Origin of the sequence: Mucilaginibacter daejeonensis (genome assembly GCF_020783335.1) — a bacterium.
Taxonomy (GTDB): Bacteria; Bacteroidota; Bacteroidia; order Sphingobacteriales; family Sphingobacteriaceae; genus Mucilaginibacter; species Mucilaginibacter daejeonensis.
Window position 1 is genome coordinate 574,678 of sequence record NZ_CP086068.1, and the last position, 57,671, is coordinate 632,348.

Here is a 57,671-nt window from a genome sequence, read left to right on the forward strand (position 1 = left end):
TGTACTGCACCTACCCCAACCGATCACCACCTTTACCAACGGCAGCGGCGATACCACTTACGACTATATCGTGCTGCTCGTGTGCGCAATATCAGCACTGGTGGGCGCCACGGTATGGTCGGCGATCAGGCGCGGGCCTTGTAATTATACTAAGCTGTACTATTGGCTCGTCGTGGTGGTGCGGTTCTATGTGGCGTTCACCATGATCAGTTATGGCGGGGTAAAGGTGATCAAATTGCAGTTCCCGTACCCAAACCTGTACCGTTTGCTGCAACCCTACGGCAACTCATCCCCTATGGGCCTGGCGTGGACGTTCATGGGCTTTAGCGAGGGCTATAACTACTTTACCGGACTGGCCGAACTAAGCTGCGGCATCCTGCTGCTCTTCCGCCGCACCACGGCGCTGGGTGCGCTGATCGGCTTCGTGGTGTCGGCCAATATCATGGCCATTAATTATTGCTTTGATGTTCCGGTTAAGATCGTATCCACCTTGCTTACCATCATGTGCCTGTTCATCCTCAGTAAAGATGCCGGCCGTTTCCTCAATTTGCTGATCCTGAACCGCCCGGCACAGCCGGCCAACCTGACGCCTATGCGGTTCCGTAAAAAGTGGAAGAACATCACCATGGCCACTCTCAAATACCTGGTGATCGCTTATGTGATCGCCAGCGATGTGAGCAATCTTTTCTATGGCTATAACAACTATGGCGACCATGCCTCCAAGCCGCCACTTTACGGTATTTACGAGGTGAAAAGTTTTGTGCGCGGCAAAGACACCGTGGCCCCACTGATCACTGACACCACCCGCTGGCGCAGGCTGGTGATCAATTATAAAGGCACCGCACGTGCCTATTTGATGAATGATAGCGTACGTAACCTTAACTTCGAGGTCGATACCGCCAAAAAGCTCGCTACCGTTTACAGCGCGACCGACACCCTGCATAAATACAAGCTGCATTATGCACGCATCCCGAAAGATACACTGCTGCTGAAAGGTTTTTATAAAGGTGATACTGTAAACGTCAAACTCCACCGCTTTGACGAGAAGAAATTCAGGCTCACCAGCCGGGGTTTCCACTGGGTCAATGAGTATCCGTACAACCGGTAGGCCGTTATGTTAGGTAGCAAAGGGGTTTAAGCTTATCTTTAACGCAGCTAAACTATAATTCGAAACAAATGAGAACGATTTGCTTATGGCTGCTGGCCTTCAGCGTTACCTGTACGGCCGCTTTTGCGCAGGGTACCAACTATGCTTCCACGCATTACACCAAAAAGGAAGTATACATCACCATGCGCGATGGCATCAAACTATTCACCGCCATTTATACGCCTAAAGATGCCTCGCCACAAAAAAAGTATCCCATGGTGATGCAGCGTACCTGCTACAGCGTTGCGCCTTACGGTGCCGATCAATTCCCGGCCCGCCTTGGCCCGTCAGAAACGATGATGAAGCAAGGCTACATCGTGGTTTACCAGGATGTGCGTGGCCGCTACAAAAGCCAGGGCACCTGGACCAACATGACGCCCGTGATCGATAACAAAAAGAGCAAAAAGGACGTTGACGAAGGTTCAGATACTTATGACACCATTGACTGGCTGGTGAAGAACGTGCAGTTCAACAATGGCCGCGTGGGCCAGTGGGGCGGTTCTTATCCGGGCTTTTACACTGCGGCGGGTGCTTTGTCGGGCCACCCGGCTTTAAAGGCCTCATCGCCGCAGGCTCCGATCTCTGATTTTTGGTTCGATGATTTTCATCATAACGGTGCCTTGTTGGAATCTTACTTTTTCACCTACCCGGTATTCGGCGTGCAAAAGACCGATACCACCAGTAAGGCCTGGTACACCATGCTTGATACCAAAGGTCAAAAGGATGGCTACCAGTTCCTGCTGGATATGGGGCCTTTGACCAACGCCGACAAATATTACAAAGACAACTTTTACTGGCAGGAGACCGTTAACCACCCTAACTATGATGAGTTTTGGCAAAAACGCGACCTGCTGCGCCATTTAAAAGATATTAAACCTGCCATTATGGTGGTAGGCGGATGGTATGATGCCGAAGATCTGCGCGGTCCGCTGGCCATATTCAAGACCATTAACAAGACCACCCCGCAAGCCTACAATACCATTGTGATGGGGCCATTTGATCATGGCGGCTGGGGCCGCGAGCGTGGGCATACCCTGCACAGCAACGTGTACTTTGGCGATAGCATTGCCACCTTTTACCAACGGAACATCGAGGCCAAATTCTTCGAGCACTTCCTGAAAGGGAACGGCAGCAAAGAGAGTGGTTTGCCAAAAGCCTACATGTACAACACCGGTAAAAAGGAGTGGGCCACCTTTGCGCAATGGCCGGTAGCCAACGCCGTTAAAGAGAAGCTTTATTTAGGTGCCGATGGAAAGCTGCCTATGAGCCAGCCTGAAGGTAATGGTTCAGTATCATTCATCAGCGATCCGTTAAAGCCGGTTCCTTACACCGAGGATAATACCACCACCATGGGCTTTACTCCGCGCAACTACATGAGCGAGGATCAGCGCTTTGCCGGCCGCAGGCCTGATGTATTGGTGTTCCAGAGCGATGTGCTGAAGGATGATGTGACCCTGGGTGGCGAGATCATGGCGCACCTTAAAGTGGCCACCACCGGTACCGATGCCGACTGGATCGTGAAGCTGATCGATGTTTACCCTTCCGATGAGCCTAACCACGCTTACATGCCTAACAAGAACATCATTTTGGCCAACTACCAGCAAATGGTACGGTCTGAGATCATGCCCGGCCGTTTCCGTAACAGCTTTGAAAAGCCAGAGGCATTTGTTCCCGGTCAAAAAGCTAACGTGAACTTGAAGCTGCAGGATGTGCTGCATACTTTTAAAAAAGGTCACCGCATCATGATCCAGGTGCAGAGTACAGCGTTCCCGCTATTTGCCCGCAACCCGCAAAAATTTGTGTCCAACCCGTACAAAGCCACCGAGGCAGACTACATCAAAGCTACCCACACCGTTTATAACGACAGCTACGTAGAGGTAGATGTGTTAAAATAGACCAATACAGATTCTAAAAAGAAAGGGGCGTTCATAATATGGATGCCCCTTTCTTTTGTTGGTTAGTAGCCTGCAAAACCTACTTCAATACGCCAATGACGGTAAAACGGCCGAACACTTCCTCGGTGTGCGGTGCACCCGATAGTTCTTCGGTGAGGTCCTGGCCGGCCCAGTGCTCATAGTGCTTGCCGTTGTGCCATAGGCGGCTGGCGGTCACATCATAGATCAGCCCCTGGTAGGCCACCCAGATCTGCGGCTTGTCCTGCCCGTTGCGCAGGGCCAGTTGGGAGCGGGTATAGGCAGGCAGTTCGGTCATGATCGGTTGGCGCGGCGTTTAAAGTATTCAAAAAAGCCCACGTTCATCATCAGTAAGGCCATAGAGTAAAAGTGATCTTCGAGCGGTATGGTACCTACCCTAATGGCCATATTCTCGTGGTTATTGTACAGCACGATAGGGATACTGGTGAGCAGCCCATTCACGAGGTAGAACGGAAGTAACGATACCGCATAGGCCATATAAAAACGCCCTAACCAGTACGATGGCCGTATAAATTGTACGATCAGGATTAGTACCAGCAGCAACCCAAAGGTAACGGTGGTGTATATCCTGTCGTAATACATCATGAGCAGCACGATGCACAGCATCACCAATAAGGTCGATAGCCAGCGCACCAGGCTTACCGGCGGGCTCCACTTAACGTAGTAGTTAAGGCAGGCATAAATAAAGATGCACGAAAAAGGGACCGTTAAAAAGAACAGGATCTCTTCCAACGGTAACTGCATGAATTTGATGCCGGTGATGTACTCGCTGTTGAACCACCAAACCCCTTTAATGGTAAATAGCACGTCCCAAAACAGGAAGATGAGCCCTGTGATAGCCATTCCCGGCCAAATGTAGCGCCAGCTTTTATGAAAGGCTACCCGCTTATCAAATGACAGCAGTATAGGGAACAGGATGGTCAGGAAGTTGATCAGGAGGTAAGCGTAGGTCATTTACTGGGCAGCTAATTGGCTGCGCAGCTTTTGTACCTGCGCGGGTGTACAACGGTCGCTATCGATCAAAAACTTAATGATGGTATGCACCAGCTCGGGATCGGCCGAGGTGTAGTGCTTTTTATTGAGTTGGGTGATCATGGCATCACGATCGGCGGTCAAATTCTTGTTATAACCCAAAAAGCCCGGCACGTTATGCTCGATCGAGAAGCGCATAAAGCGGATCTCGATATTATCGGGTTCGCGGCTAACGGCGGTCTTAAAGGTCTTTTCTGCATCGTTCAAGTACTTCACCTTATAGTACGGGTTCCAGGCATGCTTGGCCTTCAGGGCCTGTACGGCTCCAATGTAAGCCACGGTAAGCGGGCTTTTATCAGCTTCGGCGGTAAGTACGGTGTATAACGAGTCGGTAAGTGTTTTTTTCTCAAGCGCCTGTAAAAGCTGCCTGCGGATCACTTTGGGTTCGGGGATATCGGCAAAGGCAAGGTTGGTGAGTAACAGCAGCGGCAATAACGAACACCAGATCGGGTATAGCACCCTCATCAGATCACGTTAAGTTTTTGCTGTACAAGCGCTTTAAAATACAGGGCCAGCTTTTGCGTGTCAGACACCCTGATCCGTTTTTGCAGGATCACGTTGGCCGGTGTGCGGCATATCTTCTCGAATAACTGGCGGTAATAGGTATAAGCGATGTAAACGCCTAAACGGGTACCTTTCGGTAAACGTTTAATGCCCTCGTAGGCGTCATCAAAGTCCTGGCGTATATTGGCCTCGATCTGCTGTTTATCGGCCTCGCTGAAGTGCTTTAGGTCCACCAGCGGGAAATAGGTGCGGCCGCGTTCTTCCAAATCGGCCTTCACATCGCGCAAAAAGTTCACCTTTTGGAAGGCCGAGCCCAGGCTGCGGGCCATTGGGCGCAGTTGATCGTAAAGGTCGGCGTCGTTCTCGCAAAAAACGCGCAGGCACATCAGGCCCACCACCTCGGCCGATCCGTAAATGTACTTCTCGTAGCTCTGGTCGGTACAGGTGGTCAGGTCAAGGTCCATCTCCATCGAGCATAAAAAAGCGTTGATCAGTTCTTCTTCGATGTTGTAATCCTTTACCACTTTTTGAAAGGCATGCAGGATGGGGTTCAAACTGATACCCTGGTGCAGGGCTATAAAGGTATCAGCCCTGAAATTGGCCATCAGTTGCCGTTTGTCATGGTCATGAAAAGTGTCAACGATCTCATCGGCGCAGCGTACGTAACCATATATGGCGTAAATAGGCGCTCTGAAGCGCTTATCGAAGGCCATGATACCTTTACTGAACGAGGTGCTGTATCTGGTGGTGAATACTTTGCTGCATTCGAAGCTGGTATCGTCAAATAAATTCATGGGAAGGGCAGATGTTATATCTCAAATGTACATATAAAACAAAGTAATTGTTTGTTCGGCGGCCGAAACATTTTGTTTAATTTTCGCTTGTAAACACGGCATGTACCAAAATAAAGTTATTGTGATAGGGGCCGGCTTTGCCGGTCTGGCAGCGGCCACGCTGCTGGCCAAAGAGGGCCACGAGGTCATCATCCTTGAAAAGAACGATCAACCGGGAGGCCGGGCGCGGGTATGGGAAAAGGACGGTTTCGTTTTTGATATGGGCCCGAGCTGGTACTGGATGCCTGATGTGTTCGAGCAGTATTTTGGGCTGTTCGGTAAAAAGCCTTCAGACTATTACGAGCTTACCCGCCTTGATCCAGGTTACCGCATTTGGTACGGCGCTAACGATCTGATGGACGTGCCAGCCGGTATGCCCGAGTTGGAGGCCATGTTCGAGCAGCATGAGCCTGGCAGCGCCGCCCGCCTGCGCGAGTTCCTGGCACAGGCCAAGTACAAGTACGAGGTGGGCATGGGCGAATACGTGTTCAAGCCATCGCACTCATTGGCCGAGTACATGGATCTTGGCTTGCTGAAAAAGAGCCTGGGCATACAACTGCTCACCAGCATGAGCAAGCACGTGCGCCAGTTCTTCAAAGACCCCAAACTGATCAAGATGCTGGAGTTCCCGGTATTGTTCCTGGGCGCTACCCCGCAAGATACCCCGGCCATGTACAGCATGATGAACTACGCCGACCTGGCTCTGGGCACCTGGTACCCGCAGGGCGGCATGAACCAGATCGTGCAGGGCATGGTGAAACTGGCCAAAGAATACGGGGTCGACATCAGGCTCAACACCGAGGTGGCTCATATTAAAGTAGATGATGGTCGTGCTACCGACATCTACACCAATAAAGGCACCCTCACGGCCGACCTGGTGATCGCCGGGGCCGATTACGAGTACGTGGACCAACACCTGATCGATAAGCCGCACCGTAATTACAGCGCCAAATACTGGGATACGCGTACCATGTCGCCGTCAAGCTTGCTCTATTACATTGGCGTTAACAAGCGGGTGGATGGCGTACAGCACCATAACCTCTTTTTTGATGAGGATTTTGACCTGCACGCGCGCGAGATCTATGCCGACCCTAAATGGCCTACCAAGCCGTTGTTCTATGTATCGTGCCCATCCAAAACGGATGCCCATGTGGCGCCTGAAGGTTGTGAGAATCTGTTCTTTTTGATGCCGCTGGCCCCGGGCTTACATGATGACGAGACCCTGCGCGAAAAATACTTCGACCTGATGCTTACCCGTTTTGAAAACATCACCGGGCAAAGCATTCGGGATAACATCGTGGTAAAGCGCAGCTACGCCATGAACGATTTTACTTCTGACTACCATTCTTTTAAAGGTAACGCTTACGGATTAGCCAACACGCTTACCCAAACGGCCTTTTTAAAACCGGCCATGCGCGCCAAAAAGATCAGTAACATGCTCTATACCGGTCAGCTCACGGTACCTGGTCCGGGTGTTCCGCCGGCACTCATATCAGGCCAGGTGGTAGCTGCCGAGGCGGCCAAGCTATTGAAGGCTAAATAAGGTATGCGCTAAAAAGATGATCACGTTGACCAATAGAGCGGCGTAAAGCACCGTGCGGCTGCGTTTGTAGCTGATGACAGCTTTTACCAGGTCCTTCTCGATCTTGCCTGGTGCTTGGCTATTGGCCGTGATCAGTTGCCGGGTATCGATGTTGCCCGTCCACAACTGCAACAGACCGGCGGTCGAGAATTGCCGAAACCGCATGATGCCCAGCGAGCACTGCGCGAACCAGGCAAAGGCCGCTACACCTGCCAACGCGCCCGCCAACTGTAGGTAAAATAACATAACCCAAAGTAACTAAAAAATGTAAGCGCGGCATAGCGCTGATGCGACCCAGAACAGCTGTTTCAAGTGTTTCACCGATGTAACAGTAAGGGCCTCGTTTTACGCTTCCCGGTAATGGAAAAAGCTGTAAAAACCCAACTTTTTCAAGAAAAGCCAATAAATAGTGCTTGTTCGATGCCAGGGCGATCAGCGTATCGTAAATCGTAACACTTCGAGAGCCATCCGGAATATACAAAACCGATCGCCCTAAAACACTATGGATGGTCGGGTGTTGCTTTAATATAAAACTTACCTATTATGGATAAATTAGAGATAAAAGGCGGCTGGAACGAGCTGAAAGGCAAGATCAAACAAGCCTACGCCGACCTTACAGACGATGATCTGAAACACGAAGAAGGCAAAGATGACGAGTTACTCGGCAGGTTACAGCAAAAGACCGGCAAAGGCCGCGACGAGCTGGTAAGCTGGATCAAAAGCTTATAACGACAAAAGGCCCCGCATACCGGGGCCTTTTGTCATTATAATATATGATAGTAGGCCGCTCACGGCCTTTTGTTGCTTGTGGTGAACCAACGGTATAGTGCCAGTACGGCCAGCACCGAGGCCGCATAAGCGATCACCTTTAAGCAAAGCATGATCGTGTCCATCGCATTAATTGCCATTGCTTCCGCTTTTATCGTCGTTGTTGATCGTGCGCTTATTTTTCTTGATATCGCTGCTCAGCTTACCGAACTTGTAGCTCAAGCTCAGGCTGAACGTACGGTAAAATTGGTTCCCGGTGTTTGACTGATAAAGGTCAGGTGTGCTGGTGAACTGCGTGAATTTATACCTTGCCTGGTATGGGTTGCTTAATACCGTGCTCACTGTTAGCTTTTTATTCAGGAACATTTTTGAAGCGCTCAAGCTGCTGTACACATAATCATTAGAGCCGCCCTGTAAAAAGATGTACCTGCGGTTAAAGCCGCCGCCTAAGCCAAAGGTCCAGGTATCGGTAGGTTTGTAAGTTAGGTTGGCATTGGTGTTAGTTCGCCATCCTTTGTTGCTAAAGAACTGACCCATGTACGGTCCTTTCACCCACACATAGAACAGACCCGTGTTGAAACTCAGGGTGAGCTTGTTGGCCAGCGTGTAGTTTCCACTAATGTTCCAGCGTAATATCTTCACGTTGCCGGCATTGTCATAAGTGGTCACCGAGGTATCGTTGCGCAAGGCCAGCACATTCACGATATTATTATCGATCTGGATATAGCTGAGCTTGTTGGTCAGCGTGCCTTTGCCCGTTTTGGTATGTGTAAGCTCGAACAAACGACCGGTCACAGCCTGCAGGTCGGGGTTACCGGTGCTCAGCAACTGTGGGTTACTGCGATCCACGAAAGGATTCAACTGAAAAATGTAAGGGCGTTCGAGGCGGCTGGTATAGCCAAAGGTAAGGCTTTGGTTATTGGGCAGCGTGTGCATTACCGATAATGACGGGATCACATTGGTGTAGCTGGTCTTCAACAAGGTGTTGTTATCGGTTATAAAATTGGCATCTACCCGGGTATGCTCTAACCTGACACCGGCTTTGAACGTCCACTTGGTGAGCTTTAACTGGTACGAATTATAGGCTGCATACACATCCTGGTGGTAGTCAAAATCGTTACGGCGCGACGGGTCTGTCACATAAGTGCCGCCAAGTAACTGCTGACCCGATGCCCGGCTGAACGCATTACGTAATATCGCTTTGGCACCACCCTCAATGGTGAGCCCTTTGATCGGGTAAACCTCATCCAATTGGAAGGTATGTTCCTTGTAACCGGCATCGTTCTGCTGGGTATAATCAGGAACGTTATAATTCACGCGTTCCTGTGCGCTGAGATCGTTAGCGCGACCATCAAGCGAGTACGAGTAACGGTATGACGCCGTGAACAATTGCTGCTTGTTGCGTTTAGCACCTAACTGGTAATTCAAACCGGCGTCAAGTCCTTTCCAGTTGAAGCCGCCGTTGTTCAGCAATAAATATGACTGGGCAAAAGTGCCTGCATTATAGGTGGTGAAACGGTTTTGATCCTGGTCAAAGCTGCCTAGATTATAATTCAATGAACCGGTGAACAAGTTCAGCGTATCCACTTCGTAACTGGCCTCCAGGCTGCTATAAAGGTAATTGCCGCCGTAAGTATTGGTTCCCTGCTGTAAAAATGTAGATGACACATTGCCTGACCCGGCCGGGTCAAATGTTTGGCGAAGGTTGTCAAATTCCATGGTATTGGTACGTTGCCTGCCCATACCGTAAGTGCCTGATATGCCAAACTTGTTAGCCTTTGCGGTACCCGTCAAGTTGATGCTTGGCCCCCAGGGCAAGCTGTAGCGGCTGGTCACGGTTCCGTTATAGCCGTCTTCGGTCTTCTTGGTGGTGATGATGTTGATGATACCAGCTAAGCCTTCGCCATCATATTTGGAGGGAGGGGTAGTGATCACCTCGATCTTTTGTATGCTACTGGCCGGCATAGAGCGTAACACATCTTTGGGGTTGGAGGCCAGCAAGGCCGACGGTTTACCATTGATAAAGATGCGATAGCTCGAACTGCTTTGCAATTGGATATTATCATCGCCATCCACACTTAACAGCGGCACACGGCGCATCATATCCATGGCGGTGAGTGCTTTGCTATCAGGGTCGGCCTGCACATCGTAGCTCAGCCGATCGATCTCTTGTTTGATCAACGGGCGCGATGCGGTAACGCCCACCTCTTTCAATTGCCCATTTGATGGCGCCAGTTGAATAGTGCCCAGATCGGTCATCGTTGCCGAGGCAAAGTTCACCGGGATGGTCTTGGTGGCATAACCGACCGCCACTACTGAAAGTTGATAATGTTTTACCGGTAATTTATTGATCTCGAAGCTGCCGTCAGCTTTGGTGAGGGTGCTTTTGATGCCTTGGGTGCCTGCTGAATCCTTTAATGATAGCGTGATCAGACCCAAAGGCTTTTGAGTGGCCGAATCGGTGATGAGGCCTTTGATAGTGGCCGTTGGTGCCTGGGCCAGGGCAATAAAGGCCATGCACCCGCAGATCGCAGTGAGTATCAGTTTTTTCATATAAAATTTAGCTTGAGGGTGCGTAGTGCGGTTGATGGCAGCTATGCGTGGTCGTGTACAGGTCGGCCAACTTTGTACACACCTATATGACAGGCAAAATATTAGGGCGTTGCACTGAACTGCATTTTTGATGAAACGGCGCTCTTAATATATGATTGAAAGATGAGTTATTAACGAGTGCAACACGCTGATATAATTGTGATTATGCTATGTTCGAGGTTGTGATAAAATTTTTGTTTTCATCGGTATCAGCACATCAAAAGAAGTGTGAAAAGCACCTGTCAGGGTCGGGTGGCCCTTTTTGACTTACTGCGATCAAAAGCCCTTCAATGCTAATATGGCTTTGCAATAGCATGGATAGCTACTATTTTTACACCATGGAGCACATCTTTCCCGAGCAGCGATTACGAGAGTTCACCCACAACATATTTAAGTCGATCGGTTGCAGTGACGAACACGCCCACCTGTCGGCCGATGTATTGTTACGGTCAGACCTGAGGGGCATCGACTCGCACGGTGTGGCTCGTTTGAGCGGTTACGTGCGTCTGTGGGAAAAGCAGCGCATCAATGCCACACCGCAGATCAGGGTGGTACATGAAACGCCCACAACGGCAACGGTAGATGGCGATGCCGGACTGGGTCTGGTTGTAGCACCATTTGCTATGAAAGTGGCCATCAAAAAAGCTCGGGAATATGGTTCAGGATGGGTATCGGTACGTAACTCCAATCACTTTGGTATAGCTGGTTACCACGCACTAATGGCGGTTGAACAGGACATGATCGGATTTGCCATGACCAATGCCAGTCCGCTGGTAGCGCCCACTTTTGCCAACGAACGGCTTTTGGGCACCAACCCTATGTGCTATGCGTTTCCGGCAGGTAAATACCCGCCACTGATCGTGGATATGGCCACCTCGGCCGCGGCCAATGGCAAATTGGAGATAGCCCAGCGCTTAGCAAAGGCCGTACCTGAAGGCTGGATCCAAGACGGCTCGGGTAATTATACCACTGATCCCCATGCTTTAAAAAGCGGCGGCTCCTTATTGCCTTTGGGCAGTGACCGTGAGCACGGCAGCCACAAGGGTTTCGGATTGAGCGCCACAGTAGACATTTTGTCGGGGGTGCTTTCGGGAGCCAACTATGGCCCGTGGGTGCCTCCATTCGTGGCATTCATGGATCCGCTGAACGATCAGCCAGGGCAGGGTATCGGTCACTTTGTGGGCGCTATGCGGGTTGATGGTTTCCGCCCGGTGGAAGACTTCAAGGCTAACATGGACAACTGGATCAGCCGTTTTAAAAATGCTCGCACCGTAGATCCAGATCAAAAAGTGATCATCCCCGGCGAACCGGAGCTGGAAGCAGAGGCAGACCGTAAGCTGAACGGCATACCGCTGGTGAATGCCGTGGTGGATGACCTGAACCTATTGGCCGATCGTTTTGGAATAGAACGGTTGTAGTAGGCTGTCTTTAAAACATCGCAGTAGGCAAACCATCCATACTTACGCGGTTCTTTTCTTCGCGGTATGCTTTCAGGCCTTCTTCACCTTTATTCTCAGCCCATTTTACTGATTGGTCGCGTTCGCCAGTGTAATCGTAATACGGCACACCGAATCCACAGGAGGTTTGTACCTGATCAACATCGGCCACTATGATCTGGCGGGTCGATAGTGGCACGTTATCAAAAAGAGTAATAAGTTCATGCCATTCAGCATCGCCTGGCAATACCGTGCGCCCCTGCCCGTATAAACGCAGTATAAGCGGCGGCCCGTCAAAAGCACAGAACATTATCGTTATGCGGCCGTTTTCCAGCACATGGGCCGAAGTTTCGTTACCGCTGCCTGTGATGTCAAGGTAAGCCACCTTATTATTTTCCAGTATCCTGAAACTGTTCAAGCCTTTGGGCGACACATTCACATGCCCATTAGCACTCAACGGTGCGCTGGCGACAAAATAGATCTTTTGCCGCTCAATAAATTCGCGATGTTGCGGCTGCATATGGTCGAAGAATTTGCCCATGATGAGTTGGTATTTATGGATTCACACAAATATAAATAAGACCACTAAACTTTATGCTTTTGCTGCACTACATTGCATGCGCTCAGGGTTTTTAAGTAATCTCATATATGTACGACAAACTGCAATACCATCAAGAAAACAAAAAATATTTGACCATATACCGTAAAGTGGGCTCAAAGAGTATCGAAACAAGCCACGGCTATATCGTTGCTTTTGCAAAAGATTTTGTCATACTGCAAGAAACGAACGATTTTGAGATAGATGGATACATCATAATCCCTGTTGCCCAAATACATAAGCTTCGTTTTAATAACGTAGATAAGTATTTTGATAAAATAATGGCCATGGAGAAATTAAGCGGTCGTGTAGTACTAAAATATCATGTATCCTTGGATAGCTGGCCATCTATTTTCAGATCATTACAAGACCAAGAACTGACAGTCATCGTTGAATGTGAAGACCCCGATGATAAAAGTTTTGACATAGGCCCTATTATTAAGATTGAACAAGAGACGATACATGTCCAAAATTTTGATGCGCTTGGTTTTTTTGATTTAGAGCCGTCAATCATCGCTTACGGCAAGATCACCAAAGTTCAGTTTAACGGGCGCTATGAGAACATATTCAGCAAATACACCCGACATAGGAAAGTCAGACGCTAATAATTTATTAACATCTTATCTATTTAAGTGGCAATTCGTTTATTTGTAATGCCCTTTTCATCCTCAACATGAATTTCAAAAAACTTCTAACGATAGCAGCGGCCTTTACTTCCCTCACGGCCTCGGCGCAGCTGATGCAAAAAAAAGAGACCTATACCCGTGCTGATACTTTGCGTGGTTTGCTTACCCCTTTGCGTACCTGTTACGATATCAATTACTATCATTTGGATGTGAAGTTCGATATCGATAAAAAGTACATCAGCGGCAGTAATCTGTTCAAGTTCACGGCCACCCAAAATTTCACCAAGCTGCAATTCGATCTGTATGCTAACCTCAAGGTGGATAAGGTAGAGTACAAAGGCAAAGAAGTGCCTTTTACCCGTGAGTTCAACGCCGTATTCGTGACCTTTCCTAAAGCCATAGCCAAAGGCGCCAAGGAAGAGTTCACGGTGTATTATTCAGGCAACCCTACCGTGGCCAAACGGGCGCCGTGGGATGGTGGCGTTGTTTTCACCACCGACTCTTTAGGGAAACCATGGGTAGCCACCGCCTGTCAGGGTGCAGGTGCGAGTATATGGTGGCCTACCAAAGATCACCAGAGCGATGAGGTGGACAGTATGCTGGTGAGCATTAGTGTGCCTGCCGGCTTGAAAGACGTATCGAATGGTCGCCTACGCAAGACCACCACTTTGCCTGATGGCTACACCCGGTTCGACTGGTTCGTGGCCAACCCGATCAACAACTATGATATAGCGGCCAACATTGGCGATTATACGCACTTTGACGATAGTTATATGGGCGAAAAAGGCAAACTCACCCTCGACTATTGGGTGTTGCCTTACCACCTGGAGTTGGCCAAGACGCATTTTGAGCGTGATGTGAAACGTATGCTCAAGTCGATGGAGTACTGGTTCGGCGCATACCCCTGGTATGAGGACGGTTACAAACTGGTGGAAACGCCGCATTTAGGCATGGAACACCAAAGCGCCGTAGCCTATGGCAACAAGTATCGTAACGGTTACCTCGGTCGTGACCTCTCAGGCACCGGCCGTGGCCTCAATTGGGATTTTATCATCATACACGAGAGCGGTCATGAATGGTTCGGTAATAATATCACCTCTAAAGATCTGGCCGACATGTGGATCCATGAAAGCTTTACCAATTACTCCGAATCACTATTCATCGAGCATAACTACGGCAAGGAGGCTGGCCTGGAGTACCTGAAAGGCACACGCAAGAACATACAGAACGACGAACCCATCATTGGTCCATACAATGTGAACAAGGAAGGTTCGGGCGATATGTACTACAAAGGTGGCAACATGCTTGGTACTATCCGTGCCACCATCGGTAATGATGAAAAATGGCGTCAGATCCTGCGTGGACTAAATAGTACCTTCTACCATCAAACAGTAACTACTCAACAGGTAGAGGACTATATGAGCAAGCAGGCCGGACTGAATTTGAAACCTATATTTGACCAATACCTACGCCATACCAAACTACCTGAGCTGGATCTGAAGTTCGAGAACGGTAAGGTTTACGCCAAGTGGACTGCCGACGTAAAAGGCTTTAACATGCCGGTTAAAATGCGCAAAAAGGACGGGCAGTTTTACCTGGTGAAACTGAACACCGAGTGGGCCCCTGTAGGCTTGCCCGGACTTACTAAAGATAACCTGGAGGTAGACACCCTCGAGTTCTGCATCAATGTGAAGACCGAATAAACGGTCTTACATCAATATTCTGCAAAGGCTTCATCAGGGAAGCACCATAACCAGCGCTCGCCCGGCTCGGCCGATGCCATTACCGGGTGCTGGCTGCGGTGGTAATGCTTGGTCATGTGCTTCTGTGGCGATGAATCGCAGCACAAGGTGACACCACATGTTTGGCAGGTGCGCAGATGCACCCAGGTTCCGTTCTGTTTCGCACATTCTTCACAAACGTATTCTTTGGCGGTCTTTACCTCGGTGATCGCGCTTAAATGTTCGCATAAAGGTGGGTTCTGCTCTGCCATGATGATGTTATTTATCGTCCCCGAAATTGAATAGTTTTTTACGACCCAGGTCATACGTGATCCTGAACGCTTGCTGGCTATCGCCCAGTTGACCCGGTGACTGGTGCAAGCTTAACACGAACTGCCCTTTGATGTGTTTGAACAGGAAAGGTGTGTAAATGATATCGAGCCGGTTGTAGGTCTTTTTGCGGTAAAAAGAATCGCCGTAGGTCACGTTGTGGCCTTCGCCTTTATAGAACTCATCATAAAAGGCCAAACGCTTGATGCTGGCATAAAAGCTGGCCACCACGCCAAGCGGTTTCTGAAAGCCGTTCACCGAGCGCACGCGCTCTAACGACATCATTCCGCCGACCTCAACTGAAAGGGAATCAAAAACGGTGTTCTTTCCAAAGTTATATCCTGCACGTATCTGCAATGCGCCGTTATCGCGAATGTGATCATTTGGGATAGACACTGCCGGACCGGCATCGTGCAGTAACATAAAATAGTGCGACAGGTAGAACGGGCCTACAGGGTCGGGCAGGTACTTACCGGCCAAACCGAACAGGAATTGCTCGCGGTCGGTATTGGTTTGGCGGCTTACCCAATCCAGCCATAAGGTCTCGTAGCCATACTCGGTCTGGTAGCGGGTGAGCAGGCCTTCAACATTGGGGCGGTAGTAGCGCAGTGTATCGTTCAAAATAGCACGCGGGTAATTGCTAAGCAGTCCCTCGCGCGGGAACATGCCCGCATTGAACAGCCATTTGTGACTTTCGAACTTGTAATAGGCCACCGGATCTACCTTCAGAAAGTAAGGTTTCGCACCGAACTCATGAATACCGTTGATACCCACTACAAAATGGTTCAGGCTATCGATGTTCAGTCCCAGGTCCAGCGCCAGCCGGGTGCCCGAGTAGGTGCGTGAACGCTCGGTAAAGGCCTTGTATTCGCGGTTGTCCAGAAAGCCGAAACCATTGAAGCCAATGTCGACGCTGTTTTGCGCCTGAACAAGGCCCGTGGTCATTAAAAAGAAGAATAGAAAGTATATCCTTTTGATCATGTATTACTGTGTTATTGGACGGTAAAGTTAACTATCCTGCTGTTACGCCCCCCATTAAAAGGGTAGGTACGTATGGAAAAAATGAGATCATAACGGCCTTTTTCCATCGGTGCGGTCAGGTTCATGTCATATGTGCCGAACTGGTTAGGCGCGATGCTGATATTCTTGAATTCCGCACCGGAACGTTGAATGCTTTTCAGGTCTTCCCTCTGGTAAAAGCAAGCCCTCAATACTGCGAATGAATGCGTGTTCAGACTATCGAACTTAATGGTATCACTGTATGGGTTATGGATCTTCAACTTGAACTGGATCCGTTGACCTGGCTTAGCTGTAACCTTGTAGTTATCGGTAATGATGTCCGCCTTTTGATAAGTGCGCACATCGTTCACCCAGGTGCCATACCAGGTGCCTTTGGTGGTAGCAGTACTATCAGCTATCAGGTTAGGCGTATGCGGGAAGGCATTGATGTAATAAGCACGATGATGTTGCATACTGTCCTCAATGGGCCAAATGTCGTACTGTGTGCGGCGGTAAAATGCCTCATCATAAGCAAAGCCTTTGAGGCTGCGGGTGTAGTAGTTGTATTTAGATATCTCTTGAAAACCCATGGGCGATATCACGAACGCGTTGCCGGCCTTTTGATGGATGGACCGTGCCCATTCGCGATAACCAAAATATTCTTTAAGCGCCGGCAGGCGGGTAATTGCAGGTAGTCCGCTGATCAGCAACAGCCGAAAACCTACGATAAGCCCGGCGTTGATCCAAGCAAGTTTGTAAGCCCATGCAGGTGGATGGCCTTGTGTGGTGCGGATCAGCGTGAGCAACAGCACCGGTACAAAGGCGATGAGCGTCCAATGAGGCTGTACGTTCCCTTTCAGCGTATTGATCAGGAAGAAGATAAAGATACCGAAGCCATTGACCATCAGCGTACGGATGAATACATCTTTAATGCGGGTACCAAATCCATAAACGATCAGGAACCAGCCGATCAGCGGGCCGGCCATCAACAATTGCCCCGGCACGAACAGGTAGGTATGCGCGAACTCATACGTCTCCGAAGAACGCTCGAACAGGTGGTACCTGGCCGATGCATAATCATGCTGTACCTGCCACAAAATATGCGGTATGTACAGCACCCCCGCAATAGCCACGATGGCATAAAAGCTGGGCCTTTTCAGTAATTTGATGTTTGCCGCAAGCGTAAAAATGATGAGCAGCACCGCGTGGTATTTGCTGTAGAACAAGCCCGCCACCACGATGCCCAATAAAAGCGTGGTCCTCCATGCGTCGTGCTCTAAATATCGTTGATACAGGTAGTAGAACAATACCGTGAAGAACAGCAAGGGCGCATCGGGCGTGGTATTGAACCCGTACATGTGAAAGGCAAATATGCTGAGCGCCGATACAATGAACCAGCGCACATCGGCCCCATAACGTTTGGCCATTAGCCACATCACATACATGGAGCAGGTGCTGGTCAGAATGGTCATGAACCTTAGGCCTAACTCATTGTGCAGCAAGCTATCGCCGATACGGATAAAGATGGCTACCATGGGTGGATGGTCATAATACCCCCAATCTAAAAACCTGGAATATACCCAGTAATAAGCCTCATCAGAGTGCAGCCCGAGCGTACATGATTGCAGGATGTTCAGCACCGTCCACCCCAAAAGGAAGAAGAGCAGGTATCGGTCAGATACGGTCTTATTAAGGGTGGATGTTGGCATACGATACACGGCAGACGTTGCTGCAAAGGTAGCTATTTACACACCAATGTGGTCAGCTACTTAGACGATAGCCCACAATGTGCATACACGGCGGTATGTTGTATCGACGAGTAGAGTTATTTTTTGCTGAGATGGTCTTTACCGGTGATCAGCAGCCCGAATTCCTCTGAGGGCCACTTTTGGGTGGAGCGGTGATGGATCTTGTGGGCACGGCGCAGGTTGAGCAAGTAACTGTTATTGGTTTTGAACGGCTTGAATCGGTTGTGGATGAACCAGTCGTGAAAAATAAAATAGATGATGCCATACACGCTGATGCCCAAGCCGATCCATAGGCGGGCATCCATATGGTAATGGCCGGCCCACATGAGCCATAAAGAAAGAGCAGCGAAACCAATGCTGAAGATGTCATTCAACTCGAACCAGCCGTGCCTTTCCTCGTGATGCGTGCGATGTATGAACCACAGCGGACCATGGAAAAGGTACCTGTGCATCAGCCATGACAAGCCTTCCATAGCGGCTACGGTAAGCAGTACAAGGACGATATTGATGACAGCATTCATGTATCTTGTAGAGTTATACGCAGCAGCGGTGGTCTGCAAAGGACCGGCCGCTGCCACTTTTATAACTGCTGCTTTTGATTAAAGTTCTATATCGAAACGGGCCAGATCAACAAATTGCTGTACACGTGCAGCAACTTCCTCATTGGTAAGGTTCTTGATCTTCTCGGTACCAAATTTTTCTACGCAGAAAGAGGCCAGCGCCGAACCGTAAATGATCGCATTTTTCATGTTGTTGAAGTTCACGGTGCCTACCTTGGCTAAATAGCCAATAAAGCCACCCGCAAAGGTATCGCCCGCACCGGTAGGGTCAAAAACATCGGCCAATGGCAATGCTGGAGCTGAGAAGATCTTGTCCTCATGGAACAGTAATGCACCATGCTCACCCTTTTTAATGATCAGGTATTTAGGACCCATGGTCAGGATCTTTTTAGCTGCTTTAACCAAAGAGTATTCGCCGCTTAACTGACGAGCCTCGGCATCATTGATGGTCAGGACATCCACCATCTTGATGGTATCAAGCAGGTCGTTCAGGGCAATGTCCATCCAGAAGTTCATGGTGTCCATCACGATCAGTTTAGGGCGGTTAGTGAGGCGGTTGATCACCGTTTGCTGCACCTGCGGGGTAAGGTTACCCAGCATCAGGTATTCGCAATCCTGATAGCTATTAGGTATAATAGGGTCAAAATCGGCCAGTACGTTCAGTTCAGTGATCAGGGTATCACGGCTGTTCATGTCGTTATGGTAGCGGCCGCTCCAAAAGAATGACCTTTCGCCCTGTTTGATCTGTAGTCCTTCGGTGCCGATCTGATGTGCTTCCAGGTCGGCGATCTCGCTTTGAGGGAAGTCATCACCCACAACCGCCACGATCTTTACCTTGTTGTAAAAGTACGAAGCCGCTAAACTGGCGTAAGTAGCCGCACCACCAACAATTTTATCGGTCTTACCGAAGGGGGTCTCAATAGCGTCAAATGCCACAGTACCAATCACTAATAAACTCATCTGAAAAAAAATTAAAAATATTTGCTGCAAATATTGTGAAATTACCGCAGACTTTATACTTTTGCACCACTCCAAACCGGAAAATACTCCTGAATAGCTCAGCCGGTTAGAGCATCTGACTGTTAATCAGAGGGTCGCTGGTTCGAGTCCAGCTTCAGGAGCGATAGAAAGCCTTTCAGCGTATGCTGGAGGGCTTTTTTGATTTATGCCTATTCCAAAAGAAGTAAATCAGGGGCTCTTTGATAGTACGTTGTTAGTACACTGTTAGTACAACCGTGGACCTGCAGCTTAGTAAGAGGAAGAGATATTAAACTATTAAAGATATAAGAGATCAAACCGAGGACGGAATATTATATATTTTCGCGAAAGAATATCTCTTTTATCTCAATTTAGGTGAGTATACTATATACGCAGGAGTCGTTCTGTTTTTAATTTTATCTATGGTCACCGTTTGGTGACTATTTCGATCTTACACAATATGGCGTAATTGTTTATCGCCATTATCATATCTTCTCAAAATAGTTTGATATCAGCTTAACTTCCTGTTATAATATTGCTTGTTATTTATAGATTTATAACACTCGAAAGGGTACTATTTTACCAAGCTATTGATATGAGATTACCCGCTTCGCTTATCGCTAATGAGCAACAATGGACCATGTTGTTCAATGCTACTCCTATACCAACGATCATTTTAAAGGCCGATCAGCCATTGTTCACAGTGTTGTTCGCTAATGAGGCGTATTTGCTCCTCAGTGACCTAAGAGCCGATAGTTTGGTAGGCAAGAGTTTCACTGTACTCATGCGCGGTTTTTACCATGACATGCAGCAGATCCAACAGCCACTGCAGCAGTTGGTACACGACCGTACGGCGCAAAAACAGAGTGGTGTCGAGTATCAGTTCATAACGCCGCAAGGCGCTGTCACTAAATACTTCGACATCTATAACACCCCTGTAGCAAATGACGACGGCGAAGTTGAGTTCATTATCCGAACGATCAATGATGTGACCGAACTTTGGGAGTCGCAGCAGCGCGAAAAGGCGATCCATGAGGACCTGGTAAGGCATGAACGTTTTTTGACCGATTCGCAGCGGGTAGGGAACGTGGGCAACTGGGAGGTAGATATGTTGAAGCGAACGGTGATATGGTCTGAGGTACTAAAAGACATTTACGAGTTGCCTGCTGATCATGAGCTTACTTTTGAGGGCGGCCTGTCGTTCTATAAAGATGAAGCCTCCCGGAAAGCGTTATTAGAAGCAGTGGATACGGCCATTAAAGGGAGTGGAATGTTCGATATCGAGCTGGGGATCCTCACCCACGCGGGTAACATGCGTTGGATCCGTACCATTGGTAAGGCTGATGTGAATGATGGCCAATGCACCAGATTGTATGGCATTACACAGGATATCACAGCGTCTAAAAAGATCAGGAACGTGCTGACCGAATCCAGGAATCAGTACCAGGCCCTTATCGAGTCGGTGGACGGTGTGGTTTGGGAGGCCGATGCTAATACCTTTGCGTTCAACTACATCAGCAGCAAGATCATCGATATACTCGGTTACACGCCCGAGCAATGGCTCAGCGACCCGAATTTTTGGGCCGATCACATTTACCATGGTGATCGCGAATGGGCTATCGATTTTTGCCAGCGCAATACCAAAGAAGAGATGAACCATGTGTTCGACTACCGAATGGTCAAGGCCGATGGGGGCATAGTTTGGATCAAAGATCTGGTCTCTGTTATCTCCGAAAAGGGTAAACCAACGGTGCTCAGGGGCGTGATGATCGATGTGTCGGTCTCCAAATTACTGGCCAGCCTGGACCATCTCGAAAAAAGTATGCTTCAGCTAGCGGCTGACAGTGAGGAAAGTATCCATCGGATCATCCATCTGTATCTGAAAGGTATAGAGGACCTGCTACCGCATATGAAATGTTCGTTACTACAGGTCAAGAACGATAGATTATACAATATGGCAGCCCCCTCGTTACCAGCAGAATACATGGGGGCCGTGCATGGGCTACCCATTAGTGATAACGCTGGTTCGTGTGGTATGTCAGCATTGAGGAATGAGAAGGTGATCGTGGCCGATATATCAACTCACCCTGCCTGGCATGATCACAAACATTTGGCGTCGAAATTTGGGTTACGGTCGTGTTGGTCGTATCCCATCGTTAACAGTGATAACGAGGTGGTAGCAGTGCTAGGAATGTATTTTGATGACATTAAAAGCTCGGGCGACACCGAAACATTAGTTATTGAACGCTCGGCGGCTATCATAAAAGTGGTGCTGGAGAACTGGCAGCGGGCAAGGATCATTGACGAGAACGCCATGCTGATCGCTCAGGGACAGGAACTAGCCAACTTTGGTAATTGGCATTGGGATATCAATAATAACAAGGTAAGTTGGTCTGACGTTCTCTATACCATATATGGTGTAGAGAAGCAGGATCATGTGGCCACTTTTGAGGGCTATCTTGCCTTGTTGCATGCCGACGACCGGGAAATGGTAAAGGACACCATTTTAGGAGCGCTACACTCCAAAGAGGATGTAATGTTCGAAGAGCGTATCATCAGGCCTGATGGCGAGATACGCTACCTGCGTTCATGGGGCCGGGTGTTACTTGACGCTGCTGGCCGGCCTGAAAAAATGATCGGTTCATGTTTAGATATCACCGCGGCCAAGAACATCGAACTACAATTGTGGGACATCGCCTGGATGCAGTCGCATCTGGTGCGAGCACCGCTGGTAAGGTTGATGGGGCTTATTGACCTCCTTAAAGAGGAACTGGCCGAGCGGGGTACAAAAAATGAGTTGTTCGATCACATCATGTCTACCGCGCATGAGCTTGACCGGGTCATCATCGAGATATCCAACAAAACCATCACGATCGACTGACGCAACAACGTACCGATCCATTCTTTAATTTTCCTTGCGGCTCATATCGCGCTTGGCCCACTCGGCCATGGCATTGATCACCGTCTCCAACTCGCTGCCGCTACTGGTAAGTCTATACGTCACGTAAGGCGGTACCACCGGTTTTGCTTCGCGGATCAACAACCCGTCGGCCTCCAATTGTTTCAGGTGCTGAATAAGCATCTTTTCGGTGATGTGTGGCATAGCTTTCCTGATCTCACTGTAGCGTTTACTTCCTGATAGCAAATGATACAGAATGATCGGTTTCCAATGTCCCCCGATCTTGTTCATTACGTAGGTCACCGGGCAGGCCTGCAACGCGATTCCGCGGTTGGCATTATACGTCGAATTCTCTTTGATCTTGGTCATACATACTTTGGGGTAAGTACTTGTAAAAAAGTAAGTGCAAATCTAACTTTGCTTCATCAAAACACAAAATATGAAATACATTATCACCGGGTCGTTAGGCAACATCAGCCTCCCCGTTACCAAAGATCTGATCGCTGCCGGCCACCAAGTGACCGTTATCAGCAGTGATCCTAATAAACAACAAGCCATTACTGATCTGGGTGCAACGCCTGCGATAGTGCCGGTTCAGGACCGTGATCAGCTTCGTTCAACGTTCGCCGGTCATGACGTGGCCTATCTCATGATCCCAAGTATATTCTCTCTTGATGATTATGCTGCCTTTCAACTCGAGGTAGCTGATAACTACATTGATGCGCTTACCTCGGCCGGTATCAATAAGGTGGTGCTGTTAAGCAGCATAGGTGCGCATTTGCGTAAAGGTGCCGGCCCGATAGATGCCCTGGGCTACCTGGAAGAGAAGCTGGCTGCATTACCTGGCCTGCAAGTGAAGATACTTCGTCCATCGTATTTTTTCAACAACCTGTATAGTTTGATCGGTATGATCAAGCATGCCGGTATAGCTGGTAACAACTTTGGGAACACTGATGAGAAACTGGTGTTAGTAGATACCGACGACATTGCCAGGGTGGCTTCTGAGCGATTGCTTACACCTTTTACTGAGGCACAGACCATCACCTACATCTCCAGCGATGAACGCCATCCGCACGAGATCGCTGCTGTGTTGGGTACTGCGATCGGCAAGCCGGACCTGAAATGGATCACCTTTAGCGACGAGGATGCGTACAATGGCATGTTGCAAGCGGGGCTGAATGAGAGCTTTGCCGGCATGTACCGTGATATGGGCCACGCCTTGCGCACAGGTGCCTTGCAGGAAGACTATTGGCGGTCGAACCATGCACCGCAGGGACAATTAAAGCTGGAGCGATTCGCAGAGCGTTTTGCCGCAGCTTACAACGCACAATAAGTATTTATAGACACCAAGAACGCCGGTATGCGAACATGCCGGCGTTCTTTATTTAAACGCTTACCGAGGCGAGGAACAAAGGGTGATCAAGCTCTTGAGTGACCTGTTATAATGAAAAACGCAAACCACTTACACCAATGGGTTGTTGATCATCAAATTCAACTTAACACTTATGCCATCAACAAGCCGATACAAAACACACTGGGAGGTACAGCCCGACCGTGTGGTCATCTATCCGTACCGTGTATTTAAAACCGTAGCTGCCGTGATCGCGGTATTTTTTGCAGGGATCTATTTCGTTTACTTAAAATATCAGAACTACGGTATCAATGCACAGTTGCCTTTAGCCATTTTTATGGTGGTGATCGTATTGCTTTTCTGGGGTTATGGGGCTACCCATATCGAGTTCGATAACAGCACGGGGCGCATGCGCAAATTACTGATGGGATTTCTACCCGTGGCCAACATCCCTTTTTCAGAGCTGCAAGGCATTAACACCGTGAGCAATGTGAGCGGTGGATATAATTATCGCGTTTTCCGTAAGAACGCGCGTTACGGTAAGGGTATAGTGGTGTCCTCGGGTTACCACAAGAACGATGATGAAAATGCGGTGGCGTTCGTTAATGAGGCGGTGACCACCATTCACGGCTATCTGGGCGGTCACCGGTCGCCGGCCGATGATGTGCCCGAATACATTACCACATATAAGTATTTTGACCAGCGCGATGGTATTTACGTGATCAAGAATAAAAAGATAGGCGCGATCATTATCGGCGTTATATTTTTAGCCATAGGTGGCGTTATCCTTACCTCTGATACCAATACCGTCACCTCTAAAGTGGTTATCGTGGGCATCATGGTGTTCATTGCGGGCGTCTTCATTAACGCTGCGTTCACCAATGTTACTTTTGATACCAGTGCTCAGGTCATACAACGTAAAGGGCCGCTCGGTATGTTGGATCGTCGTTATGCGTTTCGCGATTTTGTAGGCATACAGACCCTGCGCCGTTCAACTAACCTGGTGTACACCGGTACAGATGTGAACATGTGTTTCAACGTGCCCGAAAAAGCCGATAAGCAGGAGGTGTTTTCCATTAGTACACTACGCAGAAGCAGTGACATCGAGCGATTGGTTCAAGAGATCCACCAGATCATGCGCCGATGATCTGATGGACCTTACAATATACGGTGGCGTATAGTTTTACGCTTTGTTTAGTTGGGTATTATACAACGTTTTGCCAGTAACGCTGATCACCTTAACGTTCAGTCGTTTTTCGTCGATAGAGAAGTACATGAAGCCATTTTCGGAAGCCTGAAAGCGGCTCATGGCAATGCCTTCGGTAACGTGTGTCAATTCTGATCCTGCACCAGAGATGAATTGATGAGTGTAACCCTGCGGCTTTAAGTGCTGCATGGAGTGCTCGTGGCCTGACAGGTAAAGGTCTACCTTTTGCTTTTCTAATATCGGTCCAAGACGCTCTCTGATAGCCAGCGTATCATAGTTGTTGATACGCGGACCTACCGTATAAGTAGGGTGGTGGCCTACCACGATCTTCCACTTCACATCATCAGAGGCATCCTGAAGGGTCTTTTCGATCCAGGCGAGTTGCTTTTCAGGATGCTGGTCCTTATAGTCCTGTACAATGGCCTGGCTATCGATCATTACAAAAAGAGCTTTTGCTTTCGTTTTGCCGATGGCCACCTCTTTGGTGTAGTACCTGGATGGCATATGCCACCTGCGGCTCACCTTGCCGTAGCGGATCTGGGCGTCAGGCTCTGAGTAATAATCGTGATTACCCAAAATAGCGAACCAGTCGATCTGCAGGGAATGAGCAGTATATACGTTCTCGAAAGAGTAGTGCCACAGCGGGTCGTTCTCACTCACTACGCCTTTAGGGTAGAAGTTATCACCTACGGAAACGATAAAATCAACGGGATTCACTCTCGCCCAGTCGCCCATGGTCTTGGCGGTCTCCAATTGTAAATTCTCACCGTTGCGGCCCCAATCACCAATGGCTAAAAAATTGACCGGGAAGCCGTTAGGGTCAGGCCCCATGGCCGATAGGTCCTCACTTTCTAAATGGGTTACCTGTGTTTCGGCCAATGTAGTGAGCGGTGCGGCAGCAATGGATGCGCTAAGGGCAGTAAGCGTAGTGCTTCTAACAAAATCTCTGCGTTTCATGAAATTGGGATGAGCAAGAATGCGTTCAAATGTACAGCCCGCAATATATCAATAATGGCCCAATTGTGCCATCCCATCAATGTGAAACTATAGTTAAGCTTGTATCATTAGAGGGCCTGTCGGAATTCTGGCCTGCGCATGCGGTAGCAGTTCATGGCCGTTCGGCCCAATTGAGCTACCAAACGGTAATTGACGATAGAGCCTACCGCCGCACCCACTACCGGTAACAGTTGAGCCATTTTGGCCAGGTCAATGTAGTCGCGGTATTCCTGCTGAAAAGTGTACCAATCGAATAGTTCCACATTGTCAGGCAAGCTGTCAACATAGTTCGTCCAGTTACTCATTAGCTCATACACTTTATTACGATTTTGCTGCCCGCTAAAGGCCAGTTGAAAGATGTATAAAATGTACAGCCGCTCCTTATGGTCCCGAACATCGTGGCCGTATAGGGAGGCGATATCGAACAAGAGTTTGATCTTGATGCCCATCAGTGCAGGCAGATCGGCAAGTCCCATCAGTATGCCGCCTGCGCCGGTAATGGCGCCTTCAACACTGGCGGTCTTTTGGTAGGTATCGATCTGCCCCTTTACGAGGGCCTCGCGCATTTGTAACGAGGTATCGGCCAATGGTGCCTTGGTCATGTACTTGGCACCAAATAGCACCGCTTTCACCATCTTTTCGATCACGGTGGTGATGGTGGCATGAACCTTATCTGGTATCACCTGGTTGATCTTGTTCTGCACACCTTTCGACAGCCGATCGGTCAAGGAGGGCTTTTGCTGCATCTTATGCTGCCAGAATTGTAACTGTATTAGTGCTTGTTGCTCGTAGTCGTCCATAAAGTGCATATGATGGTCGAACCTTACTCAAAACTTTTCTTAGCCTTCTCGATCACCTTCACCAGGTCAATGCCATCACCCAGCACACCTTTAAAAAGGTCTCCGGTCTCCTTCAGGCGGTCGAAGGCGTTAAAGATGGTGAAATCTTTCATGGTTAGGCCAGGCTTCACTTCATCCCAACTTAACGGCATGGACACGGTGGCGCCTGGTTTGGGCCTCAACGAGTACGCGCCTGCGATGGTAGCACCGGGGCGATTCTGCAAAAAGTCGAGATACATTTTGCCTTTACGGGCCGCGATCTTACGTTCCAGGCTGGTGAAATCAGGCAGTTCCTCATGCACCTTATTCACGATGATACGCGCAAATAACTGCGACTGATCGTAGCTGTACTGGCCTTTTAATGGGATATAAATGTGGATACCCGTAGAGCCCGATGTTTTGACATAGCAGGGCACATCAATGGCATCCAATACCTCTTTGACCTTGCAGGCCGCTTGAATGACCTGTTCAAAAGTGTTCTTGTCAGGGTCGAGGTCGATCACACAAAAGTCGGGGCAATCGGGCGACTGTATACGGCTGAACCAGGGATTCATCTCGATACAGCCCAGGGAAGCCATCCACAATAAGTACGATTCATCTGATCCTACCAGGTATTCCTTGTGCTCGCCATCGCTGGTGGTGTAAGGGAAGGTCTTGTCGATCCATTCGGGAGCTTTACCCTTTACATCCTTTTGGTAAAAGCTTGGGCCATGTATGCCGTTAGGAAAGCGATTGAGCGACATAGGCCGGTCAAGCAGGTAGGGCAGTATATAATCGGCTATGCGGTAGTAGTAATTGAACATATCCCGTTTGGTGATATTGTCCTCAGGCCAGTAAACCTTACTCAAATGTGTGAATTTGAGGTCATGGCCGCATATCTTACGTACTTGTGTCTCTTCGGTAGGGTTGAGCAATGTCTTCCGTTCATTGCTGGCAGGTGGCTTAATGCCGGCACGTGCCTTAGGCTTTTCGGCAGGCGCATCTTTTTCATGCACAACGTTGTCCGTGTCCTTTGGCGTCTCCAAAACTACATCCTTGGCCTTTTTATCGGTGCGCATGCCTTTAAATGAGGCCTGGCGGAAAATGCCATCGCTGGTCACCTCAGCGTAATTTACCTCGCCTACCAATTGGGGCTTCAGCCAGGTAGGTTTAGCACCCATGCGCTGCGGCCGGAAGCGTGAAGGCTTATCCACATCAGGCTCTGTCTCAAAAGGTACCTTATCGGTGATGAGTGGCTCGAACTGTTCCATCATTTCGGTCTGCATCTTGGCATTGAAGCCTGTGCCTACTTTGCCTGCGTAAACCAGCTTTTTGCCATCATAAAGGCCCATTACCAACGCGCTGAAGGGCTTACTGGTACCCGCATTTTTAGTGAAACCGGCGATCACCACCTCTTGCCGGCGTTGTACCTTGATCTTGAGCCATTCTTTGGAACGGAGGTCGGAAGTGTAAACACTGTCGGCCTTTTTAGCCATGATGCCCTCCAGGCCTATTCGTGTCGCCGCATCAAAAAATTCGACCCCGCTGGCCGTGAACACCTCGCTTTTGCGCAAGCGGTCATCATCGGCAGGGAGTATCTCTTTTAAAATGGCCTGGCGTTGAATAAGCGGCAGATCCATCAGGTTCTTGCCCTGGTACCACAATATATCGAACACATAGTAGACCAGGTGGCCGTCGGCCTCGCTGCGCCAGTTCTGGAGGGCGCCAAAATCTGACAGACCTTTGTCATTCAATACCACGATCTCGCCATCGATCACCGCATCAGTATTCCACTTTTTGAGCAGGTCAACGATGGGGTAATATTTATCGAACGGGATATTGTTTCGGGAAATGAGTTCGGCGCTATCCTTGCCCACTTTGGCTACGGCCCGATAGCCGTCCCACTTTACTTCGTAAACCCAGTCTGGATCATCAAATGGCTCATCGATCAGGGTGGCCTTCATGGGTCTGATGTCCTTGGGGATGGCGGCTTTGGGTGCGTTCTTCAATAATTTCGCTACCGATATATCCTCAGTTTCGGCAGTGTCTATCTTTTCTGCAAGTTTCTGGTCGGCCTCTTTGGGAGATTCCTTTTTATTGGTCTTTGTTGAGGTTTTCTTACTTTTTGTTGGTTTTTCCAGGTTTTCCTCATGGCCATTCTGCCACACCTTATCACTGGTCTTTTCCATCTGAGCAATGGTCTTGTCAGACAGTACTGACCGGTCCTTTTTGGTGATGTCGGCCGTTGATGCGAACTCGTCTTTATGTTTGATCATGAGCCACGAGTCGGCACTGCCCATGCCATGGGTCTTCACCAGGGCGAACTCGCCTTTCAACTTTTCGCCGTGGAGTTTGATCTTTAATGAGCCCGACTCCAGCTGTTTCAACAAATGTTTCTCCTGGGCCTTTTTGCCTTTGATCTCCTCGATCGGTTCGTAGGTGCCCTGGTCCCAAACGATCACGGTGCCACCACCATATTCACCTTCGGGGATGATGCCCTCAAAGTCGCGGTAATCAAATGGGTGATCCTCTACCCGCATGGCCAGGTGTTTCACCTTAGGGTCGGTCGACGGGCCTTTGGGTACCGCCCAACTCTTAAGCACACCTTCCATCTCCAGCCTAAAGTCATAATGCAGGCGTGAGGCATCGTGCTTTTGTACCACGAAGGTGAGGTGGTCCTTGTCGTTGCTTTTACCGGCTTTGGGTTCTTTGGTCTTTTTGAAGTCCCGTTTTTGATTATATTCTTTGAGGCTCATGGTAGTGTGTTATGGTGTGGCTTATATCATAACATTGCGCTTTTTGTAAAGTTTCGCGTATTGGGCCACCATAAACTTAACCCGCAGTTGGCCTACGCTTAGTATTGGGTGCCTACCTTTAGGCATCAGTTCATGACAGAGGTTTATGAAAGACAACCCGATCAAAGTGGCGTTCTTTGCCGAGGTGCTTACCCCGGACTTTGACGGCGCCGTGCGCACCATGTATCAACTGATCCAGCGCATCGATCGTTCGCGGTTCGAGTTCTTCTTCATTGCGGGCACGGGGCCCGACCGGCTGAACGGCTTTGAATGTTTAAAGGTGCCTGCAGTGACGCTGCCCATCAATACCACTTACAGCATGGCCCTGCCGGTACTGGCACAGGGCCGTATCAAGGAACGGCTACAGACGTTCGCGCCAGATGTGATCCATATCGCTACCCCATCGCCGCTGGGGCATTATGCGTTAAAGATGGCCCGGCAACATAATATCCCGGTGCTGACCATTTACCATACCCACTTCATCGCTTACGCCCAACATTACTTGAAGCACCTGCCTTTCCTGGTGCCTGGGGTGAAACAAATGATCGCCGATGGTTACCGCAGCTTTTACAACCAATGCCAAATGATCTACATGCCTACGGTAAGTATGTGCCATGACCTGGCGCAGATCGGCGTTACCCCGCATCATTTCAAATTATGGAAACGCGGTATCGATATCCGGATGTTCGACCCATGTAAACGCGATATGCACTTGATGCGCCAATTGACCGGCAATGATCACCCGGTAGTGCTATTTGCCAGCCGGTTGGTTTGGGAAAAGAACCTGGAGACACTGATGCGCATCTACCGGCAACTGCAGCAGCGTAGCCCCAATGTCAACTTCGTGGTGGCGGGCGATGGTGTGGCCATGACCGAATGTAAGGGCGCTATGCCCAACGCCATTTTTACTGGCAAGGCGGATCATGAGTTATTATCAGTGCTGTATGCCAGTGCCGATGTCTTCGTTTTCCCGTCCACATCAGAGACCTACGGCAATGTGGTGCAGGAAGCCATGGCATCGGGCCTGCCCTGCGTGATCGCCAATGGCGGTGGCTCGGCCGAGTTTGTGGAAGATGGGATTAACGGCTTTAAGTGCGACCCGAATGATGAAATTGCTTATGTGGAGAGGATCATGCTGCTGTTGCAGGATGATGGCCTGCGCCAGCGTTTTGGTGAGAAAGGCCGACGACAGGTATCGCAATGCAGTTGGGATGCGCTGGCCAGTGAATACTTTGAAGACATCGCCGCGTTAGCATGCGCAAATGAGCCAGTATTGGCTTGAGTTGCCCGAGTGGGCCTTCCAAAATTATTGTTAGCTTTGCATTAACTAATATGCAACACCGTTCAAGCGACAGCCCTGTCACACCACCTTGATCACCAGTGGTCATCATTTATTATCCTTTGCTTTCTGAAGCATAAGGGTAGCAGTTAGTTCCCTTTATTTCTGATCATCTTTTTCAGGCTATACCCTGTATGGCCAAAGTATTATTTTATGTCCTTTACACTTCCGCATTTGTTCGATCTTAAAGCCAAGGTCAATTATAAGAATGAGATACTGGCCGGGCTCACCGTAGCCATGACCATGATGCCCGAATCGTTGTCCTTTGCAATACTGGCCGGTTTCCCGCCGTTGGTAGGGCTTTACGCAGCATTCATTATGGGATTGGTCACCTCGGTACTGGGCGGCCGGCCCGGACTCATATCCGGTGGGGCAGGGGCCACGGTAGTGGTGTTGGTGGCTTTGATGAAGAGCCACGGCATCGAGTACGTTTTTGCCGCTGTTGCGCTGGCCGGCGTGATCCAGATCCTGGTGGGTGTTTTTAAGCTGGGTAAATTTATCCGTCTGGTGCCGCAGCCTGTGATGTATGGCTTTGTTAACGGTTTGGCCGTCATCATTTTTACGGCTCAGTTAGAGCAGTTCAAAACCGTGGTGAACGGACAGGTGAGCTGGCTGGTAGGTACGCCACTGCTCATCATGGCGGGGTTGGTAGCACTTACTATAGCTATCGTCATGGTCTTTCCGCGCATCACCAAAGCGGTGCCACCCTCGTTAGTGGCTATCATCGTGGTGTTCATCATTGTACTGGTGTTCAACATCCCGACCAAGACGGTGAAGGATATAGCCGCCGTTAGCGGTGGTTTCCCGCCGTTCCATATCCCTCAGATCCCGTTCGGTATCGATACCCTGAAGATCATTTTTCCGTACTCGCTTATTATGGCGGGTGTTGGCCTTACCGAGGGACTGCTGACCCTTAACCTGGTAGATGAAATGACGGCCACCCGTGGCAACAGTAACCGCGAATGCGTGGCGCAGGGTACTGCCAATATCCTCAACAGTTTCTTTTTTGGGATGGGTGGCTGCCCCATGATCGCGCAAACGTTGGTCAATCTATCGGCTGGCGCAAGAGCAAGGTTATCGGGAATCATCGCTTCGCTCACAATACTGCTGATCATCTTATTTGGTGCGCCGGTGATCGAGCGGGTGCCTATGGCGGCGCTTACCGGCGTCATGATCATGGTGGCCATTGGTACCTTTGAGTGGGCCAGCTTTCGCATTATCAATAAAATGCCACGGCAAGATGTATTTGTAGGCATATTGGTGGCGCTGATAACCGTGTGGCTGCATAACCTGGCGCTGGCCGTACTGGTGGGCGTCATTATATCGGCATTGGTATTTGCCTGGGAGAGTGCCAAACGCATACGGGCCCGCAAATACACTGATGCGCAGGGCGTGAAGCACTACGAGATATACGGCCCGCTCTTTTTTGGATCGGTGACCGCCTTTAACGAAAAATTTGAGGTAGATACCGACCCCGCCGAAGTGGTGATCGATCTTAAGGATAGCCGCGTGGCCGACATGAGCGCCATTGAGGCTCTTAATAAACTGACCGAGCGTTACCACAAAGCAGGTAAAACGCTTCACCTGAAACACCTCAGTGCCGACTGCCGCCAACTGCTGCGCAATGCCAACGAGGTGATAGAGGTGAACATATTGGAAGACCCTGACTACCGCGTAGCGACCGACCGCTCCTGAGCCATCACGTTAATTCGATCGGTCGCACTGGACCGATACTCAGCTACATGGCAATGTCATGCCCCATGCGCGGGTCTTCGGGCAGGATCTCCATATCGGGGTAGTCAATATATTCGGCGTACCAGCGTATGGCGCTCACCACGTCCAGCGCATCATCAGGCGTGATATTAATGGTTTCGAACGCGTACAATTTTTTCTTGGCGTACGCGAACAGTTGGATCTCGTTCTCATCCGGTGCGTAGTCTTCTTCGGTAACGCAGTAAACCTTGACCTTGAGTGCTGTGTCGCGCGAATGGATCACATCACGGCAAGGATCATTAGGGTCGGTAGCTAAAAGAAATACGTTGTGGTCCATAACCAGTAAATGATTGATACGGTTCAATAATATTACCATTTAAACAACTTTATGTTTTAATGATATTTTAATGCGTCTAACGCCATTTTTTCGAACAAAACACTTGGTGCGGTGTAGTTTATAGATAATGTGAAAGCGCAATGAAGAAGTTAAGATATATGATACCGGTATTATTATTATTTGCACTGGCCAGCTGCGGCGAGAACCCGCATAATACCTTTGGTGGCCCGTCAAACAACCCGCACGATACATCAGCTTCCCGGCGTGATACCAGTTCCGTGAGTACGCGTACCGATGGCCACGAGCGATAAGCGATAATAGAACGATGAGTTGTGGAAATGACCGGGAATAAATTCCACATTCTACAGTAAATATTTCCCCATAGTAAACTCAAGTGATTGTTAAAGGCAACTTAATTAAGTTAAATGGGCGTTTTTAACCTTTGGTATAAAAATTGGATATATGAAAATGCCCTACTCAAAGGGCTGTTTTTCATAGGTAGATGTAGAGTCGGATAGCTGCGAGAGTGATTCCGACTTTTTTATTTAGAAAGAATTTTTTCGCCTTAACCCTTCCGCGCCAAAACGTAACAGATCTTTAGAGGTGATGTAACCTACCGTATTGAGCACGATCTGCCCTTTACTATTCATAATGATGAGCGTAGGGTAAGCCCGCATACCCCATTGCTGCGCCAGTTGCGGGTGGTTGCCCCGCTCCATATCTAGCGCTACGTTCACAAAATTCGAGTTAAAGAACTCCGCAGCTTTAGGATCTTTAAAGGTCGTTGCCTTGAGCATTTTGCATGGACCGCACCAGGTAGCATAAGCATCAACAAAGATGTATTTATGCTGCGCCGCAGCTTGTTTAAGCGCCTCGGGCCATGAGTTCTCGATAAAGTTGATCTGGGTGTTTTGACCCCGGCTGATCAGCGTGGCCGTTACCAGCAGTATGATCAGTGATGCGCGTTTAATCATTGATGTCATATTCCATAAAAAACTCCACCTGGTTTTCCAGGCGGAGAGTTATCAGCTATTATTTATTAATTAGGGACGGAAAGGGCGTTGCGGCCTTTGCTGGCGCTGTTGTTCCTGCTGCTGCTGTTGCTGCTGGCGTTGTTGTTCACGCTGTTGCTGTTGTTGTTGGCGTTGTTGTTCTTGTTGCTGCTGACGCTGTTGCTGTTGTTGTTGGCGTTGCTGTTCTTGTTGCTGCTGACGCTGTTGCTCCTGCTGTTGACGTTGTTGTTCTTGTTGCTGCTGACGCTGTTGCTCCCGTTGTTGGCGTTGCTGTTCTTGTTGTTGCTGACGCTGTTGCTCCTGCTGTTGACGTTGAATCTCTTGTTGCTGTTGACGTTGTTGCTCCTGCTGTTGGCGTTGCTGTTCTTGACGCTGTTGCTCTTGCTGTTGACGTTGCTGTTCCTGCTGTTGCTGGCGTTGTTGATCCTGTTGTTGCTGCCTTTGTTGCTGTTGCTGCTGCCACTGTTGGCGACGCATATCCTGCTGCTGACGTTGTTGCTGCCACTGCTGGCGGCGTTGTTCCATTTGCTGGCGCTGCTCGTCAGTAGGCTGGCCTTGCTGTCCCTGCTGCTGACGTTGTTGCTGCCACTGCTGGCGACGTTGTTCCATTTGTTGGCGCTGCTCGTCAGTTAGCTGGCCTTGCTGTCCCTGTTGTTGACGTTGTTGTTGCCACTGCTGGCGACGTTGTTCCATTTGCTGGCGCTGCTCGTCAGTTAGCTGTCCTTGTTGGCCGTTGTCGCTACGTTGGCCCCATTGCTGGCGGCGTTGGTCATCACGGCCTTGCTGGTCTTGCACGGCACGTTGCTGGTCGGCCACCTGCTGCTGATCTTGTTGCTGGCGGCGGCGCTGATCTTGTTCGTAACCGATGCGGTCGGTCTGCACGCCATTGCGGGTAGGGCGGCCATTATTACGGTCGTTGCCTTGCGGGCTGCGTCCGTTAAAGCGTGGGTCAGGGTTGTTCACTCTTACCACGTTGCCGGCATCATTGCTGCGGGCGGTGTTGGCCAAGCGACCCGCGTTCTGGCTATTGGTAGCAGCGCCACGGCGGTCACGCGCACCGATCCTCCAATCAGGGTGAGCATTACGGTATGCGCTGCCATCCACCACACGGGCAGGGCGGGCATCGCCACCTCTGCGTACCACTGGGCGGTATATATTGATGGTGGTGTTGTTCACATAACTGCGTGATGGCCTGTTGATGTTACGAATGTTATATACCTGTACCCGGTTGCGGGTCACGCGCTCAATGTCGGCAATGCGTGGTCCGCAGGCATGTCGGCTGTTGTTACGCTCATAGTAATTGTTGATCACCGTGGTGCGGCTAAATATACTGATGATGCGTGGTCTTGGTACATAATAATTGTAGATCACCGGACTATTGATGTATATCTGCGGGGCAAAGGTCCAGTAGTCATAAGGAATACTGGCGCCAAAGCTAATGCCCGGGCCTAACGGAGCCCAGCCGTAATAATAGTCATCATCGGTACGCCAATCCACCCAGGCTGGTCCCCATTCATAGTCGGGGATCCATTCCCAGCCGTAGTAGTCGTCAAAGCGCCAGCGGCCGTAATGGAAAGGAGCCCAACCCCATTCATAGTCAGACACCCAGGTGTTGCCATACTCGGTCATGGCCCAGTGTCCGTTGGTAGCGTAGGGTTTAAAGTCGCTATCTACATCGGGTACCCAAACGGTGCCGTACTGGTCGTCATTTACCCAGGTGCCATAAGGTTGTAACTGGTCGTAAAAATCCTGGAAAGTTATTTGGTCGTTCTGCGCCGATGCCTTTTGTGGGACAGCCGCCATGGTGAAGATCACCATGACGCACAGATATATGTATTTGATCAGCGGTCTCATTCCTGTTGCTTGTTAATTAGTGTGTTCGGTAAGTATGACACTATTTATCATCAAGCGTTTAACGGTGTTCAATGTTTACCTTTTATTGACCCTGTGTCAGATATGCATATAAAGCGCCGGTGTATGCTTGCGCAGAAGCAGAGCCATACGGTGAGTGAACTTTTTTCTTACTTTTACATTGATTTAGCTAATAGATATTTTATTATGAGCACTGTAAATATCCCGAGGTTAGACCTCGATACCTATAAGAACGGCGATGCCGAAAGCCGTAAAAAATTCTCTGACGCTATTGGCGCGGCCTTTAACGATACCGGTTTCGTGACCATCACCAACCACGGATTAAGCAAGCAACTGATCGATGACCTGTACGCTCAGGTGAAAGCCCTGTTCGCCCTGCCCGAAGAGATCAAGCTGAAGTATGAAAAACCTGAACTGGCCGGCCAGCGCGGTTACACCAGCAAGGGCAAAGAGACCGCTAAAGGTTTCAAGGTGCCCGATCTTAAAGAGTTTTGGCAGATCGGCCAGACCGTTACCGACGGCGACCCGATCAAAGAACAATATCCTGACAACGTAGAGGTAGAGGAGCTTCCTGAATTTAACCGCGTGACCCGCGAAATATATCAAAAGCTGGAAGAGGCCGGTATGATGCTACTTGAAGTCATTGCCGTTTACCTGGAGCTGCCGAAAGACTACTTTAGAGACAAGGTGCACAACGGTAACTCGATCTTGCGTACCCTGCACTACTTCCCGATCGAGGATCCTGATGCTTTGGCGCCTGATGCCGTACGTGCCGGTGCCCATGAGGACATCAACCTGATCACCCTGCTGATCGGTGCCAGTGCCGATGGTTTGGAAGTGCTGACCCGCGATAACGAGTGGTTCCCGATCAAAGCCCATGGTGAGGACGTAGTGGTTAACGTAGGCGATATGTTGCAACGTTTGACCAATAACAAGTTGCGCTCGACCACTCACCGTGTGGTGAACCCGCCACGCGAGCAAATGAAATTTTCACGTTTCTCGGTGCCATTCTTCCTGCACCCGAAATCCGACATGGATCTGACCAGCCTGCCGGGCACCATCGATGAGCAGCACCCTAAGGTATACAGCGATATGACCGCCGGCGAATACCTTGACGAGCGCCTGAGAGAGATAGGCCTGAAAAAATAATAGAGCTTAAAAGCAGAAAAGCAGCCAGAGATGGCTGCTTTTTTTATTGGATAGTATTTAGCCGAATATTAATGGTCGACCTATCGGCTTTACTTATTCATCTCGCTTTCAATAGCGCGGTAAAATTCGTTGCAGTGTTGTGAGCCAATGATGTAAACCAACCCGTCGCGATCGGTCAGGTGAATGGCCTCGTTACCGGCAGTATAGAAACGGATAGTACCTTTGCTGTGCAGGTTATAAACCGGGTTGTTCACCAGATAGCGGCTGTAGGTGCCTTTCTCCACTTTAACGATGCTGTTAAGGTCTATCTTCACCAGTTTGGTGGTCCAGAGACCGTTCAAAAGGATGCTGCCATTCTGCACCTTGATGCTAAAGTGCACCACAAAACCTAAAATGATCGAGATGATCACAATGGCGAAACCTACCACTACCAACAGGTCGGCGTTGCGTTCGTTAGGGTCGGTGAAAAAGAAGACGGCAAAACAAAGCATGGCCAACACCAGGCGTATGGTCACGGGGATCCATTCGCGGCCGAGGTATTGTTTCTCCAAAAAGACCGGTTTGGTATTGCTCATGGCTTGATATTGATGCCGAAGATAACAACTTTTTTGGTTCGGCCTGTTAATTTGTAACGGTCGCTCATGCGGTGGCCAGCCACCCAGATCACTTCCTGGTTACCGTTGACGAGTATAGGTATACGTGTTTTTTGATGTAAAGGTATCTTCAGATCAATAAAAAGATTGCTTAATTTTTTGGTACCCGTCATGCCCAGCGGCACTATGGTGTCGCCCTGTTGCCAGCTGCGTATAGTGAGCGGATATACCAGCAGGTCGGCATCTACGTAGGCCAGGTCTCGGTCGGGAATGATCGGTGTATTGGCCTCCACCTGCTCTATGCTGAGTTGATGATCACTCCAGTTCAAAAGCGTATCACCCTCATTGATCAGCACGGTGTGGGGCTCATCTTTTTCCAGCGGCGTAATGATCACTTGATCACGATCCAGTACCATTCGGTGTGTACTGGATGCGAAGCTGCGGCCGCTGTGCTTATCTAAGGAGGCCAGCAAGTCATCTACCGTGGTATCATTAAAGCCATGATCTTTCAATAACTCACACATCAGCAGGCGCTGCGGTTCAAGGGTCTTGATATCGCTGATCAGGAGGCGCACCGCGTTACCTTGCTGATGCCAAATACGTTGTTTTGCTAAAGCTACCTGTTGAGCGAGTAATCGCTCCAGTTCCCTGAAATGCGTCAGGTTACGTTCAAAGGTGCTTTCGAGGTTAGGGTTCAGCTCCTTCAGTTTAGGGATCACCTCGTGGCGCAGTTTGTTGCGGGCATATTTGGTAGAGGCGTTAGAGCTGTCTTCCATGTAAGCCAGTTGCTCCTGCGCTATGGTGGCGGCTATCTCCTCGCGGTTCATGAACAGGAGTGGGCGTACCAGGTGGCCATTGCGGGGTAAAATGCCATGTAACCCGGCAATACCGGTGCCCCGGGTAAGGTTCAACAATATTGTCTCGATCGCGTCGTTTTGGTGATGTGCCAGCGCAACGGCCTCATAACCATGCCCTATCCTGACCTCTTCGAACCATTGATAACGCAGCTCACGGGCCGCCATTTGTATCGACATCCTGTGCTCAGCAGCGTAGGCCGCGGTATCAAAGTTGGTGGTGTAAAAAGGAACTTCCAGTTGCCGGGCCAGCAGGTGACAGAACTGCTGCTCAGTATCGGCCTCGGCACCACGCAACCTGAAATTACAATGAGCTATGCCAAACGTATGGCCGGCAGCCTTTAATAAATGAGCCAGCAACACCGAATCCATGCCACCACTCACTGCGGCTATAACTGGTGTTTCGGCCGTAAAAAGGCCGTTCTGTTGCACGTATGCAGTAAAGCGATCTACCGGCACCATGGTCAAAATTATTAATTAATAACCGCAACCAAACAACTAATTTTGTAGCGTGAGAAAATATCTCTTTTTATACCTACTGATCAGCTTTGCCTGTAGCGCCGTGGCGCAGCGTAAACCCAAACCTACCATCGTTGACCTCATACGGTCTGACCGGGCAGAGGGCGTGCGGATAAAAGGTGAAGACGTGATCAAGGTATATCAGGGCATGTTCAAGCAAGAGGGAACTACCCTCACCTCCGATAGCGCTTACTACTACCAGGCACGGAACTCCTTCGATGCCTTTGGTAATGTCCACATTAACCAGGGCGATACCCTGAACGTGTATGGCGACAAGCTCTACTATAATGGTAATACCCACGTGGCCCTCGTGACCGACAATGTACGTATGGTGGATCGTGATGCCACGCTTACCACCAATTACCTCACCTACAACACGGCCACCCGTATAGGCACCTACACCGGCGGCGGTAAACTGGTGAACAAGGACAATACCCTGGTGAGTAAGAACGGCTATTATTTTGCCAATTCCCGCGATGCTTATTTCAGGTACGATGTGGTACTGACCACGGTAGATGCCATCATCAAGACCGATACCCTGCGCTATAATTCCGGTAGCCGCATCTCTTATTTTTACGGCCCCACCAAAATATTGGGTAAAGACAAGGACACCTTGTACACCGAACGTGGCAACTATAACACTATTACAGAGCAGGCCTTCTTCAGCAAGAATAACCTTTACTCATCGGGCAGTAAGTCGTTAAAAGGGGACAGCCTTTTTTATGACCGCTTGAAAGGTTACGGTCGTGCCGTGAAACGGGTGACCTTTAATGACAATGAGCAAAAGGTGACCATCAAAGGCGATCTGGGCACATTTTACAAAGCGGAGGAAAAGTGCGTGGTGACCGAAAACCCTTATGCCATCATCATTACCGAACAACGCGACAGCACTAAAAGCGATTCGGCCACGGTACAGCCAGCCGATATCAAGGCAAAAAAGGACAATACTAAAGTGGTCAGCAAGGTGCCACCGGTAAAGGCCAAGCTAAAGCCAGTCACCACTAACAGTACTGCCAAAGCTACTGATGCGGCCGCCAAGACCGACACCGCCGCCGTACCGCCGCCACCCAAGGTAAAACGTGATACCATTTACTGGGGAGCCGATACGCTCGAAACCCGAATCATGACCTATAAAAGCCTGCGCGAACTACAGGAAAAGATGCGACAGGCCGGCATACGGGACACCTCGCTGAAAGATACGGGCAAGGTAGTGGTGAAACGCAAACCTATCCCGCTTTCCACCGCCAAAAACCTGATACAGCCGCCACCGGCCGACTTCAAGATGGATATGAGCTTTTTGCGCCCTAACTACTTTGGTAAGCCTAAACCAGTAGATACGTTGCAAAAGAAAAAGCAGGCGATGGCTCGTGCCGCAGCCGACAGTGCTAAAAAGAAGGCCGCTCCCGCAAAACCAAAGATCATCAAGACCGACTCGGTATACCTGGCCAATAAGCTGAACCTGAGCGATACGGCCCGTATACGCGTAATGAGCGCGCATCATAACGCCAAGATATTTAAATCAGATCTGCAAGCCAAGTCCGATTCGATGTTCTACAGTTATGCCGACTCTACCATGCGTTGCTTTGTGAACCCGATGTTCTGGACGCAAGGTTCGCAAATATCTGGCGATACCATTTACCTGCAGCTCAAGAACAAAAAGCTGGACAATATGAATGTGTTCCCCAATGCGTTCACGGTCAATATAGAGGGGACAGACTCCACGAACTTTAACCAGGTGGCCGGGAAGCGTATGCGTGGATTTTTTGTGGAAAATAAGTTCCAGCGCTTGTTTGTGGATGGTAACGCAGAGACCATTTATTATAACCGCGACAGCCTTAAGAACGTGACCGAACTACTGCGCACCATCAGCAGCCGTATACGCGTGAACTTTAAGGATAACAGCGCCACCGATGTCACCTGGTATACCAAAGTAGATGAACGCGGCATCCCGATCAAAAAGGCCAAGGAAGATGAAAAGATCTTGAAAGGTTTTATCTGGAAGCCCAAGGACCGGCCCGCCTCCAAAGAAGTGATCACCTCACCGGCTGTACGCAAAAAAGCTGCTCAGGCCCGTAAGGTGGCAAGCAAGCCAGCCAAGCCAACGGGCAAACCTGGCGCTAAACCCGGCCAAAAGCCATCGGCTTCTAAGCCAGCAGCTACTACGGTTCCTGCGGCGGGAGACAGCACCAAAATGAGCCCTCAGGCAGGTGGCATTGCTCCTGCACTAAAAGATAGCTCGAAGGTGAAGCCTGTTGCAGATACCTTGAAAAAGGCAGCACCAGTAGATACGACCAAGAAAAAGCCTTGAGGATAATAAGGGTCAGACGGCTTGCCACCTTGCTTGTAGGCAAATAACACTTGTTAATGCGATGCAACGTAGGATGCTTCACTATCATTCAGCATGACATGGAGTAAATAAGCTCTATCTTATCCTACCTGCTCTTTTAAGAACGTGATCAGTTTTTCCATGGCAATGGCGCGATGGCTGATGGCGTTCTTTTGTTCCATGGTCATTTGGGCAAAGGTCACGTCGTAGCCCAGCGGTTCAAAAATGGGATCATAGCCGAAGCCACCAAGTCCTGCGCGTTCGCGGCGGATATGACCTTCAACGATGCCTTCAAAAAAGTGCTCTTCGCCGTTCCATAATAATGAGATCACCGTACGAAATTGCGCGCGGCGGTCCTCAAATATCTCCAGCTTTTGCAGCACCTTGTTCATGTTAGCCTCGTGATCGCCATGCTGGCCGGCGTACCTTGCCGAAAAAACGCCCGGCTCGTTGTTGAGGGCATAGATCTCGAGGCCGCTATCATCGCCAAAGCAATTCAGTCCGTATTTATTGAACACATGATGGCTTTTGATCGAGGCGTTCTCCCGAAAGGTAAGGCCCGTCTCGGCTATATCATCATGGCAGTCAATATCGGTCAGGCTCAGGAGTTGTAAACGGTCGCCCACTTTGGCGGCAACTTCCTGTAATTTATGCTGATTATTGGTAGCGAATACTAAACTTAAAGGCATAGGTCAAAAGGTCTTTACCAGGTTCCAGAATATCTTTTTGTTGTCAACGCTGGTCATCATTTCTTCAAAGGCAAAGGTGTGCAAGGCCATCACGTTGCCCAACTGCTGGATCTGGTGGGCAGTAAGCGTATCAATGCCGGCGGGATGGGCTTTGGCGCCCAGTATCAACAACTTCACCGGGGCAAAAAAGGCCAGCAGGTCGGTCCAGCCTTTGCCGTTCACGGCGGCCATGTTCAACAGGGCTATATCGTCCTCGGTATAATTGATGCGGGCCAGCGTGCTCATGAGCGGGGTAAGGTGCTCATCAACAATGTGCAGGGCCGAGGGGTAGTGCGTGAGTATCAACAGTTTCTTTTTGTTACCACCCATATACTTGAACGTTAATACAGGCGTTTCAACAGCAGGTGCAACCGGCTCTGGTTTGGCTGGCTCTGGCGCTGCGGCAGCCGGAACCACAGGTTCAGCCTCGCTCACAACAGGCGAGGCAGGCTCTGCAGAAAGATAAGCGGTCCTGTCGGCAGGGAGCAGATACAATTCATCTTGCAGGAAATGGGTCAGCAGTGCCGTAGAGGTGTCAGCTTTCACTTTAACAAATTTTAACAAAAATAACTAAAGCATCCGAGCCTTTATGGTCATATTCGCATATTATTATGCCACAGGGATATGATCGCAAATAGATGACGCCCAAATGCGAAATTTTTGCGAAATTCGGAGGTTTATTTTAAGCCGATGCGCCAACAGGGCGGCATCGGGACAATCAAGGTGTACATGAGAAAATTTGGTATATTTTTAATTATCGGTCTGCTGTTCACGGTCACAATGGCGCACGCGCAGCAACGCGTTACGCTGGATAAAGTGGCCGGAGTAGTAGGCGGAAGCGTTATCTTACAATCAGACATCGAACTACAATACGCACAGAACCTGGCTCAGGGCATGACCCCCGACCCTAACTTTAAGTGTATGATCCTGAACAGGCTGCTCATTCAAAAGCTGCTGGCTCAACAGGCGGTGATCGATAGCGTGACCGTGAGCGAGGATGATGTGGACAATAACATTGATCGCCGCATGCGCAGTATGATGCAGCGTGCCGGTGGTCAGGACAGGTTAGAGCAGTTCCTGGGCCGTTCGCTGATCCAGTACAAAGATGAGATCCGTTCAGACATCAAAGAAGGTATGATTGCCGAGAAGATGCAGGCTAAGATCACCGAAAAGACCAGCGTTACCCCTCAAGAGGTGAAACGTTACTTTGATAACATCCCTAAAGATAGCTTGCCATCATACAACAAAGAGGTAGAGGTGGGTGAGATCGTTTTTCAACCTAAATTGAATAAGGAAGAGAAGCAATTTTATAAAGAGAAAGCAGAGGCCCTGCGTACCCGTGTGAAGAACGGTGAGGACTTTGGTAACATTGCCCGCCTGTACTCGCAGGATCCTGGCTCAGCCGCCGAGGGTGGCGACTTAGGCTTTTTTGACCGTAACACCATGGCCAAAGAATTTACGGCCAACGCATTTAAACTAAAGGCGGGTGAGATATCGCCTGTGTTCGAAACAGAGTTCGGCTTCCACTTTTTGCAGGTGATCGAGCGCCGCGGCGAGCAGGTACACGCGCGCCACGTACTGATCATGCCGGTGGTAACGCCAGCCAGTTTACAACGTGCCAAGGCCAAGGCCGATAGTGTTTACACGCTGATCACCAAAAACAAACAGATCGACTTTTCGACCGCTGCTTCGGTGTACTCTGACAACAAAGAGTCGAAATATAACGGTGGTATGTTGATGATGGAAGATAACGTGACCGCCCGTACCACACTGATCCCTACCGATAAGCTTGACCCTGCCGTGGCCCTGATCGTTGATACCATGAAGGTGAACGAGATATCGATGCCGCACCAGTTCACTGATCAGCAAGGCAAACAAACATATAAGATACACTACCTGCGCTCGGTGACCGATGCGCATAAGGCTAACTTAGCCCAAGATCTTCCTAAACTGAAGGTCGTGGCGCAGAACGAAAAGGTGACCAAAACCGTGAACGAGTGGTTCGAGAAGAAGAGAAAGAACACTTTCGTTCGCATCGACCCTGAGTTTCAATCATGCCCTCAGTTGAAGGATTGGGTGAATAATAAGGAAACTGCTACCTCTGCTCAAGCTAAGCCATAACAGCTACATATGCCAGCATACCGTTCAGACGTTGAAGCCGCCGACGCACTCAAGCAGGCCTATCATGACATCAAGGCCGAGATCGGTAAAGTGATCATTGGCCAGGATGAGGTGATCCGCTCGGTGCTGATCTCGGTGTTCAGCAATGGGCACTGTTTGCTGGTAGGAGTTCCGGGCCTGGCCAAAACTTTGCTGGTGCAAACCATATCGCAGGTGCTTGACCTTGACTTTAACCGTATACAGTTTACGCCCGATCTGATGCCGTCAGACATCATTGGTGCCGAGATACTGGGCGAGGACAGGCATTTCAAATTCGTTAAAGGACCTATTTTCTCCAACATCGTACTGGCCGACGAGATCAACCGTACGCCGCCCAAAACGCAGGCCGCCTTATTAGAGGCCATGCAGGAGAAAGCCGTTACAGCCGCCGGCGTTACGCACAAGTTACAGCAGCCCTTTTTTGTGCTGGCTACCCAGAATCCTATAGAGCAGGAAGGGACCTACCCATTGCCGGAGGCACAGTTAGATCGTTTTATGTTCAATGTGACATTGGGCTACCCTACCTTTGCCGAAGAACTACAGGTAGTGAAGAACACTACAGGCACCAATAAGGCGCAGCCTAATAAAGTGATCGGTGCGGCCGAGATCGTGGCGTTCCAGCAATTGGTGCGTAACATACCGGTAAGTGATAACGTGCTGGAATACGCCGTACGCATGGTGTCCAGAACGCGTCCGCAGGGTGAGTTGGCCACTGCCGATATCAAACGCTACCTGAACTGGGGAGCAGGCCCACGTGCCTCGCAGTTCCTGGTATTGGGTGCCAAGTGCCATGCGGTGATCAGCGGCAAGTATTCGCCCGATATTGAGGATGTACAGGCCGTAGCCAAACCTATCCTTCGCCACCGCATCGTACGCAGCTACCACGCCGAGGCCGAAGGCTTAAGCACTGATCAGATCATCGAAAAGCTTTTTTAACGTTTCAACGTCATCTTGACCATACTAAAAAGGAAAAGGCTTACCAGTTACGATAAGCCTTTCCTTTTGTATATGTATGCTATAGGGGCTTGTTAGTATCCGGCAACTGTTTTAAGTACCGGCGAGGTCATCATGGTCTGGTATACCAGGTTGTGGCCTCGATTGTTCAGGTGTACACCATCACCCGCGTTGTAAATGCGCTGCATGGCGTATGATGGGGTGGCCAGCTTCATAAAGTAGTTATGTACGTTCTGCGGAAAATCACTTACCAGTTTATCGTTCAAGATCTTTAAGCGGTTACGCATAGCTGCCTGGTTAAAGTTACGTGGCTGTGTGCCGGTAAGCAGGTAGCTCGATCGTGCCGATGCCACGAGCCTGATGATGGTACGGTAGTTCTTCAATATCTCCTCATCGCGGTAGTTAGCAGCGATATCATTGCTCGGCAGGTTAATGATCACCAGGTCGGGCTGATATTTGAGTGCTGCGGTAACATTGGCGTTGGTATCAGGCCTTGGGCGGTTAGGGATAGCGCTCAACTGGCCCGTAGGCATCAGTTGATAGGTGGTATAACCGCCTATACCCAGGTTAATGATCTTGACGTTCTTTTTATCCTTGGTCATGCGCAGTTTTAACCGGCCTACCCAGCACGAGTCGGGGCTGGTAGCGCCAAAACCTGCGGCTGTGGAGGAGCCAAGTATAACGATCACCTTATTGCTCGTATCCTTTGCCGGTTTAGAGGCATCATCTGATGGTTTGGTAGGGATATTTACCGGACTGTAAGGTGAATTTAACGCGTCATCTGTCAGCGATGCTTTTTTGCAAGCCGAGAGAACAACGATCAGAACGGAAAATAAAATAACAATTGATCTATAGCGTAACATTTTATTTCGGGGCACACAAATTTATATTTTTTTTAGATCAATCAAATAGGTGTACTCAGTATTATGGTCTACCTATTCGGTTGGTGATCAGTGGCGTAGGTTGGCTGGATGTAGAAAATACTGCAACGCCGATACCATACATTCGATAGTAAGATACATTCCGAAAAAATAATTATAAAAGCTCAAAATGGAACGAATTTGAGGCGTTATTGAACTTGCTATTTAATATAAAAGATATCAAAGTTTGCTGGTAAAGAAGATCGTTCGGGAAGGATTTTCTCAATGTGGGGAATATCGGTCCCAATACGTTCGTTCGATTCTCATTTCTACGCATTTTCCGCGCGCCGTGTTTTACTTGTAATTTGATAATTTAATAAATAATTAAAACCTGTAGTGGTCAGCAACTGTTCAAGTGTTAATTAAACATCTACCATATGGCAACCACAAAGGCAAAAAAAGAAGAGACCACAGAGAATGTGGAAGAGTCGGCATTGAAGGAATTATTTGTTGACGAATTAAAAGACATTTACTGGGCAGAGAAGCACTTATCGAAAGCCCTGACCAAGTTAGCTAAAGCCGCTACTTCAGATGAGTTGCGCAGTGCTTTGGAGACCCATAAAGAAGAGACCGACAACCAGGTGACCCGTTTGGAGGAGGTATTCAAGATAGTTGATGAAAAAGCTTCAGCCAAAAAATGTGATGCGATGGAAGGCCTGATCGAGGAATCAGAAAGCATCGTGAGCGATACTGAAGATGGCAGCATGACCCGTGATGTGGGCATCATTTCGGCCGCACAAAAATCAGAGCATTATGAGATTGCTTCATATGGTACGCTGCGCACCCTGGCCAATACCTTGGGCTACAGCGAAGCAGCCGAACTGCTTGACCAAACACTGGCCGAGGAGAAAAAGACCGACGAGTTGCTGACACAACTGGCCGAGAACCTGATCAATGCATCGGCCAAGACCGAGAAAGCATAAGTGTTGAATAGTTAAAGCCCCTTGCTTCGGCAAGAATGAACGCCTCCTGACCATGTCTGTGAGGCGTTTCATTTTTTAAACGCACGCCTGATCTATGAGCCGTAACTAAATTTGTTAGCAAAACTCTTTATATTTGTGCCCACATAAAATGATGAGTGCAGATACGACCTTGATGGTAATGGGAGAGGAGCTGTTATTGGTGCCCGAAAGAGCTATTTTTTGGATACAGCATCAGGTGTTGATCGTGGCCGATGTGCATTTGGGCAAGGTGGGCCATTTCCGTAAAGCTGGTATAGCCGTACCGCAGCAGATCGGGCATGAGGACCTGGCTTGTTTGACCCGGCTCATCAACCGTTTACAGCCTCAAAAGATATGGTTCCTGGGTGATCTGTTCCATAGCGATATGAACGCCGACTGGCAGCACTTTGCCAACTGGCGCCGGCAATACCCAGATATCATGATGCAGCTGGTGATCGGCAATCATGATATCATCAAGCAGCAGCATTATCATGATATCGATATCTCTACACACCATGAGCTCGTTGAAGGGCCATTCGTGATGTTACACCACCCACAAAACGATGATTGCTTAAAAGAACGTGGCAAATACGTGTTCTGTGGTCACATTCATCCCGGCGTAACGCTGGTGGGTAAAGGCAGGCAATCGGTAACATTACCTTGCTTTGCTTTTGGCGAGCGGCAGGCCGTATTACCCTCATTTGGTAAGTTTACCGGCCGCGTATCTATGCTGCACCGGCAAAACGACCGCGTGTTCGGCATCCTGAAAGAAAAAGTGTTCGAGGTTTAATGCTTCTCGAGGTAGGTCCTGATCGAGGTCTCTACGCGGGCAAAGTCAACATCCCTCTCAACGATCTTCCAATTGCCGTCCACTAAAAAGTAACACGGTATCTTCGGTATCATCCAATTAATGCCGTTGGCCGAGTCGTTGCCCTTCAGGTCTGAGTATTGCGGCCAGGTCACTTTGTCGTCAGCAATGGCTTTGGTCCACCAGTCTTTTTTATTATCCATAGAGATGCTGATAAATCCTACCTTTTTCATGTTGAGGTGTTTCATCAGCTGATCGCGGATCTCATTGTGGTTACTTCTACTCAGGTCGTTACCGGCCTTCCAAAAATCTACCAGGTATATCTTTTTATCCAGCGCTTTTAGATCGAACGTTTTGCCATCTGGCGTGGTGCCTGCGATACCAGGGGCGGTGCTGCCGGGCTGAACCTTCATGAGCATGTTCAACTTTTCGCCCAGTGCCTTGCCTTCATCGCTGTTCTTGGCGGCGGTGCTCAGCCCGTCATAAATGGCTTTATAAGCAGCCGGGTCATTCTTGAACTCCAGTTCTGACATGATGTGGGCCGTGACGGTGCTTTGCGGGTTAGCTTGAGCATATTTCTTTAAAGCCTCAAATTTGATCTCTTCTAACCTTAAACGTGCTTTGGAGAGTCGGTCCAATAGGTCACGATATTCCTGGGCGGTGATCTTTTTGGCGTCTACCGAGTTGGCCTTGCCATCAAGCTCATTAAAGGCGGCCACGGCAGAGCTTCCTAACTCATCACGCGTCGCATAATAAGCCGACAGTTCTTTCTGAATGGAAGATGCAGAGGTTACCTTAGGATAGTTGGATAGTTTGGCAGCATCGACCTCTACGGTGTAGTCGCCCGGCTCCAGGTAAACCTCGAACTCATTGTTGTTCTTGTCGCCGTTCTTGTTCACGCTCATACGGCCATACCCTGTATTCTCCAATATGGTCTTGGCCGTAAAGGAGCCACCGGCAATGTTCTCGCCGATCAGGCTGTTGCCCTGCGCGTCCTTTACCGCGAATACCGCATTGCTGAGGCCAGGCGCTTTACCCGTAAAAGTTAGCTGAGTGTTATTGCCGCAGGCCGCAAGTAATAAGGCAGCGGCTAATAATACGTTATATTTTTTCATGATGATGATCGCAGATGATGGGCTAATATATTATAAATAGTGCGATAGAGGCTCTTTTAGCTTTAAATTTTAGAATGTTTCTAAATAGACAATATCCTGACAATAGCCGAGAACTTTAACTATCAATTCGCTTTTAATAAATATTTTTGCGTGATAAAATTTTCGATATAATGAGTGAATTTAAACAGACCTTTAACTCATCGCTGGGGAAAAAGCTGATCATGGCTTTAACAGGCTTGTTTCTGAGTCTTTTCTTGATCGTGCACTTGGGTGGTAACTTACTCCTTTTTAGTGACGACAATGGCTACAGCTTTAATATGTATGCCAACTTCCTGACCCATTTTCCACCGATCGAGGTGATCGCTTACCTGCTGTACTTGTCTATTTTGGTACACGCACTTTATGCCCTTATCCTGACCATCAACAACCGCAAGGCTCGTCCGGTCGATTATGCCAATGCTAACAAGTCGGCCACTTCATGGTCATCTAAGAACATGGGCCTTTTGGGCAGTATCTTGTTCCTGTTCATCGTGATTCACATGGGCGATTTTTGGTACAAATACAAATACACCCACAGTGTAGGTTACAAAGAGTACCGCACCAACCTGTCAACTGGTGAGCGTACTGTACAGAACTTCACCCCTGAAAAGCCTGACTTTGAGCACTCACAAACTTACAACGGTGATGTTGAGATCATCAAGGTAAAAGACCTTCACGCCAAAGTGGCCGAAAGCTTTAGCCTGCCTTGGTATGTGGCTATATACGTGATCGCTATGGTGGCATTAAGCTTCCACTTGCTGCACGGTTTCCAAAGCGCGTTCCGCACATTTGGTTGGGTGCACCGTAAATACCTGCCGATCATCCAGTTTCTGGGTACCTGGCTGTTCGCGGTGATCATACCGCTGGGTTTTGCCCTTATGCCGATCGTTTACTATATCCAAAGTTTAAAATAAGGTTGATTGGTGGTTCAAGTTATTGAGTTAAGTAGTTATTGAGTTATTAAAATCACCCCAAACCACTCACTACTCAACAACTCACCACTCACTAAAATATAAAAGAACATGAGTTTAGATTCCAAAATTCCACAAGGCCCATTGGCCGAGAAATGGAGCAAACATAAATTCAATTTAAAGCTGGTTAACCCGGCCAACAAACGTAAATACAACGTGATTGTGGTGGGTACCGGTTTAGCAGGCGCTTCGGCCGCGGCCTCTTTGGCTGAGCTAGGCTATAACGTAACCGCGTTCTGCTTTCAGGATAGCCCACGCCGTGCGCACTCGATCGCTGCACAGGGTGGTATCAATGCTGCCAAGAACTATCGTAATGATGGTGACAGCGTATACCGTTTGTTTTATGACACCATTAAAGGTGGCGACTACCGTGCCCGCGAAGCCAATGTTTACCGTTTGGCCGAGGTATCGGTTAATATCATTGACCAGTGCGTTGCACAAGGTGTGCCATTTGCCCGCGAGTACGGCGGTCTGTTAGATAACCGTTCATTCGGTGGTGCGCAGGTATCACGTACGTTCTACGCCCGCGGTCAAACAGGACAGCAGCTGCTTTTAGGTGCTTACTCGGCACTTAACCGCCAGATCCATGAAGGTAAGGTTAAAATGTACACCCGTACAGAAATGCTTGACGTGGTAGTGGTAGATGGTAAGGCACAAGGTATCGTTACCCGTAACCTGAAGACCGGCGCTATCGAGACACACTCAGGCCATGCGGTATTGTTGTGTACCGGTGGTTATAGCAACGTATTCTTCCTGTCAACCAACGCGATCGGATCTAACGTTACCGCTGCATGGCGTGCACACAAACGTGGTGCTTACTTTGCCAACCCTTGCTACACGCAGATCCACCCTACATGTATCCCGGTATCGGGCGATCACCAAAGCAAGCTGACCCTGATGTCGGAGTCGTTACGAAACGACGGACGTGTGTGGGCACCCAAAACTGCCGAGGTCGCACAACGCCTGCGTAAAGGTGAGATCAAGATCGATCAGATCAAAGAAGAAGACCGTGATTACTTCCTGGAACGTAAATATCCATCATTTGGTAACCTGGTACCGCGCGACGTGGCCTCACGTAACGCCAAAGAAATGGCCGACGAAGGCCGTGGTGTAGGTGCATCAGGCTTGGCGGTATACCTCGACTTTGCCGATGCGATCAAACGTTTGGGTGAAGATGCGGTACGTGCTAAATACGGTAACTTGTTCGATATGTACCTGCAGATCACCGACGAGAATCCGTACAAGCAACCGATGCGTATATATCCTGCGGTGCACTATACCATGGGTGGTCTTTGGGTAGATTATAACCTGAGCACCAACATCCCTGGTCTGTACTGTTTAGGTGAGGCTAACTTCTCTGACCACGGTGCTAACCGTTTAGGTGCTTCGGCCCTGATGCAAGGTTTGGCCGACGGTTACTTTGTTATCCCTTATACTTTGGGTGATTACCTGGCCACCATTGGTCCTAAACCAGTAGATGCCAGCCACCCGGCCTTTGCACAGACCAAGAAAGATGTTGAGGCTTACGTGGCTAAGCTGTTAGCATTGAAAGGTAACAAGACCGTGGTAGAGTATCACCGCGAGTTAGGTCACATCATGTGGGAGTACTGCGGTATGGCCCGTAGCGAAGAAGGCCTGATCAAAGCACGTGGCCTGATCCAGGCATTGAAAGACGACTTCTGGAAGAATGCCATCGTAGTAGGTGAGAACGAAGAAGTGAACGCCTCTTTAGAAAGAGCCGGCCGTGTGGCTGACTTTATCGAGTTGGGCGCACTGATGATCGAGGATGCTTTACAGCGTCGTGAATCATGCGGTGGTCACTTCAGGGTTGAATCACAGACCGAGGAAGGAGAGGCACTGCGTCATGATGACGAGTATGCTTATGTTGCTGCCTGGGAATACAAAGGTGATAACCAGCCAGAGGAACTGCACAAAGAAGAACTGGTATACGAGAACGTTAAGTTAACACAAAGAAGCTATAAATAAGATGGTGAGTAGTGAGAGGTCAGTAGTGCACGGTTCTGTTCACATCGACCTCTCTTTGCTAACTATTCATAACTCACAATAACATGAGTAACGCGAACGGAAATATGAATTTGACGCTGAAAGTTTGGCGCCAAAAGAACGCACAGACCGAAGGTAAGTTTGTGACGTATAAGGCCGAGAACATATCTCCTGATATGTCTTTCCTGGAGATGCTGGATGTAGTGAATGAGAGCCTTATTCATGCTAAAGAAGAGCCTATCCATTTTGACCATGATTGCCGCGAAGGTATTTGCGGTATGTGTTCATTATACATCAACGGCCAGCCGCACGGCCCTAAACGCGCCATTACTACTTGCCAGTTGCACATGCGCAGCTTCCACGATGGTGAGACCGTTACCATTGAGCCATGGCGTGCAGCAGCTTTCCCGGTGATCAAAGATCTTGCCGTGGATCGCTCGGCTTTTGATCGTATCCAGCAAGCCGGAGGTTACATTTCGGTGAATACCGGTGGTGTGCCTGACGCTAACGAGATCGCCATCCCTAAGGTAATTGCCGATGAGGCTTTCAACTCGGCTACCTGCATCGGTTGCGGTGCTTGTGTAGCAGCTTGTAAAAACGCGTCAGCTATGCTGTTCACCTCGGCCAAGATATCGCAATTAGGTATGTTGCCACAAGGCCAGCCTGAGCGTTTCCGCCGTGTACAAAGCATGGTAGCGCAAATGGACGCTGAAGGCTTCGGTAGCTGTACCAATACCGGTGCATGCGAAGCAGAGTGCCCTAAAGAGATCACGCTGACCAACATCGCCCGCATGAACTTCGATTTCTTCAATGCTAAATTGTTCAAGCAAGAAAGCATCCACGAAGTAGCTGAGCAAGGCGGTTAATAGCCTCTTAAGTATAAAGAAGAAGCCCGTTGAGATGATCAACGGGCTTTTTTGTTTTCAATATCAATTAATTTATAGTTAAGGTAAAATTATTTTTAGTCTTACCCGCCTTATGTTTATATTTATGGCAAATCAAAACACATCATGCATGAATTCTTACTCACAGTTTCTTTGCTCGCAGGAGCTAATTTTGCCTTTTCACAAAAACTTTTAAAGCCCGAGGTAGACAAGATCTCTGGCGACACTACCTGGAAGACCAATGAACAAGCATTGTATGCCAAATTAACTTTAGTTGGCGCAAACGAAATGGTAGCTGTTCAGCCTGAAAAAGTCGGCAATACCTATTTTGCCTGGTTGAACATCACTCAACCAAAAACAGCTAATTACTATTACATCCTGAAAGGCAACAAGATCTTCTTCAAGTTCTCGGATAAGTCGATCCTGACATTAGAAGCAGCTAAAGAGAACCTGACCGAAAAGGTCGGTAGCAACACTACAACATTTGGTAGCGTGGGCGAAGGTATGAAGACCTACACACCGTTCCTGATCACCAAAGAGCAATTGGACAAGATGGTAAGCACCCCTATCGAGTTCGTAAGGGTAGAGAGCTCTAAGGGCGAGCTTGACTATGATATTAAGCCTAAGCTGGCCGAAAAAGTTCAAAAGGCATTCCAGCTGATATCTGCTAAATAACCTTTCAGATCATTTCCAGATGAAAAGATTAGTAATGATCATTGCTTTGCTGTTGCCATTGATCAGTATGGCCCAGGAAAGTACTGCGAGGTTGGGTAGTATCAATTACCTGGACACCAAGAAAAGCTACAAGGCCATTAAACTTGGCGGCGATATTAAAGATCTTAAAAGCGAATACCTGTTCAAATTGTCGGAAACACCTGATGCAAGTGGTTGCTATGTATATACGTACAATGATCCGGCCTTATTAAATTTTGGTAATGGCGTTGTACTTAAACGCTTGCAGGTCAAAACCTATGTGGGCCTTGTTTCCAGCATCTATCTTTTTTTTGAAAAGGAGGATGGCAATCGGGTAAGGGACGTGTTCACTACAGCTTATGGCTCCAATTACACTCAGTCTAACTCTGAGGAAGATTCCTACTTATGGAAAGGCTCGTTAGCTACCCTTTACCTGACCTACGAGAAAGAACTTTCTGCAGCAATGTACACCAGTGTAGCAATGGACAAGATCATCAGCCAACGGAAAGCTAATTCGGCTTCCTCAGCGGCAAGCGATCTTTAACAGCAATATTCTTATAGAGATAAGCGAATGAAGAAAGGCCATCGAGTGATCGATGGCCTTTCTTCATTGTATGAAATGTCCGCAGGTCAATACCGCTTGTGCCTTTATCAGATCACTTCAAGATTGTGTCCTGCCATGTAGAGGCCGATGATGATCGCACCTACTACGATACGGTACCAGCCGAATAGTACGAAGCCTTTACGTTCTAAAAAAGTGATAAAGGTCTTGATGGCCAAGAGGCCTACTATAAAGGCAATGACGTTGCCTAAGGCCAACAGTTTGATCTCTTCACCGGTGAAGGTGTGGCCCTCTTTGTAAAAGTCGTAAAGCTTTTTGGCAGTGGCCGCAAACATGGTAGGTACCGCTAAAAAGAAGGAGAACTCTGCGGCCGCCGTACGGCTCAATTTCTGACTCATACCGCCTACAATGGTAGCAGCCGAGCGCGAGGTGCCCGGTATCATGGCGATGCACTGGAACAGGCCTATTTTAAGCGCTGTGATAAGATCTATGCCTTTCTCCTCGGTAACGGTAGGTTTATTGAACCACTTGTCAACAAAGAGCAGTATAATACCGCCTACAAACAGCGTGATGCCTACGGTAAGGGCACTCTCCAATAACTGATCGATTTTTTTGCTGAACAGCAGACCAAAGATCACCGCCGGTATAAAAGCCACCATCAGCTTCACATAGAAATCGATGCTCTGAAAAAAGCGCTTGAAGTATAGTACTACTACCGAAAGGATGGCACCTAACTGTATGGCAACGGTAAATAGCTTTACAAAATCGTTATTGGCAATGCCCATGGCCGATGAGGCTATGATCATGTGGCCGGTAGAGGATACTGGAAGAAACTCGGTAAGGCCCTCGATAATGGCCAGGATCACCGCTTGTATAAGATCCATTATACTTAAGCCGTTTTACGTTTCATGATCGCGTAAAAGCCCATGCCAAAGCCGGCCAGCACTACTAAAGGTGCTATCACGATCTTGGTGTTGCTGTAAATGTCAGTGGTGCCGCTCATCAGCACAAAGCCAATGGCTACCAGCAATACACTAATGGCCAGTAATTGATAATTACTTTTACCGAACACAAAGTCGATCTTTTCGGGAGCTACCGTGGTTTTGGTATCGCCCAAAATGGACGGACGTGAAACAGGCGTACCTGCTGGTTTATCATATTTTTGAGCCATGATATTATCTGTAAAGTTGATAGATCTTCAATCGTAAAAAGCGGTTAACCGCCAAAAAGGTACTAAACCCGGCAATAAAGATACCTAGTCCAACAAGGACCACGAAAACAGCGCCGAACTCATATAGGTCTTGCAATACGATCAGGTCGGGTATCTGTTGGTAAGCCACGTACAAGGTGCCCACCAATAAGATGGTAGCGATCAGCGCACCCAGCAATCCATGCCAAATGCCGTAAAGCAGGAAGGGCTTGCGGATAAAATTTTTGGTAGCACCCACCAGTTGCATTGACTTGATCAGGAAGCGTTGCGAGTAAATAGCCAAACGGATAGTGTTATTGATCAGCGCTACCGATACCACCAAAAAGATCGCCGTAAAGCCCAGGATCACTAAGCTGATGTTGGTCATCACCTTATTCATTTGCTCGATCAGTGAAGTTTGATATTTGACCTCCTGCACCAGTGGGTTGGCTTTCAGTTGAGCCGCAAAACGATTCAGGTCGGTATTATTGGCATAGTCGGCCTTCAGGTATACGTCTATTGATTGCGAGAGCGGATTAACACCCAGGAACTTGATAAAATCTTCGCCCAGGTCTTTTTGCAGATTACGGGCAGCCAGTTCTTTACTTACGTATTGGGTACGTTTAACAAAAGGATTGCTATCTAACTGTCGCTGGAACTGCAATACATCGGTCTCGCGGGCGCCTTCATCAACAAAAACGTTCACTACCGTATTCTCCTTGATGTAGCGTGATAGCTTGTTGGCATGTACCAGGATCAGCCCCAGCATACCCACCATCAACAACACCATAGCTATACCAAATACTGTGGAGATATAGATGGTCTTGGTCTTTTTGGCGGCCGTGCTTGCTTCAAATTCTTCCATATACTGTTACTTGCAACGCGAAATTAAAAAACGCTGGTTAAAGGTAAAACTTTATTACCGAATAAATGCCCAGCCTGGGCGTAGCGTATGCAGGTTTAACAAAATTTAACGGTGGTTGTGAGGCCTGTGGTAACGTTAGCTTTACAATTTGCTCACACCCGTGTACAGAAACCAAAAAGATGATACCTTTGTTGCTTCAACTGGCCTGGCACACAGGCCCGGCCAAGGATCATGCAAGGTTACCCACAAAAAATACTGGTAGTAGGAGGAGGCAGCTGGGCCACCGCGAACGTCAAAATGCTGACCGACAACACTACGCCAAAAGAGATATTTTGGTGGATGCGCAGCGAGCAAGCCGTTGAAGAGCTGCGCAAGTACAGGCATAACCCTAATTACCTGAGCTCGGTAGAGATCAAGGTGCCGAGCGATAATATCTCTACTGATCTTAAAGCCTCCATCGCCAAAGCGGATATGGTACTGCTCAATGTACCGGCAGCTTTTCTAAAGCATGCGCTATCAGCCATTACGCCTGAGGACCTTGCCGGCAAAAAGGTGATATCGGCCATTAAAGGTATCGTGCCTGATGAGAACCTGATCATCGGTGAGTTCTTGCACAAGTATTATAACATTCCTTTCCACGATTTTTTGGTGATCAGTGGCCCCTGCCATGCAGAGGAAGTTGCGCTGGAGAAACTCTCATACCTCACCATTGCCTCGGCCGATGAACAACTGGCCAAGCAACTGGCCGGAATGCTGAACACGCGATATATCAAAACGGTAGTATCTGACGATATATGGGGTACCGAGTATGCCGCTGTGTTGAAGAACATTTATGCAGTAGCCAGCGGCATATGCCATGGCGTGGGTTATGGCGATAATTTTCAGGCGGTGCTCATATCCAACGCTATACGCGAAATGAAGGATTTTGTGGATGCCGTACACCCGATCGATCGCGACATCAAGGAATCAGCCTATTTGGGCGACCTGCTCGTGACCGCTTACTCACAGTTCAGCCGTAACCGTACGTTCGGTAACATGATCGGTAAAGGTTATACCGTGACGTCGGCGCAGTTGGAAATGAACATGATTGCTGAGGGCTATTATGCAGTAAATTGCCTACACCAGATCAACAAACAGTATACAGTGCGCATGCCTATTTGTGAGGCTGTATACCGTATTTTATACAAAAAACAAGCTCCCGTGCTTGAAATGAAGCGTTTGGCCGAACAATTGAGTTGAGGATACTCAACAACTCAATTATACCATGAAGAACATACTGAAAGTAGCACTGTTAGCGGCAGCTGTGACCGTTGCTGCAGCTGCTCAGGCACAAGTGCTCAAAAAGACCGGCAGAGCAATTGATACTGCCGCAAAAGACGTAGCTCACGGCGCAAAAAAAGGTGCTAAAGCTGTTGGAAAAGTAGGCAAGGCCACAGGCCGTAAAACTGCCGAGTTAGCCTCTAAAGGTGCTGCTGCTGTTACCGATCAAAAGTATGACGGTAAAGTAGGCCCGGGCGGACAGACCATCTACATTGACAAGAACTCAGCTTACTATTACGTAAATTCAAAAGGCCGTCACGTGTACGTGAGAAAGGCTGATCTGAAAACCAAACCGTGATCGGTGATGGCAGGGCGTAACAAGCGCCCTGCTTAACTACATCCTGCACCC

The 57,671-nt window shown here is 49.0% G+C and carries 54 protein-coding genes and 1 tRNA gene (1 of these 55 running past the window's edge); 27 read left to right on the forward strand and 28 right to left on the reverse strand.

Translation table 11 applies throughout. The features are described 5' to 3' along the window. A protein-coding gene (locus tag LLH06_RS02605; protein WP_228171706.1) for a hypothetical protein crosses the window boundary here: on the forward strand, nt 1–1,108 show its 3' portion. It extends 188 nt beyond the left edge of the window; the window shows 1,108 of its 1,296 coding nt (coding positions 189–1,296); its start codon lies off the left edge, out of view; the stop codon is at nt 1,106–1,108. Nucleotides 1,109–1,176: 68 nt separating this feature from the next. Beyond that, nucleotides 1,177–3,042, forward strand: a complete 1,866-nt coding sequence (locus LLH06_RS02610; protein ID WP_228171707.1) for a CocE/NonD family hydrolase — start codon at nt 1,177–1,179, stop codon at nt 3,040–3,042. A 79-nt stretch (nt 3,043–3,121) separates the two neighbouring features. Here LLH06_RS02610 and LLH06_RS02615 read toward each other — a convergent pair whose 3' ends face one another. The 4 genes from LLH06_RS02615 to LLH06_RS02630 are packed head-to-tail and all read right to left on the reverse strand — an operon-like array spanning nt 3,122 to nt 5,411. Next, nucleotides 3,122–3,358, reverse strand: coding sequence for a cytochrome b5 domain-containing protein (locus LLH06_RS02615; protein ID WP_228171708.1), 237 nt, complete (start codon nt 3,356–3,358; stop codon nt 3,122–3,124). Beyond that, nucleotides 3,355–4,035, reverse strand: a complete 681-nt coding sequence (locus LLH06_RS02620) for a lycopene cyclase domain-containing protein (protein WP_228171709.1) — start codon at nt 4,033–4,035, stop codon at nt 3,355–3,357. Before LLH06_RS02620 ends, LLH06_RS02615 begins: the two co-directional genes overlap by 4 nt. Continuing rightward, nucleotides 4,036–4,578 carry a hypothetical protein gene (locus tag LLH06_RS02625; protein ID WP_228171710.1) on the reverse strand — a complete coding sequence of 181 codons (543 nt, stop codon included), beginning with the start codon at nt 4,576–4,578 and terminating at the stop codon, nt 4,036–4,038. It abuts the gene before it with no gap. Next, nucleotides 4,578–5,411: a phytoene/squalene synthase family protein gene (locus LLH06_RS02630; protein ID WP_228171711.1), complete on the reverse strand. Its 834-nt coding sequence runs from the start codon at nt 5,409–5,411 to the stop codon at nt 4,578–4,580. The genes LLH06_RS02625 and LLH06_RS02630 overlap by 1 nt, the downstream gene beginning before the upstream one ends. A 100-nt stretch (nt 5,412–5,511) precedes the next feature. Here LLH06_RS02630 and LLH06_RS02635 point away from each other — a divergent pair, with 100 nt between their 5' ends. After that, nucleotides 5,512–6,993, forward strand: a complete 1,482-nt coding sequence (locus tag LLH06_RS02635) for a phytoene desaturase family protein (RefSeq protein ID WP_228171712.1) — start codon at nt 5,512–5,514, stop codon at nt 6,991–6,993. Here LLH06_RS02635 and LLH06_RS02640 read toward each other — a convergent pair. Beyond that, a complete protein-coding gene (locus LLH06_RS02640; RefSeq protein WP_228171713.1) occupies nt 6,976–7,278 on the reverse strand; it encodes a hypothetical protein in 303 nt (100 codons plus the stop codon). The genes LLH06_RS02635 and LLH06_RS02640 overlap by 18 nt on opposite strands. Nucleotides 7,279–7,575: 297 nt before the next feature. On the opposite strand from LLH06_RS02640, the gene LLH06_RS02645 reads away from it, so the two are divergent. Further along, nucleotides 7,576–7,761, forward strand: coding sequence for a CsbD family protein (locus LLH06_RS02645; protein WP_157539946.1), 186 nt, complete (start codon nt 7,576–7,578; stop codon nt 7,759–7,761). Nucleotides 7,762–7,929: 168 nt separating this feature from the next. On the opposite strand, the gene LLH06_RS02650 is transcribed toward LLH06_RS02645, so the two are convergent. Then, nucleotides 7,930–10,353, reverse strand: a complete 2,424-nt coding sequence (locus LLH06_RS02650; protein WP_228171714.1) for an outer membrane beta-barrel family protein — start codon at nt 10,351–10,353, stop codon at nt 7,930–7,932. Between the two features lie 377 nt (nt 10,354–10,730). Here LLH06_RS02650 and LLH06_RS02655 point away from each other — a divergent pair, with 377 nt between their 5' ends. Next, nucleotides 10,731–11,810, forward strand: a complete 1,080-nt coding sequence (locus LLH06_RS02655) for an Ldh family oxidoreductase (protein ID WP_228171715.1) — start codon at nt 10,731–10,733, stop codon at nt 11,808–11,810. Nucleotides 11,811–11,820: 10 nt separating this feature from the next. Here the strand turns inward: LLH06_RS02655 and LLH06_RS02660 are convergent, their stop codons facing one another. After that, nucleotides 11,821–12,369 (reverse strand): pyridoxamine 5'-phosphate oxidase family protein, encoded by a 549-nt coding sequence (locus tag LLH06_RS02660; RefSeq protein ID WP_228171716.1) that lies wholly within the window; start codon nt 12,367–12,369, stop codon nt 11,821–11,823. A 107-nt stretch (nt 12,370–12,476) separates the two neighbouring features. Between LLH06_RS02660 and LLH06_RS02665 the strand changes: the two genes are divergently transcribed. After that, nucleotides 12,477–13,031, forward strand: a complete 555-nt coding sequence (locus tag LLH06_RS02665; protein ID WP_228171717.1) for a hypothetical protein — start codon at nt 12,477–12,479, stop codon at nt 13,029–13,031. A 68-nt stretch (nt 13,032–13,099) separates the two neighbouring features. After that, nucleotides 13,100–14,755 (forward strand): M1 family metallopeptidase, encoded by a 1,656-nt coding sequence (locus LLH06_RS02670; RefSeq protein ID WP_228171718.1) that lies wholly within the window; start codon nt 13,100–13,102, stop codon nt 14,753–14,755. Nucleotides 14,756–14,766: 11 nt separating this feature from the next. On the opposite strand, the gene LLH06_RS02675 is transcribed toward LLH06_RS02670, so the two are convergent. From LLH06_RS02675 to LLH06_RS02695, 5 genes are all read right to left on the reverse strand, one after another. Beyond that, a complete protein-coding gene (locus LLH06_RS02675; RefSeq protein ID WP_228171719.1) occupies nt 14,767–15,045 on the reverse strand; it encodes a UBP-type zinc finger domain-containing protein in 279 nt (92 codons plus the stop codon). Between the two features lie 7 nt (nt 15,046–15,052). Further along, nucleotides 15,053–16,084, reverse strand: a complete 1,032-nt coding sequence (locus tag LLH06_RS02680; protein WP_228171720.1) for a hypothetical protein — start codon at nt 16,082–16,084, stop codon at nt 15,053–15,055. Between the two features lie 11 nt (nt 16,085–16,095). After that, the gene (locus LLH06_RS02685) at nt 16,096–17,811 is read right to left on the reverse strand and encodes an ArnT family glycosyltransferase (RefSeq protein ID WP_228171721.1); all 1,716 of its coding nucleotides are present in this window, start codon (nt 17,809–17,811) and stop codon (nt 16,096–16,098) included. Between the two features lie 116 nt (nt 17,812–17,927). Beyond that, nucleotides 17,928–18,371, reverse strand: coding sequence for a sterol desaturase family protein (locus LLH06_RS02690; protein WP_228171722.1), 444 nt, complete (start codon nt 18,369–18,371; stop codon nt 17,928–17,930). A gap of 78 nt (nt 18,372–18,449) precedes the next feature. Beyond that, nucleotides 18,450–19,370 carry a PfkB family carbohydrate kinase gene (locus LLH06_RS02695; RefSeq protein ID WP_228171723.1) on the reverse strand — a complete coding sequence of 307 codons (921 nt, stop codon included), beginning with the start codon at nt 19,368–19,370 and terminating at the stop codon, nt 18,450–18,452. A gap of 87 nt (nt 19,371–19,457) precedes the next feature. On the opposite strand from LLH06_RS02695, the gene LLH06_RS02700 reads away from it, so the two are divergent. After that, nucleotides 19,458–19,531 (forward strand) — tRNA-Asn (locus LLH06_RS02700). A 452-nt stretch (nt 19,532–19,983) separates the two neighbouring features. Further along, on the forward strand, nt 19,984–22,269 hold the full coding sequence (locus LLH06_RS02705) for a PAS domain-containing protein (RefSeq protein ID WP_228171724.1): 2,286 nt from the start codon (nt 19,984–19,986) through the stop codon (nt 22,267–22,269). Nucleotides 22,270–22,293: 24 nt separating this feature from the next. On the opposite strand, the gene LLH06_RS02710 is transcribed toward LLH06_RS02705, so the two are convergent. Beyond that, the gene (locus LLH06_RS02710; RefSeq protein WP_228171725.1) at nt 22,294–22,656 is read right to left on the reverse strand and encodes a winged helix-turn-helix transcriptional regulator; all 363 of its coding nucleotides are present in this window, start codon (nt 22,654–22,656) and stop codon (nt 22,294–22,296) included. 70 nt (nt 22,657–22,726) lie between these two features. Between LLH06_RS02710 and LLH06_RS02715 the strand changes: the two genes are divergently transcribed. Together LLH06_RS02715 and LLH06_RS02720 are read left to right on the forward strand one after the other, a co-directional pair. Next, entirely contained in the window at nt 22,727–23,620 is an 894-nt protein-coding gene (locus tag LLH06_RS02715; RefSeq protein WP_228171726.1) for an SDR family oxidoreductase, read from the forward strand. A gap of 172 nt (nt 23,621–23,792) precedes the next feature. After that, nucleotides 23,793–24,785: a hypothetical protein gene (locus LLH06_RS02720; protein WP_228171727.1), complete on the forward strand. Its 993-nt coding sequence runs from the start codon at nt 23,793–23,795 to the stop codon at nt 24,783–24,785. Between the two features lie 36 nt (nt 24,786–24,821). On the opposite strand, the gene LLH06_RS02725 is transcribed toward LLH06_RS02720, so the two are convergent. From LLH06_RS02725 to ligD, 3 genes are all read right to left on the reverse strand, one after another. Further along, nucleotides 24,822–25,802 (reverse strand): purple acid phosphatase family protein, encoded by a 981-nt coding sequence (locus tag LLH06_RS02725; protein ID WP_228171728.1) that lies wholly within the window; start codon nt 25,800–25,802, stop codon nt 24,822–24,824. A 107-nt stretch (nt 25,803–25,909) separates the two neighbouring features. Further along, nucleotides 25,910–26,641, reverse strand: a complete 732-nt coding sequence (locus tag LLH06_RS02730) for an EcsC family protein (RefSeq protein ID WP_228171729.1) — start codon at nt 26,639–26,641, stop codon at nt 25,910–25,912. Nucleotides 26,642–26,664: 23 nt separating this feature from the next. Next, nucleotides 26,665–29,415 (reverse strand): DNA ligase D, encoded by a 2,751-nt coding sequence (ligD, locus tag LLH06_RS02735; RefSeq protein WP_228171730.1) that lies wholly within the window; start codon nt 29,413–29,415, stop codon nt 26,665–26,667. Between the two features lie 145 nt (nt 29,416–29,560). On the opposite strand from ligD, the gene LLH06_RS02740 reads away from it, so the two are divergent. Together LLH06_RS02740 and LLH06_RS02745 are read left to right on the forward strand one after the other, a co-directional pair. Continuing rightward, the gene (locus LLH06_RS02740; protein ID WP_228171731.1) at nt 29,561–30,736 is read left to right on the forward strand and encodes a glycosyltransferase family 4 protein; all 1,176 of its coding nucleotides are present in this window, start codon (nt 29,561–29,563) and stop codon (nt 30,734–30,736) included. Between the two features lie 210 nt (nt 30,737–30,946). Then, nucleotides 30,947–32,488 carry a SulP family inorganic anion transporter gene (locus tag LLH06_RS02745; protein ID WP_228171732.1) on the forward strand — a complete coding sequence of 514 codons (1,542 nt, stop codon included), beginning with the start codon at nt 30,947–30,949 and terminating at the stop codon, nt 32,486–32,488. Nucleotides 32,489–32,531: 43 nt separating this feature from the next. Here LLH06_RS02745 and LLH06_RS02750 read toward each other — a convergent pair whose 3' ends face one another. Then, a complete protein-coding gene (locus LLH06_RS02750) occupies nt 32,532–32,843 on the reverse strand; it encodes a hypothetical protein (protein ID WP_228171733.1) in 312 nt (103 codons plus the stop codon). 140 nt (nt 32,844–32,983) lie between these two features. Between LLH06_RS02750 and LLH06_RS02755 the strand changes: the two genes are divergently transcribed. Continuing rightward, entirely contained in the window at nt 32,984–33,154 is a 171-nt protein-coding gene (locus tag LLH06_RS02755; RefSeq protein ID WP_228171734.1) for a YajG family lipoprotein, read from the forward strand. Between the two features lie 234 nt (nt 33,155–33,388). Here LLH06_RS02755 and LLH06_RS02760 read toward each other — a convergent pair whose 3' ends face one another. Further along, nucleotides 33,389–33,817 carry a thioredoxin family protein gene (locus tag LLH06_RS02760; protein WP_228171735.1) on the reverse strand — a complete coding sequence of 143 codons (429 nt, stop codon included), beginning with the start codon at nt 33,815–33,817 and terminating at the stop codon, nt 33,389–33,391. Between the two features lie 69 nt (nt 33,818–33,886). Then, nucleotides 33,887–35,710, reverse strand: coding sequence for a DUF6600 domain-containing protein (locus LLH06_RS02765; protein ID WP_228171736.1), 1,824 nt, complete (start codon nt 35,708–35,710; stop codon nt 33,887–33,889). A gap of 204 nt (nt 35,711–35,914) precedes the next feature. Between LLH06_RS02765 and LLH06_RS02770 the strand changes: the two genes are divergently transcribed. Beyond that, complete coding sequence (locus LLH06_RS02770) at nt 35,915–36,877, forward strand: isopenicillin N synthase family dioxygenase (RefSeq protein WP_228171737.1); 963 nt, start codon at nt 35,915–35,917, stop codon at nt 36,875–36,877. A gap of 89 nt (nt 36,878–36,966) precedes the next feature. Here LLH06_RS02770 and LLH06_RS02775 read toward each other — a convergent pair whose 3' ends face one another. Both LLH06_RS02775 and tilS read right to left on the reverse strand, forming a co-directional pair. Then, complete coding sequence (locus LLH06_RS02775; protein ID WP_228171738.1) at nt 36,967–37,452, reverse strand: hypothetical protein; 486 nt, start codon at nt 37,450–37,452, stop codon at nt 36,967–36,969. Then, nucleotides 37,449–38,786, reverse strand: coding sequence for a tRNA lysidine(34) synthetase TilS (gene tilS, locus LLH06_RS02780; protein ID WP_228171739.1), 1,338 nt, complete (start codon nt 38,784–38,786; stop codon nt 37,449–37,451). Before tilS ends, LLH06_RS02775 begins: the two co-directional genes overlap by 4 nt. A gap of 49 nt (nt 38,787–38,835) precedes the next feature. On the opposite strand from tilS, the gene LLH06_RS02785 reads away from it, so the two are divergent. Beyond that, a complete protein-coding gene (locus LLH06_RS02785) occupies nt 38,836–41,151 on the forward strand; it encodes an OstA-like protein (RefSeq protein WP_228171740.1) in 2,316 nt (771 codons plus the stop codon). A gap of 119 nt (nt 41,152–41,270) precedes the next feature. On the opposite strand, the gene rdgB is transcribed toward LLH06_RS02785, so the two are convergent. Then, nucleotides 41,271–41,858 (reverse strand): RdgB/HAM1 family non-canonical purine NTP pyrophosphatase, encoded by a 588-nt coding sequence (rdgB, locus tag LLH06_RS02790; RefSeq protein WP_228171741.1) that lies wholly within the window; start codon nt 41,856–41,858, stop codon nt 41,271–41,273. Between the two features lie 3 nt (nt 41,859–41,861). Continuing rightward, on the reverse strand, nt 41,862–42,443 hold the full coding sequence (locus tag LLH06_RS02795) for a hypothetical protein (RefSeq protein ID WP_228171742.1): 582 nt from the start codon (nt 42,441–42,443) through the stop codon (nt 41,862–41,864). Nucleotides 42,444–42,626: 183 nt separating this feature from the next. Here LLH06_RS02795 and LLH06_RS02800 point away from each other — a divergent pair, with 183 nt between their 5' ends. Both LLH06_RS02800 and LLH06_RS02805 read left to right on the forward strand, forming a co-directional pair. Further along, on the forward strand, nt 42,627–44,018 hold the full coding sequence (locus tag LLH06_RS02800; protein WP_228171743.1) for a peptidylprolyl isomerase: 1,392 nt from the start codon (nt 42,627–42,629) through the stop codon (nt 44,016–44,018). A 9-nt stretch (nt 44,019–44,027) separates the two neighbouring features. Further along, entirely contained in the window at nt 44,028–44,993 is a 966-nt protein-coding gene (locus LLH06_RS02805) for an AAA family ATPase (protein ID WP_228171744.1), read from the forward strand. Nucleotides 44,994–45,085: 92 nt separating this feature from the next. Here the strand turns inward: LLH06_RS02805 and LLH06_RS02810 are convergent, their stop codons facing one another. Beyond that, the gene (locus LLH06_RS02810) at nt 45,086–45,874 is read right to left on the reverse strand and encodes an SGNH/GDSL hydrolase family protein (protein ID WP_228171745.1); all 789 of its coding nucleotides are present in this window, start codon (nt 45,872–45,874) and stop codon (nt 45,086–45,088) included. A gap of 434 nt (nt 45,875–46,308) precedes the next feature. On the opposite strand from LLH06_RS02810, the gene LLH06_RS02815 reads away from it, so the two are divergent. Both LLH06_RS02815 and pdeM read left to right on the forward strand, forming a co-directional pair. Further along, nucleotides 46,309–46,854, forward strand: coding sequence for a YciE/YciF ferroxidase family protein (locus tag LLH06_RS02815; RefSeq protein ID WP_228171746.1), 546 nt, complete (start codon nt 46,309–46,311; stop codon nt 46,852–46,854). 148 nt (nt 46,855–47,002) lie between these two features. Further along, nucleotides 47,003–47,662, forward strand: a complete 660-nt coding sequence (gene pdeM / locus LLH06_RS02820; protein WP_228171747.1) for a ligase-associated DNA damage response endonuclease PdeM — start codon at nt 47,003–47,005, stop codon at nt 47,660–47,662. On the opposite strand, the gene LLH06_RS02825 is transcribed toward pdeM, so the two are convergent. Next, entirely contained in the window at nt 47,659–48,795 is a 1,137-nt protein-coding gene (locus LLH06_RS02825; RefSeq protein WP_228171748.1) for a TlpA family protein disulfide reductase, read from the reverse strand. The genes pdeM and LLH06_RS02825 overlap by 4 nt on opposite strands. Before the next feature lie 170 nt (nt 48,796–48,965). Between LLH06_RS02825 and LLH06_RS02830 the strand changes: the two genes are divergently transcribed. From LLH06_RS02830 to LLH06_RS02850, 5 genes are all read left to right on the forward strand, one after another. Continuing rightward, nucleotides 48,966–49,748, forward strand: a complete 783-nt coding sequence (locus LLH06_RS02830; RefSeq protein ID WP_228171749.1) for a succinate dehydrogenase cytochrome b subunit — start codon at nt 48,966–48,968, stop codon at nt 49,746–49,748. 108 nt (nt 49,749–49,856) lie between these two features. Next, nucleotides 49,857–51,791, forward strand: a complete 1,935-nt coding sequence (locus LLH06_RS02835; protein WP_228171750.1) for a fumarate reductase/succinate dehydrogenase flavoprotein subunit — start codon at nt 49,857–49,859, stop codon at nt 51,789–51,791. A gap of 83 nt (nt 51,792–51,874) precedes the next feature. Then, the gene (locus tag LLH06_RS02840; protein ID WP_228171751.1) at nt 51,875–52,675 is read left to right on the forward strand and encodes a succinate dehydrogenase/fumarate reductase iron-sulfur subunit; all 801 of its coding nucleotides are present in this window, start codon (nt 51,875–51,877) and stop codon (nt 52,673–52,675) included. A gap of 144 nt (nt 52,676–52,819) precedes the next feature. Beyond that, a complete protein-coding gene (locus LLH06_RS02845) occupies nt 52,820–53,368 on the forward strand; it encodes a hypothetical protein (RefSeq protein WP_228171752.1) in 549 nt (182 codons plus the stop codon). Between the two features lie 19 nt (nt 53,369–53,387). After that, complete coding sequence (locus tag LLH06_RS02850) at nt 53,388–53,930, forward strand: hypothetical protein (protein ID WP_228171753.1); 543 nt, start codon at nt 53,388–53,390, stop codon at nt 53,928–53,930. A 107-nt stretch (nt 53,931–54,037) separates the two neighbouring features. On the opposite strand, the gene LLH06_RS02855 is transcribed toward LLH06_RS02850, so the two are convergent. From LLH06_RS02855 to LLH06_RS02865, 3 genes are read right to left on the reverse strand one after another with little or no spacing between them, the layout of a single operon-like run. Beyond that, nucleotides 54,038–54,832: an undecaprenyl-diphosphate phosphatase gene (locus LLH06_RS02855; protein ID WP_228171754.1), complete on the reverse strand. Its 795-nt coding sequence runs from the start codon at nt 54,830–54,832 to the stop codon at nt 54,038–54,040. Between the two features lie 5 nt (nt 54,833–54,837). Next, complete coding sequence (locus LLH06_RS02860) at nt 54,838–55,119, reverse strand: DUF3098 domain-containing protein (protein WP_228171755.1); 282 nt, start codon at nt 55,117–55,119, stop codon at nt 54,838–54,840. Between the two features lie 4 nt (nt 55,120–55,123). Then, nucleotides 55,124–56,002, reverse strand: coding sequence for a cell division protein FtsX (locus LLH06_RS02865; protein ID WP_228171756.1), 879 nt, complete (start codon nt 56,000–56,002; stop codon nt 55,124–55,126). 231 nt (nt 56,003–56,233) lie between these two features. Between LLH06_RS02865 and LLH06_RS02870 the strand changes: the two genes are divergently transcribed. Then, nucleotides 56,234–57,241 carry an NAD(P)H-dependent glycerol-3-phosphate dehydrogenase gene (locus LLH06_RS02870; protein ID WP_228171757.1) on the forward strand — a complete coding sequence of 336 codons (1,008 nt, stop codon included), beginning with the start codon at nt 56,234–56,236 and terminating at the stop codon, nt 57,239–57,241. Nucleotides 57,242–57,266: 25 nt separating this feature from the next. Continuing rightward, a complete protein-coding gene (locus LLH06_RS02875) occupies nt 57,267–57,620 on the forward strand; it encodes a hypothetical protein (protein WP_228171758.1) in 354 nt (117 codons plus the stop codon). Nucleotides 57,621–57,671: the final 51 nt, after the last annotated feature.

Coding starts and splice junctions, on each gene's coding strand:
- LLH06_RS02675 (WP_228171719.1), bottom strand. CDS start 15,045: ATGGCAGAGCAGAACCCACCTTTATGCGAACATTTAAGCGCGATCACC.
- LLH06_RS02865 (WP_228171756.1), bottom strand. CDS start 56,002: ATGGAAGAATTTGAAGCAAGCACGGCCGCCAAAAAGACCAAGACCATC.
- rdgB (WP_228171741.1), bottom strand. CDS start 41,858: ATGCCTTTAAGTTTAGTATTCGCTACCAATAATCAGCATAAATTACAG.
- LLH06_RS02855 (WP_228171754.1), bottom strand. CDS start 54,832: ATGGATCTTATACAAGCGGTGATCCTGGCCATTATCGAGGGCCTTACC.
- LLH06_RS02670 (WP_228171718.1), top strand. CDS start 13,100: ATGAATTTCAAAAAACTTCTAACGATAGCAGCGGCCTTTACTTCCCTC.
- LLH06_RS02765 (WP_228171736.1), bottom strand. CDS start 35,710: ATGAGACCGCTGATCAAATACATATATCTGTGCGTCATGGTGATCTTC.
- LLH06_RS02760 (WP_228171735.1), bottom strand. CDS start 33,817: ATGATTAAACGCGCATCACTGATCATACTGCTGGTAACGGCCACGCTG.
- LLH06_RS02775 (WP_228171738.1), bottom strand. CDS start 37,452: ATGAGCAATACCAAACCGGTCTTTTTGGAGAAACAATACCTCGGCCGC.
- LLH06_RS02860 (WP_228171755.1), bottom strand. CDS start 55,119: ATGGCTCAAAAATATGATAAACCAGCAGGTACGCCTGTTTCACGTCCG.
- LLH06_RS02640 (WP_228171713.1), bottom strand. CDS start 7,278: ATGTTATTTTACCTACAGTTGGCGGGCGCGTTGGCAGGTGTAGCGGCC.
- LLH06_RS02850 (WP_228171753.1), top strand. CDS start 53,388: ATGAAAAGATTAGTAATGATCATTGCTTTGCTGTTGCCATTGATCAGT.
- LLH06_RS02665 (WP_228171717.1), top strand. CDS start 12,477: ATGTACGACAAACTGCAATACCATCAAGAAAACAAAAAATATTTGACC.
- LLH06_RS02730 (WP_228171729.1), bottom strand. CDS start 26,641: ATGGACGACTACGAGCAACAAGCACTAATACAGTTACAATTCTGGCAG.
- LLH06_RS02815 (WP_228171746.1), top strand. CDS start 46,309: ATGGCAACCACAAAGGCAAAAAAAGAAGAGACCACAGAGAATGTGGAA.
- LLH06_RS02635 (WP_228171712.1), top strand. CDS start 5,512: ATGTACCAAAATAAAGTTATTGTGATAGGGGCCGGCTTTGCCGGTCTG.
- LLH06_RS02645 (WP_157539946.1), top strand. CDS start 7,576: ATGGATAAATTAGAGATAAAAGGCGGCTGGAACGAGCTGAAAGGCAAG.
- LLH06_RS02825 (WP_228171748.1), bottom strand. CDS start 48,795: ATGAAAAAATATAACGTATTATTAGCCGCTGCCTTATTACTTGCGGCC.
- LLH06_RS02805 (WP_228171744.1), top strand. CDS start 44,028: ATGCCAGCATACCGTTCAGACGTTGAAGCCGCCGACGCACTCAAGCAG.
- LLH06_RS02870 (WP_228171757.1), top strand. CDS start 56,234: ATGCAAGGTTACCCACAAAAAATACTGGTAGTAGGAGGAGGCAGCTGG.
- LLH06_RS02835 (WP_228171750.1), top strand. CDS start 49,857: ATGAGTTTAGATTCCAAAATTCCACAAGGCCCATTGGCCGAGAAATGG.
- LLH06_RS02705 (WP_228171724.1), top strand. CDS start 19,984: ATGAGATTACCCGCTTCGCTTATCGCTAATGAGCAACAATGGACCATG.
- LLH06_RS02685 (WP_228171721.1), bottom strand. CDS start 17,811: ATGCCAACATCCACCCTTAATAAGACCGTATCTGACCGATACCTGCTC.
- LLH06_RS02625 (WP_228171710.1), bottom strand. CDS start 4,578: ATGAGGGTGCTATACCCGATCTGGTGTTCGTTATTGCCGCTGCTGTTA.
- LLH06_RS02810 (WP_228171745.1), bottom strand. CDS start 45,874: ATGTTACGCTATAGATCAATTGTTATTTTATTTTCCGTTCTGATCGTT.
- LLH06_RS02690 (WP_228171722.1), bottom strand. CDS start 18,371: ATGAATGCTGTCATCAATATCGTCCTTGTACTGCTTACCGTAGCCGCT.
- LLH06_RS02720 (WP_228171727.1), top strand. CDS start 23,793: ATGCCATCAACAAGCCGATACAAAACACACTGGGAGGTACAGCCCGAC.
- LLH06_RS02770 (WP_228171737.1), top strand. CDS start 35,915: ATGAGCACTGTAAATATCCCGAGGTTAGACCTCGATACCTATAAGAAC.
- LLH06_RS02755 (WP_228171734.1), top strand. CDS start 32,984: ATGAAGAAGTTAAGATATATGATACCGGTATTATTATTATTTGCACTG.
- LLH06_RS02745 (WP_228171732.1), top strand. CDS start 30,947: ATGTCCTTTACACTTCCGCATTTGTTCGATCTTAAAGCCAAGGTCAAT.
- pdeM (WP_228171747.1), top strand. CDS start 47,003: ATGATGAGTGCAGATACGACCTTGATGGTAATGGGAGAGGAGCTGTTA.
- LLH06_RS02740 (WP_228171731.1), top strand. CDS start 29,561: ATGAAAGACAACCCGATCAAAGTGGCGTTCTTTGCCGAGGTGCTTACC.
- LLH06_RS02655 (WP_228171715.1), top strand. CDS start 10,731: ATGGAGCACATCTTTCCCGAGCAGCGATTACGAGAGTTCACCCACAAC.
- LLH06_RS02610 (WP_228171707.1), top strand. CDS start 1,177: ATGAGAACGATTTGCTTATGGCTGCTGGCCTTCAGCGTTACCTGTACG.
- LLH06_RS02845 (WP_228171752.1), top strand. CDS start 52,820: ATGCATGAATTCTTACTCACAGTTTCTTTGCTCGCAGGAGCTAATTTT.
- LLH06_RS02750 (WP_228171733.1), bottom strand. CDS start 32,843: ATGGACCACAACGTATTTCTTTTAGCTACCGACCCTAATGATCCTTGC.
- LLH06_RS02615 (WP_228171708.1), bottom strand. CDS start 3,358: ATGACCGAACTGCCTGCCTATACCCGCTCCCAACTGGCCCTGCGCAAC.
- LLH06_RS02680 (WP_228171720.1), bottom strand. CDS start 16,084: ATGATCAAAAGGATATACTTTCTATTCTTCTTTTTAATGACCACGGGC.
- LLH06_RS02800 (WP_228171743.1), top strand. CDS start 42,627: ATGAGAAAATTTGGTATATTTTTAATTATCGGTCTGCTGTTCACGGTC.
- LLH06_RS02725 (WP_228171728.1), bottom strand. CDS start 25,802: ATGAAACGCAGAGATTTTGTTAGAAGCACTACGCTTACTGCCCTTAGC.
- LLH06_RS02875 (WP_228171758.1), top strand. CDS start 57,267: ATGAAGAACATACTGAAAGTAGCACTGTTAGCGGCAGCTGTGACCGTT.
- LLH06_RS02715 (WP_228171726.1), top strand. CDS start 22,727: ATGAAATACATTATCACCGGGTCGTTAGGCAACATCAGCCTCCCCGTT.
- LLH06_RS02830 (WP_228171749.1), top strand. CDS start 48,966: ATGAGTGAATTTAAACAGACCTTTAACTCATCGCTGGGGAAAAAGCTG.
- LLH06_RS02650 (WP_228171714.1), bottom strand. CDS start 10,353: ATGAAAAAACTGATACTCACTGCGATCTGCGGGTGCATGGCCTTTATT.
- LLH06_RS02660 (WP_228171716.1), bottom strand. CDS start 12,369: ATGGGCAAATTCTTCGACCATATGCAGCCGCAACATCGCGAATTTATT.
- tilS (WP_228171739.1), bottom strand. CDS start 38,786: ATGGTGCCGGTAGATCGCTTTACTGCATACGTGCAACAGAACGGCCTT.
- LLH06_RS02630 (WP_228171711.1), bottom strand. CDS start 5,411: ATGAATTTATTTGACGATACCAGCTTCGAATGCAGCAAAGTATTCACC.
- LLH06_RS02695 (WP_228171723.1), bottom strand. CDS start 19,370: ATGAGTTTATTAGTGATTGGTACTGTGGCATTTGACGCTATTGAGACC.
- LLH06_RS02710 (WP_228171725.1), bottom strand. CDS start 22,656: ATGACCAAGATCAAAGAGAATTCGACGTATAATGCCAACCGCGGAATC.
- LLH06_RS02620 (WP_228171709.1), bottom strand. CDS start 4,035: ATGACCTACGCTTACCTCCTGATCAACTTCCTGACCATCCTGTTCCCT.
- LLH06_RS02840 (WP_228171751.1), top strand. CDS start 51,875: ATGAGTAACGCGAACGGAAATATGAATTTGACGCTGAAAGTTTGGCGC.
- ligD (WP_228171730.1), bottom strand. CDS start 29,415: ATGAGCCTCAAAGAATATAATCAAAAACGGGACTTCAAAAAGACCAAA.